We start from the raw sequence: 57,671 nt of genomic DNA, 5'->3' as shown, positions 1-57,671 counted from the left end.
GCGATGAGGTTCCCAATGCCTATTACTTCATTGTCATCTAGCCCAAGCCTTTTCGGCGTTTTTTGTTTTTTGATTGCGGTTTTTCTTGTTGCAAGTACTGTATGGACTCACTAAGCGGTTTTAACACCACAACGACAGCAATAGCAATAACCCGCTCTATTGGTGAGTTTCAGTTTGACTGTGTGACTATTACCCCCGCGTTAGAGTTTATTCTAATTTAGTTCGATTTAGGTGGATTTAGTATGATTGCTTGCTGTTATTGGGTTTTTGGTGGATCTGTTTAAGCATATTTAGGTAGGTTTAGTTAAGAGTGGCGTCCCCTGCTGGAATCGAACCAGCAATTAGCCCTTAGGAGGGGCTTGTTATATCCATTTAACTAAGGGGACATAGCTTTATTATAACGGCTTTTCATTCATAATATAAGGCGTTATAAACTGTTTGCCTATTTAGTGATCGCTTGAATTGAATACCATTCAAGTTAGATTGTCAGTAATATTCACATTATTGATGATCATCGGCGAGTCGTGTAACAAACTGATCTGCCGGATCTAGAAGGTTATTATTTGGAGAGATGTATGAAGTATCGTTTGGGCGGAATCGCTCTTACCGCCGCATTACTAGTGGGATGCGCTAATTCATCTGATACTGTTGAACAGGGGCGTTCAGACCCATTGGAAGGTTTTAACCGTACAATGTTCAACTTTAATTATGATGTTCTTGACCCTTATGTTTTACGTCCAGTCGCGGTAGCGTGGCACGATTATGTGCCGATGCCTGCTCGAAATGGTTTGGGTAATTTTCTGAGTAATCTCGAAGAGCCGGCTAGTATGGTAAACAGTTTCTTGCGTGGTAACCCATATCAGGGGATGAAACATTTTAATCGTTTTTTCCTGAATACCATTTTGGGTATGGGGGGGCTGATTGATGTTGCAACGATGGCAAACCCTAAATTGGCAAAAGAAGAGTCAAAACGCTTTGGGAGTACCCTAGGCTATTATAAGGCGGGATATGGTCCTTATGTTGTATTACCGGGCTATGGCAGTTTCACCCTACGTGATGAAGGGGGAAATTGGGCGGATATGACTTATCCAATGCTGAGTTATCTGACTATTTGGATGTCAGCCGGCAAGTGGGCATTTGAGGGTATTGAAACCCGTGCTCGTTTACTGGATTCTGATGGCTTGTTGAAGAACTCATCAGATCCTTATTTGATGATGCGTGAGGCTTATTTCCAGAGCCATGATTTTATGGCAAGCGGTGGTAAGCTGGAAGCCACGAAAAATCCGAATGCGGAAGCATTACAGGATGATTTGGATAGTATTGATTGATAGTTGTTATTTGATTGTTAACTTTGTAGATAAAAAAGGATAGCAGTGGAACTATCCTTTTTTAGGGCTGCATATTATTAGAATGCGTAGTTGAAGTTCACACCGTAAAGCCAAGCAGTACCTTTAGCTTCGAATTCGTATGGTACATTAGTTGGATCAGATTTGTTATCAGATAATCTCTCTTTGACAGTGACTTTCTGACCGTGCATATAAGAAACACCTACATCAACAGAAGCATCTTTGTTAAATGCGTAAGTTGCACCAGCGCTCAGCCAGAAACGATCTTGATCTGGAATAGAGATAGAACGGTTTTCAGCAGGGATCGGGCTGTCATCAAAGGCGATACCGGTACGGAATGTCCAGTTGTCATCGTGATAATAAGTTGTGCCTAAAGCAATACGATAGGCATCTTTGAAGCCTTCATGTTTACTAAACAGGACTGCGCCGTCTTTTTTCCTAGTCCCTTTCAATTCATCAAACTCACTCCAGCCTGCATACGCCAGGCTATAGTGGATAGCCCATTTAGGTGCTACACGGTTATAACCAGAAACTTCCCAGATATCTGGCAACTTGAGATCCAATTTACCGCCAATGGTTTGACCGCCGGTAGCAGGTAAGCCTACTTTTCGTCCTACCATAGCCGGTATATCGTTTTTATAGTCACCGTCTTTAAATTTAACTTTAACTTTAGAACGGTAAGTCAAGCTGTAACGGTTATTTTCATCCACTTCATACATGATGCCCGCGTTCCAGCCATAACCCCAATCTTTGCCTTCTAGGTTAGCAACTTCATCTGTTGGGTTTATGGCGCCTCGCAGTTTCTGCGACAGAATACCTGCATGACGGACAATTTTTGCATCCGCATAAACAGCGTTCAGCCCTAAACCAAAGCTAAAGTGATCGTTCAGACGATAAGCACCGCTCAGATTGAAGTTCAACGTTGTCAGGTCAGTTTTACCGCCGATGGGTCCTGCTTCATAGTTATTGCTAAAATTGGTTGCCAGGCCGAAGTTGGTGGTGACCGAGGTCCCAACAAACCATTGATCATCGATTGGCATAATGAAATGTATGTTAGGTATCCAAGCGGTAGGAGCAATATTTTTAGCGTTAGTACTTTTGCCCGTTATTGGGGATTTACCGGTAATGTCAACATCAGGGTTGATATAGACAGCACCAATGGAAAATGATGGACGATCAAACAGCGTCATTGCTGCTGGGTTACGACTTCCTACCGTTGCGTTATCAGCAACAACGCCTTCCCCGGAAAAAGCACGGCCCAAAGCCGAAGTAGAAAATTCATTTAACTGGAAACCAGCAGCGCCAGCATTTGATGAAATTATTGCCACTGCAACCGCTAATGCTGAACGGGTGAACAGGTTTTTCTGGTTCATAACCAAAACCCTCTTGTTTATTATTTAACTATGCCACTTATCTTAGCAAGGAGCGCAGGATTGTAGGGTCGGTTTGCCTCGCTGACAAATCAGACCAGTCGTGAAGTATAGGTCTGATAACAGTTGGTGTTGCAAGGATGTTTTCAAAATATTACCAAGTTGATATCAAAAACGCGACTCAGTTAACAAAAAAATGATTTTTGATATTAATAAAAACGTTTAAAAATGATTTTTTAAGATCAAATTTCGACAGATAAATATACTTTAAGGGGTAGAACGAGTTTTCCGGTAGTTTAAGAGAGATAAGATATTAAAATTCATTATGAATATTTGAGTAATGAAATTATGACTGATGTAATAAGCCAATGTCGCACAAAAGCTTGCGAACATGTTCGAATAAGCATTGAAACCATTTAGCCATTAAATAAATTAAAGTTGCGCTTCCTCTCATTTTTGGTTTATTCAGGTTTGCTATTTATAAACATTACGCTAACAATGATCTGTCAGGTCAGACCTGTCCAGGTTGGTTGAAGAGTTTTTTCAGTAATTTGATTCAGTTAACGATAATCTTTCAGGAGCCGTTATGAGTCGTCCTTTAACAAAAGTGACACATCAAGGTGATCGTATCGCCATTGTCAGTGGGCTACGCATTCCATTTGCTAAACAGGCAACATCGTATCACGACATACCGGCTGTGGATTTGGGTAAATCAGTCGTCAGCGAACTTGTGACAAGGAGTGGTTTACTCCCTGAAAAGATTGACCAACTGGTGTTTGGGCAAGTAGTGCAAATGCCTGAAGCGCCGAATATTGCCCGTGAAATCGTTCTTGGTACTGGGTTAAGTGTGAGTACTGATGCTTACAGTGTATCCCGTGCATGTGCCACTAGTTTCCAGGCGATTGCTAATGTGGCTGAAAGCATTATGGCTGGCACGGTGAATATCGGGATTGCTGGTGGAGCAGATTCTTCGTCTGTATTGCCGATTGGTGTGACTAAATCCTTGGCTCGTACTCTGGTGGAGATGAATAAGGCTAAAACGCTATCGCAACGCCTTAAGTTACTTAGCCGCCTTAAATTTCGTGATTTATTGCCTGTATCTCCGGCGGTAGCGGAATATTCGACAGGTCTGCGTATGGGAGATACCGCGGAACAGATGGCGAAGACTTACCGTATCAGTCGAGAAGATCAGGATGCATTAGCACATCGCTCCCATATTCTGGCAGCAAAAGCTTGGGAACAGGGATTGTTGGTTGATGAAGTCATGACAGCTCACTTCCCTCCATACCGTGAAGCATTGCTTGAAGATAATAATATTCGTAAAAATTCTGTACTGACCTCTTATGCGAAGCTGCGTCCGGCATTTGACCGTAAGTACGGCACGGTCACTGCTGCAAACAGTACACCGCTGACGGATGGTGCAGCGGCGGTCATATTGATGCGTGAATCAGTGGCTAAGGCGTTGGGAATAAAACCGCTTGGTTATCTGCGTAGCTATGCATTCTCGGCCATTGATGTCTGGCAAGATATGTTATTAGGGCCGTCATACGCCACGCCAATAGCGCTCGATCGTGCAGGTATTACACTGAAAGATCTAACTTTAATCGATATGCATGAAGCTTTTGCGGCTCAGACACTGGCAAACCTGAAAATGTTTGCCAGTGATGAATTTGCTCGTAATAAATTAGGGCGTGCTCAGGCAATTGGTGAAGTCGATATGGACAAATTTAATGTCTTAGGGGGTTCAATCGCTTATGGGCACCCATTTGCAGCAACAGGAGCTCGTATGGTGACGCAGGTATTGAATGAGTTGCGTCGTCGTGGCGGTGGCCTTGGGCTGACAACAGCTTGTGCTGCTGGCGGGTTGGGCACAGCTATGGTATTGGAGGTGGAATAATGACTCAGGCTCAGCATGATGCTGCACCCATCACTATGGGTACAAACCAAACTGCTTCTGTTTTCAGTTTTGATGTCAGGCCAGATAAGATCGGCATTATCACCATTAATGTACCGGGAGAAAAGGTAAATACGCTGAAAGCAGAATTTGTTGATCAATTTCTGAATGTTTTCAAGCAAGCTCAGCAATCTTCTGGTCTTAAAGGATTAATATTGATTTCCGGTAAGCTGGATACGTTTATTGCTGGTGCTGATATTTCTATGATTGCCGGATGTAAGACCAAAGAAGATGCGCGAGATTTGGCTGAAAAGGGTCAGAAACTATTTTCTCAGATAGCCAATTACCCCTTGCCTGTCGTAGCAGCAATTCATGGCGCTTGTTTGGGGGGCGGTTTGGAATTGGCGCTTGCATGTCATTGGCGTGTATGTTCACAGGATGATAAAACTCGTCTTGGATTACCGGAAGTTCAACTTGGGTTATTACCCGGCTCTGGTGGTACTCAGCGGTTGCCAAGGCTTATTGGTGTTAGTTCAGCGTTGGATATCATTCTGACAGGTAAACAGCTACGGGCGAAACAGGCATTACGGCTCGGATTGGTGGATGATGCTGTGCCGTTGGATATTCTGCTAGACATTGCTATCGAAAAAGTCAAAAAGGGTATTCCTGTGCGTAAGCCTTTGCCGTGGCAACAGCGGCTATTAGTTGGCCCCGTGGGAAGATACTTTTTGTTTAATATTGTTCGTAAAAAGACATTGGCGAAAACTCGTGGTCATTATCCTGCACCTGAACGAATTATTGAAGTTATCAAAGAAGGTCTTGAAAAAGGCATGAGCCAGGGTTTACGGGCTGAGGCGGTGGCATTTGGTGAACTGGCAATGACACGGGAATCTGCTGCTTTACGTAATCTGTTTTTTGCTGCAACTTCGTTGAAGAATGAAACGGGGTCATCAGAGAAGCCGGCGGAGATCAAGCGCGTTGGTATATTAGGTGGTGGTTTGATGGGCGGAGGCATTGCGAATGTAACAGCCACTCGTGGCAAACTACCGGTGCGGATTAAAGATATTAATGAAAAGGGCATTAGCCAGGTATTGAAATATACTTGGGATTTGTTGTCCAAGCGGGTGAAGCAAAAACGACTACGTCCGGCAGAGTGTGCTCAACAAATGATGCTAATTTCAGGAACAGTAGATTATCGTGGTTTCGCACAAACCGATATTGTTGTTGAAGCAGTGTTTGAGGATTTGCCACTAAAACAGCAAATGGTGGCAGAAATTGAAACGAATGCTAAACCAGAAACCATATTTGCATCTAATACATCTTCACTACCTATCCATCAGATTGCTGAAAAAGCCCAACGACCAGAGCAGGTTATTGGTCTGCATTATTTTAGTCCAGTGGATAAGATGCCGCTGGTGGAAGTTATTCCACATCAAGGGACCAGTGAGAAAACGATTGCTACAGTCGTTGCTTTGGCGAAGAAACAGGGTAAAACCGCTATCGTGGTAGGTGATAAAGCCGGGTTTTATGTAAACCGGATTCTTGTCCCTTATATTAGTGAGGCCGCGCATTGCCTGGTAGCAGGAGAACCTATTGACCATATCGACGGAGCACTGGTTAATTTTGGTTTTCCAGTAGGGCCGATTAATTTATTGGATGAAGTAGGTATTGATGTTGGCACCAAAATCATGCCGATTCTGGTAGAACAACTAGGTCCGCGTTTTGCTGCACCTGAGTCTCTCGATGCTGTACTGAAAGATGGTCGTAAGGGTAGGAAAAATGGCCGTGGTTTCTATTTATATGCCTCAGGGTCCAGAAAATTCTGGCAGTTTGGTAAGAAAGGCAAAAAAGTTGATAGCTCAGTTTATACCTTGCTAAATATAACACCTGAGTCGCACATGCTCTCGTCAGAAATTGCTCAACGTTGTGTGATGCTAATGCTTAATGAAGCTGTTCGTTGCTTGGATGAAGGCATTATCAGAAGTCCACGTGATGGTGATATTGGGGCGGTATTTGGCATTGGTTTTCCGCCATTCTTTGGTGGTCCATTCCGTTATATTGATAGCCTTGGTTGTGCCAGAGTGGTGGAGATTCTGCGTAGGCTGGAAAGCCAGTATGGAGACAGATTTGTACCTTGTGAATGTTTAATGAAAATGGCTGAACAGAATAAAAGTTTTTATCCATAGTGGTGGCTTGTACTGTATTGATGAAAAGATGGATTCCGGTGCCGTGGGGCTCCGGAATTATATTAAGTGTTTTTGAATAAAAAAGATCTCTTTATAGGTTCAAACAACATCTATTGGGTTGTCGTTCAATCATTTTATTTGTTTTTGTTTTGAGTAGAATGCTTGTTCACCCTGTCTGAAATGTTTTTTGTAGAAACAATTTTTATTGTATAACTCAGAAGTGGGATAACTGCACTTACTCATTCATACGGTGGACTATGCAAATTTTTATTATGCGTCATGGTGACGCGGCTTTAGATGCAATTAGCGATGCTGCCCGGCAACTCACTCCTCGCGGTTGTGATGAATCGCAAAAAATGGCTTGTTGGTTAGCACAGCAAAAGCATCAGATTGATCTCGTATTGGTGAGTCCTTATATTCGCGCTGAACAAACGTTACAGATTGTTCGTAAATCCTTATCTTTGCCGGATGGTGAAGAGGTGTTGTTGGGATTAACGCCGTCAGGTGATGCTGCTACAGTGAGTAGTTATCTCCAGTTTCTTGCTGAGCAAGGTCATAACGCTGTTTTAGTTGTCTCTCACTTACCATTAGTCAGCTACTTAGTTGCTGAGCTATGTCCGGCAGAAACACCACCGATGTTTGCAACTTCTGCAATGATATGCGTGGATTTAAACAGCCAGACTGGCAAAGGGACTCTTGCCTGGCAGGTCAGTCCGTCTCAATTGGTAGCAAAAGCCTAATAATTCAGCGGCGTATTGGCTCAAGGCTCATCAAGTTCGATAAGCATCAATAGTGCGGCGTTACCTCCCCATTCCTTTGGCGCTTGATGAAAGGCTATGATATCGGGGTGTTGGGCTAACCACAGAGGTGTTTGCTGTTTGAGAATGTGTTTTCCGTGGCCGTGCATGATACAGGCACAATAGACATGTTCACGACGGCAAGCAGCGATCAATGCTCCAATTTCCTGTTTGGCCTGCATTTGAGTTAATCCGTGTAAATCAAGAAACAGTTCTGGCGAATAGTCACCTCGACGTAATTTCTTCAATTCATAATGGTTTGTATCTTCCCTTACGTAACGGGTAGGGCCCTCGGTATCAAGGTTGGGCTGAAATTCATCAGAAAAATAGTAGCTGGCATCAATTTGCTCTTGCTGAATTCGTTCAGGGGCAATATAGCTGGTTTTTTTTCTTCTGGGAGAATGTAAAACGGTATCCTGGTTGATGCGTTTAGTGCCTGTTACCGATTGTTGAAATAAGTGAATCTCTTCCTCATTCAGGGAGTATTTATTTTTCATCATTGCTCAGTTGATTAAACCATTTTGTGACAAGTGTACTGCATCTTTTTAACTATTAAACCTGATTATGTTTAATAAAACCTGATTTTACCGAGTTTGTGGTTTAAAAATGCTGATAAGAAGGTATATCCAGATAGTTAATAAAATAATTTGACAATGACAGTGGGTTGGAAAATAAATGTATATACAATTAAAAAACTGATTTATCAGATACAGACCAATACAGGATGCTGATCATGGTAATAGAACTGTGTGATACTGATACCATCTGGCGTAATGCAAGACTGGCAACAATGGATGCTGCTGTCAATGCAGCTTACGGATTATTAAAAGAATATGATCTTGTGGTGCGTGATGACAAAATTTTAGCTATTTTGCCCACTGCAACATTACAGACGAGTCGTTGCCAGGTAATTGATGTCCAGCAACGCTTAATTACCCCTGGTTTAATCGATTGTCACACCCATTTAGTGTTTGGTGGTAACCGGGCTTATGAGTGGGAACAGCGTTTAAATGGTATGTCCTATGCTGAACTCAGCGCTCAGGGAGGGGGGATTAATGCGACAGTTTCTGCGACTCGGGCCAGTTCTCATGAGCAACTTGAGCGTTCTGCGCAACAACGCCTTGCTGCATTTATGGCCGAAGGTGTGACCACTATTGAGATTAAATCGGGTTATGGATTAAATCTGGAAAATGAAGAAAAGTTGCTACAGGTTGCGCAGCACTTGGCGCGACATAACCCGATCGAGATCAGCCCCACATTGCTTGCTGCTCATACTTGTCCACCTGAATATAAGCATAATCCCGATGCTTATATGGATCTGATTTGCGAAGATATCCTTCCACAACTTTGGCAAAAAGGGCTGTTTGAGGCAGTAGATGTTTTTTGTGAGAGTGTAGGATTTAATCTGGCACAAACTGAGCGACTCTTTCAGGAAGCACAGCGTTGGAACATTCCAGTAAAAGGTCATGTGGAACAGTTATCTCATTTAGGCGGGAGTGAACTGGTCGCTCGCTATCATGGTCTTTCTGTGGATCATATTGAATATTTAGATCAGGCGGGAGTTGAGTCGCTCAGTCACAGTGGTACGGTAGCTGTTTTGCTTCCTGGTGCGTTCTACTTTTTGCAGGAAACACAGCGTCCTCCTATTGATTTATTGCGGCAATTTAATGTGCCGATAGCTGTATCTACCGATTTTAATCCTGGAACCAGCCCATTTGCTTCTTTGCGAATGACCATGAATATGGCATGTGTCCAATTTGGATTGACTCCTGAAGAGGTATGGTTAGGTGTAACCCGACATGCGGCTCGTGCATTGGGCAGAGAACAGCGTCACGGACAGTTGCGTGTAGGAGCTTACGCCGATTTTGTTGTCTGGGATGCAGAAAATCCCGTTGATATTTTCTATGAGTTGGGTCATAACCCTTTGAATACCAGAGTATTTCGTGGTGTTATGACTCATTCCAGCATATATAACAGATAAGGAGCGGTAAATGAATTTATGGCATGCTACTTCGCCGACTATTTGGCAAGGACGAAATGATTTGGTAGAAGCGGATAATGCACTACGGCTTTTTCAAACAGTTAAAGTATCTCCGTATTTTACGCCGGAAGAATTTTCTCACTATATTGCTCTCTTAGGGTTTGAATGTGATGAAGGTGTAAAGCGCAATCAGGGGAGGCTTGGTGCCAATCAAGGCCCTGATTATTTGCGGCAGTCGTTGGCAAATATGGCTAGTCATAAAGGGCATGATAGATTGGTAGATTTGGGAAGCGTTCGTGCTAATCCCAATCAATTGAGTGAAGCACAACAAGCCTTGTCTGATGCCATTACCCAATGTCAACGTCAGAACGTACGTACCTTGGTATTGGGTGGTGGACATGAAACGGCTTTTGCTCATGGTGTTGGCATTTATGATGCTTTTCCACATCAACGTGTTGGTATTATTAACTTTGATGCTCATCTCGATTTACGGCGTTCGCCGCAGCCCACTTCTGGTACACCATTTCGTCAACTTGCTGAATATTGTCAGCAACATCAACGTCTATTTCACTATACTTGCATTGGCGCAAGTTTGGCGTCTAATACGCAGGCATTGGTGGATGAAGCAAATCGCTTGAACGCTACGATTATCTGGGATAATCAATGTTGTGAAACTATGCTGGACAAGGTACAACAGCAGATACAAGATATACTCCAGCAAGTTGATGTGATTTACATGACGATCGATTTGGATGTATTACCTGCTTATCAGATGCCAGCAGTCTCTGCGCCAGCCGCATTGGGGCTGCCATTGGAGCGCCTTCTGCAATTAATTCAGCCAATTTGTCAGAGCGGTAAACTACAGGCGGCTGATTTGGTTGAGCTCAATCCAATATTTGATATACAAGGTATAGGTGGAAGAGCAGCAGCACGTCTTGCCTGGCAATTAGCACATTGGTGGTATTGATTATCTAAAATAACAGTACTATTGTGTTTTCTATTTTGGCAAAGATAGCTTGATAAAGTGAGTGTAATTAATCACTTAACATTTTTATAGCATAAGGAATTTATTGTGACGACGCACTTATCAGGATCATTTGCCAAACCTGCGCCTCTGTATGCCAAAGTGAAACAATCTATCATTGAAAAAATCTACACCGGTGAGTGGAAATCAAATGATCGTGTTCCTTCTGAAGCTGAATTGGTTAAACAGTTTAACTGTAGCCGTATGACTGCTAACCGTGCACTGCGTGAGTTGACCGCTGAAGGGCTATTAGTACGGCTGCAAGGCGTGGGATCGTTTGTCGCAGAACCGAAGGGGCAATCCGCTCTGTTCGAAATTCACAGCATTGCTGATGAGATTTCAGCTCGTTCTCATCAGCATCGCTGTAAAATATTAAAATTATCCGAGCTGGATGCGGATGTGAAACAGGCCGCTGAATTGGACATTATTGTTGGTACGCCGATTTATCATTCGATTATTGTCCATTATGAAAACGATGTTCCTGTTCAAATAGAAGATCGTTATGTTAATGCCCAAGCGGTGCCTGATTATTTGCAACAGGATTTTACGAAACTTACGCCACACGATTATTTGTCAATGATTGCACCTCTAACGGAAGGTGAACACATTGTGGAAGCTATTGCTGGCGATCCTCGATCCTGCAAGTTGTTGCAAATTGAGTCAGGGGCTCCCTGTTTGTTAATTAGTCGCCGAACTTGGTCGACTCATTATACTGTTTCCAGTGCCAGGCTGTTATTTCCGGGTAATCGGTATAAATTGAAAGGACGTTTCAACTCATAGCTATATCCTCATAACTGATTTTTTTCCGTATGAGCTGATAGGGTTGCCATAGATCATTACCTTCATAATGGATTAATGCGATTTCACGTATTTTATCCGTTCCATTTATGGCAACCGTATTGGTAAGCGCATTAAATAAGGGGATGTCAGAGCTAGAATCACCATAGGCAACACATTTTTCCAAATTTAGCCCATGTTCCTGTACATATTTTTTCACTATCTGTAATTTACTTTCGGGCGTTAATATCTGTTCTGGATCAATCGATTCACGAAAAGGTAAAGCAGGAAAATTTGATGCAACAACGATATCAACCCCAAATTTTTTTAAATGTTGGGCAAAGAAGTCTGGTGATAGGGTAATGACCATAGATATTTCACCTTTGGTTCTGATATCGTCAAAAACCTCTTTTATTCCTCCAATCCACGGTGAGGCATGAAAAACTTTAGCAACGTCAGCGTACTGCAAGTTTGACCATAGACGTTGTAATTCAGCGGCAAATTTCTTGGTATCTATATCGCCTTGAGAAAATTGTTTTTCCAGCAGATGAAGCTCTGTCAGGCAATTCATTGTACGGGCAATTTCCAGACTTGCTGTGGTTCCTCTGAGAAGAGTGCCGTCCATATCAAAAACATGTAATACTTTCATAATAAACCTAAGTCATTTTTTCGTTATAGGGAGAGGGTAGGTTTGTTCGTGATGGTAAACATATAGGGATTACCTATCTTAGTAATCCCCCGCTTATTCAGCTAGCTCACGAATTAGGCGGCTTTTACTGCCAAGGTTTTAAGAACCGCTGAGGCGGCATAGTGGCCACTAATCATTGCAGCAACAATACCTCTGAAAATTCCACAAGCGTCACCTGCAACCCATACAGGATAAGGGGAAGTTTCCAGGCTTAAATCACCGTCAAGACTGGGATACCAACCGACACCTTCTAGTGTAGGACCGACGATATGTGTATTCTCGTGATCAATTTCGGGAAATTTTTTGATAATATTACGTAATCCTTGCAACATTTTATCGAATAGCTCTTCTCCATAAATAGATATAAGTTGTGTAATTATGTTAGCATTTCCTGCTAATACATCTTGTACTTTGATTCTAAAGTAAGAATCTTCTTGCTTCATGGCGGAAACAATATTATTGAGTGCTCGGTCCGCGATATCTTCATCGAGGATACGTGTATTAAACCCAACATTAGATCGTCCTGTCGAAGGGCCGTCAGAATGACCGGAAACGGTCCATAAATCTTGGGTTTTTGTTAATACTGTTTCGCCATCCCGGCAAGCACAGAAAGTACGCCATTCAATAACGCCATCATCCGACCGAAACTTTAACTTCGGGTCGAGTTGTTTCATATTTTTAAAAAATGCCAAATCTTCTTGCTGTTCAATGCGGAACCCAACTTCTAACCGATTGAAAGATTGTTTTTTAACCAGGCTGGCAATCTCTAATGGACCAAATCTTCCACTAGCTAAAATGATTCGTCGGCATTCAATTTGATAAGTATTGGCATTTTTGTCTCTTAAATTCATAATCAGAGCATCTTTTCTTTTGACGTATTTATAAGACAGGAATTTAGTTTGTGTGATGATATCTGCATCTGCCGTTTGCACCATATCTTCAACAAGATTAATTCTATCTTCAAGAGACATATAATTAGAGGGATAATCTTTTAATACCCATTCCCCGGAGCCTACTGTAAAGTCTTTGGGATTTGTTGGGAATGGTGGTGTGTCCAGACCATATGTGTTTAGCGTGGTGCATGTCCATTCATAAGCTTGCCGTAATTCTAGTTCATTTGGTAACTCCCAAAGTGCACTGGCAGAAGGAAAAAATGAGAATTTTCCGTCAGAAAACAGCCCTGCACCACCGTGTCCTTCGGTTATCTCAACGAGATTATCTTTATCGCGTTCATGAATAGCTTTGCCATTATCGATTAGTACAACTCGTAAACCTTTTCCTTTCAATTTCTGTACCGCAGCTAAACCTGCTGGGCCAGCGCCAATAACAGCGACATCATATACAGACATTTCTCTCCTCCATTCTTTAGTCAGAATTAATGTTCCTGGGAACATTTTCTATGAGTTGAGCATTGAATTATTTGTTCGGTTTTACGGAGTACATCCCGTTTTTTGCTAGAAATAGCATTCTATTCCGATTACCCTTATCAAATACGAAACTACTGGTATCGAAAATAGAACGTCTAAACTTGCTTTTCTGGTACTATTTGTCAATACCAATTTTGGGGTATTTTAATTTGTCAATGAATGGAGCGATTTATGAGTGAGAATGAGCGGCTATCCCCATTAAGACGTGGGCGTCCACGCGATAATGACACAACAAAAGCTGTGTTGAATGCTGCACTTGTTCTCGTTGAAAGTGGACGGATTGCAGATATTACTATTAACCATATTGCCTTGTATTCAGGCGTTGCGAAATCGACTATTTATCGTAGATGGCCGAATGTATCAGCAGTTTTAATGGATGCTTTCTTTGATGATATTGAACCTCTAATTATTTATGACAAACAGATGCCGGTGATAGAATCCATGCGGATTACCATTAAAAAGCTTATTGAAGTGTTGCAAAGTAAGCACGGGTTACTGTTTAGGTATCTGTTGGGATCAGCGCAGTACGATACTGAGGTGAGAGAGGTTTTTATTCAGCGTTGGCTTGAACCACGACGACAGTTAGGAAAGCAGATTATTTTACATGCTATCGAGCGGGGAGAAATTTCTTCTCATACTGATCGTGACTTATTGTTAGACTGTATTTTCGGTGCTATTTACTACAAATATATGGTTTCTTTTTCTCTCGTTACACCTGAATTTGTCGATAAGGTTATTGATTGTGCGTTTGGTGGTTTGGCTAGGGATTGAATGTTCATTTCGATAAAAAAGGATCTGTTGGCGGTTATAGGTGTCCCATCCAAAGAGTGATTTTTGCTAAGTCAAAATAGCTTTTTCATATATCTCATCCAATACGCCACCACATGTTGTGGCGTTGTCAGTTTATTACATCGTTGGCAAAAGAAAGTTGGCAAAAGAACTTTCTCTAGCTAGGAAAAACCCTTTCTTAGTTAAATTATATTTTTGTAAAATTTATGTAAATAATTTGTGATTGTAAACACAAAAATAAGAAAAATATGATTCCTTGATAATTGGAGAGAAATAATATTAACAAATTGATTCATAAGAAAATAAAAATAATAAACTCATCAATTTGTCATTTTAGCTAATGGTTTGGTCTATTGAATATACATGTATGTACAACTATACATTAGCAAATATCTAAAGACCAAAAGGAGCCAGACCGTGACCGCCCAAAATAGTAAATTCCGTAATGTTGGTATCCGGGCACCCAGAGGAACACAATTAACAGCCAAAAGTTGGCTAACCGAAGCTCCTCTGCGCATGTTAATGAATAATCTTGATCCAGAAGTTGCTGAAAACTCTTATGAACTGGTGGTGTATGGTGGTATTGGTCGGGCTGCTAGAAATTGGGAGTGCTATGACAAGATTATTGAAACACTGAAAGAGTTGGAAGACGATGAAACGTTGTTAATCCAATCGGGCAAGCCGGTTGGGGTATTTAAAACCCATAGCAATGCCCCACGGGTACTTATTGCAAATTCGAATTTGGTGCCGCACTGGGCGACTTGGGAACACTTCAACGAGCTGGATGCTAAAGGGCTGGCTATGTACGGCCAAATGACGGCGGGTAGCTGGATTTACATTGGTAGCCAGGGAATTGTTCAAGGCACCTATGAAACGTTTGTGGAAGCTGGTCGCCAGCATTATAACGGTAATTTACAGGGCCGTTGGGTGTTAACTGCTGGTTTGGGAGGGATGGGGGGAGCACAACCGCTGGCTGCAACACTGGCTGGAGCGTGTTCGCTAAATATTGAGTGTCAGCAAAGCAGGATTGATTTCCGCCTGCGTACTGGTTATGTCGATGAACAAGCGAAAGATCTGGATGACGCCCTGGCCCGGATCGAAAAATACACTCAGGAAGGTAAAGCCATCTCTATCGCACTGTGCGGTAATGCCGCTGAAATTTTGCCTGAATTAGTCCGTCGGGGCGTACGCCCGGATTTGGTCACTGACCAGACAAGTGCACACGATCCTCTCAATGGCTATCTACCGAAAAACTGGAGTTGGGAAGAATACCGCCAACGTGCTATTTCAGCACCGGAAGAGGTCATCAAAGCAGCAAGATCTTCAATGGTGGAACATGTTAAGGCGATGTTGATTTTCCAGCAACAGGGCATTCCTGTTTTTGATTACGGCAACAACATTCGCCAAATGGCATATGAAGTCGGCGTAGAAAATGCTTTCGATTTTCCTGGTTTTGTTCCTACTTATATTCGCCCGTTATTTTGCCGTGGTATCGGACCCTTCCGCTGGGTAGCGCTTTCTGGTGATCCACAGGATATCTATAAAACTGACGCTAAAGTTAAAGAATTACTCCCCGATGATCAACATTTGCATCATTGGCTAGATATGGCGAGGGAACGCATCAGCTTTCAGGGTCTACCTGCCCGTATCTGTTGGGTTGGTTTAGGGCAGCGAGCCAAGCTAGGGTTAGCTTTTAACGAAATGGTACGCAGTGGCGAACTTTCTGCACCGATTGTTATTGGTCGTGACCATCTGGATTCCGGCTCTGTAGCCAGCCCGAATCGCGAGACTGAATCCATGTGTGATGGCTCTGATGCCGTTTCGGATTGGCCGTTGCTAAATGCCTTACTGAATACTGCCAGCGGTGCTACCTGGGTTTCTCTGCATCATGGCGGTGGTGTCGGCATGGGTTTCTCACAACATGCCGGTATGGTGATTGTTTGTGATGGAACTGATGAAGCCGCAGAACGTATAGCACGGGTGCTACATAACGATCCGGCCACTGGGGTTATGCGTCATGCCGATGCAGGTTATGAAATCGCTATCCATTGTGCCAAAGAGCAAGGACTAGACTTGCCGATGCTTAATACAAAATAAGGAACATTATGAAGCAGCTAACTATTTATCCAGGCAAATTGACCCTTGATGAACTACGTCAGGTTTATCTACAACCGATAAAAATCACGCTGGATAGCCAAATTTTTCCTGCTATTGAACACAGCGTGGAGTGTGTTAATGCGATTCTTGCTGAAAATCGCATTGCCTATGGGATTAATACCGGGTTCGGGCTATTAGCCAGTACACGAATTGAAGAAGATAATTTAGAAAAACTACAGCGTTCGCTTGTCGTTTCTCATGCTGCCGGGGTCGGTGAAGCGTTGGACGATAATATGACCCGGTTGATCATGGTATTGAAAATTAACAGCCTCTCCCGTGGTTACTCAGGTATTCGTCTCGCCGTTATTCAAGCATTAATCGCGTTAGTCAATGCGGAAATTTATCCTCATATTCCCTGTAAAGGATCGGTAGGGGCTTCGGGTGATTTAGCGCCGTTGGCACATATGAGCTTGTTATTACTTGGGGAAGGGCAAGCGCATTATCAGGGCGAATGGCTGCCAGCCAAAGAAGCGCTGGCAAAGGCCAATTTACAACCCATTACATTAGCGGCTAAAGAAGGTTTGGCGTTACTCAATGGAACCCAAGTATCCACGGCCTTTGCGTTACGTGGGTTATTTGAGGCAGAAGATCTGTTGGCGGCAGCGATAGTTTGTGGTTCTTTATCCGTAGAGGCGGCATTGGGTTCCCGCAAACCATTTGATGCCCGTGTACATGCGGTACGGGGGCAACAGGGGCAGATCGATGTTGCCGCATTGTATCGTCATGTATTAGAGGAGAGCAGCGAACTATCAGATTCTCACATCAATTGCCCCAAGGTACAGGACCCTTATTCATTACGTTGTCAGCCACAAGTCATGGGCGCTTGCCTGACTCAGTTGCGCTATGCTGCTGATGTTATTCTGACTGAAGCTAATGCCGTATCTGATAACCCACTGGTGTTTGCTGAGCAGGGAGAAGTGATTTCCGGTGGTAACTTCCATGCTGAACCTGTTGCAATGGCGTCTGATAATTTGGCTCTGGTATTGGCAGAGATAGGTGCATTGTCAGAACGACGTATTGCGTTGTTGATGGATTCACATATGTCACAGCTTCCGCCTTTTCTGGTTGAGAATGGTGGTGTGAATTCAGGTTTTATGATTGCACAAGTGACGGCAGCGGCGCTTGCCAGTGAAAATAAAGCATTAGCACACCCGGCGAGTGTTGACAGTTTACCAACTTCGGCTAATCAAGAAGATCATGTATCAATGGCGCCGGCTGCGGGACGTCGTTTATGGGAGATGGCAGAAAATACCCGAGGTATTCTGGCAATTGAATGGTTATCTGCCTGCCAGGGGATCGATTTCCGTAATGGCCTGAAAAGCAGCCCGATTTTGGAAGAAGCGCGTGTTATCTTGAGAGCGAAAGTAGATTATTATGATCAGGATCGTTTTTTTGCACCTGATATTAATGCTGCTGTGAAATTATTAGCTGAGCAACATCTCTCCTCATTACTGCCTTCTGGACAGATATTACAGAGTAAAAATAACCGTTAAATAAGCCAATGGCCGGTGCCCGACCGGCCTGATTGTCACATTTATCTTTCTCATAAAACCCAATAATAAAAGATAAGAGGGTAAATCATGCAAGCTTCATTACAACTAGAGCGAGGACTCAACGCACGCCATATCCGGTTTATGGCGTTGGGTTCTGCGATTGGTACAGGTCTTTTTTATGGTTCTGCTGAAGCAATAAACATGGCCGGTCCGGCGGTATTGTTAGCTTATTTAGTGGGCGGTGCTGCTGTCTTTATGGTTATGCGTGCTTTAGGAGAAATGGCGGTCTACAGACCGGATGCCGGCTCTTTCGCCAGTTACGCTCATCAATATTTAGGCCCGTTACCCGGATTTATTACCGGCTGGACTTATACTTTCGAAATGATCATCGTTTGTCTGGCGGATGTGACTGCTTTTGGCATTTATATGGGGCTATGGTACCCGGAAGTGCCGCGTTGGATATGGGTACTTAGCATTATTTTCATTATTGGCGCGCTCAATCTTTGTAAAGTCAAAGTATTTGGCGAAATGGAATTCTGGTTATCGATTCTGAAAGTTGCTGCAATCAGCGCCATGATTATTGCCGGAACCGGTATTATTCTGTTTGGTTTTAGCGGCCATTTTCAGGCAACGGGGGTTCAAAATCTGTGGCAACACGGAGGGTTTATGCCTAATGGGTTGGGGGGCATTATTGAGTCTCTGGCTGTTGTGATGTTTGCTTTTGGTGGTATTGAAATCATTGGTATTACATCCAGTGAAGCTAAAAATCCGGCGAAAGTGATCCCGCAAGCGATTAACTCTATCCCGTTTCGCATTCTTCTGTTTTATGTACTCACTATTTTTGTATTAATGGCGATTTACCCTTGGAACAGCATCGGCCAAGAAGGTAGTCCATTTGTCGCAATATTTCAGGGATTAGGCATTGGTTCGGCGGCGAATATTCTGAATATTATCGTCATTACGGCGGCAATTTCGGCCATTAACAGCGATATTTTTGGTGCCGGTCGTATGATGTATGGTATGGCGGAGAAAGGATTAGCCCATAAAAAATTTATGCATTTAAGCCGTAACGGCGTGCCTTGGGTGACGATCATGGTTATGACACTGGCGTTATTGTGTGCTGTGGTTCTCAATTATTTGCTGCCTAAACAGGTATTTGTCATTGTTGCTTCGATTGCGACTTTTGCCACTGTGTGGGTCTGGTTAATGATTTTGCTATCTCAATTTGCTATGCGCAGAAAAATGTCACCGGGAGAAGCACAAAAATTACAATTCCCAGTACCGATGTGGCCTGTTGCGCCGATTTTGACCATCGTGTTTATGATATTTATTATTGCTGTTCTCAGTTACTTCCCTGCGACACGAATTGCGTTCTATGTGGGAGGTGTATGGATCGCGCTGTTAATATCCGCCTATTATTTATGGATACGAAAAAATGTCATTATTGTGAGCGCTCAATCAGCCAAAGAAACGCGGTGTTAAATAGGTATACCTATGGATTTCAAGATGCGTCGCGACGGCAAGGGAGCGAATCCCCGGAAGCATAGATAACTATGTGACCGGGGTGAGTGAGTGTAGCCAACAAAGAGGCAACTTGAAAGATGACGGGTATAGAAACCAAACCGTCTTGTTGTTGAATAAGACGGTTTGCATCGAAAATTAATTAAAAATCTACGATAAAATATCTGGGTTGCCTTTTTAGTTGTCATTCCTTAATTCATTGTTCGCTTAACATTAGTACTTAAAATTCTATATCATTAACCTGATATAAAGCTGATTTGTCTCAATGATCGTGGCAAACTAGCAGGCTAATGAATTTGCAGGGTTGGAGGCGCTTTTGGACAAGATTTTTATCGATGAGGCAGTAGCTGAGTTATATACCATTCAGGATATGTTGCGCTGGTCTGTTAGCCGGTTTAATGCGGCGAATATTTATTACGGGCACGGCACAGACAATCCCTGGGATGAGGCACTGCAACTGGTTCTTCCATCACTGTTTTTGCCGTTGGATATCCCACAAGAGATGCTAACCACGCGACTGACATCAACTGAACGTCATCGTATTGTTGAACGGGTACTGCGCCGTATTAATGAGCGTATTCCAGTTGCTTATTTGACTAACAGAGCTTGGTTTTGTGGTCATGAATTTTATGTTGATGAACGGGTTTTGGTTCCGCGTTCACCGATTGGTGAATTAATTAATAATGAATTTGCAGGATTGATCCCTGAGCAGCCCGCCAATATCCTCGATCTCTGCACGGGTAGTGGTTGTATTGCCATTGCTTGTGCATATGCTTTCCCGGAAGCAGAAGTAGATGCGGTGGATATTTCCGCAGATGTGCTGGCCGTGACTGAACAGAATATTCAGAATCACAGCCTTGACCACCGGGTCATTCCGATTCGTTCTGATCTGTTCCGCGATATGCCACCGGTTAAATACGATCTTATTGTCACGAACCCGCCTTATGTTGATGCCGAGGATATGAGCGACTTGCCGGAAGAGTTTCGCCGTGAGCCTGAGCTGGGTTTGGCGGCGGGTTCGGATGGTTTGAAACTGGCACGCCGTATTCTGGCAACTGCGCCAAATTTTCTCACTGAACGAGGTGTATTGATTTGTGAGGTTGGTAACAGTATGGTGCATTTGATTGGACAATATCCTGATGTGCCATTTACTTGGTTGGAATTTGAATATGGTGGTGATGGCGTATTTATGTTGACACGTCAACAGTTGGTTGAACATCACGAACATTTTCGCTTATTCAAAGATTGAATAATTGAATAGGCTGTAGCTGCGGTAATAATAATGCAAAACGGGCAGAGTTAAATAAAAAGAACGGTTAACAGGAAGGAATTGGGATGGCGGGAAATAGTATCGGGCAATTTTTCCGGGTCACCACTTTTGGCGAATCTCACGGTTTGGCGTTGGGATGTATTGTCGATGGTGTGCCACCGGGCATTGCAATCACAGAAGCTGATCTGCAAGTTGATTTAGATAGGCGTCGTCCGGGAACTTCCCGTTATACAACGCAGCGCCGTGAGTCGGATCAGGTTCGCATTCTTTCTGGTGTATTTGAAGGGGTAACTACTGGCACCAGTATCGGTTTACTCATTGAAAATACTGACCAGCGTTCTCAGGATTACAGCGCTATTAAAGATGTATTTCGTCCAGGCCATGCCGATTACACTTATGAACAGAAATACGGTATCCGCGACTATCGTGGTGGTGGCCGCTCTTCTGCTCGCGAAACGGCAATGCGTGTTGCGGCAGGTGCAATAGCGAAAAAATATTTGCTGGATAAATATGGCATTCGTGTCCGTGCTTGCTTGACCCAAATGGGTAATATCCATTGCCAATTGAAAGATTGGGAACAGGTGGAACAAAACCCATTTTTCAGTCCTGATGAAACCAAGCTTGAACAACTTGATGCCCTGATGCGTGAACTGAAAAAGGCGGGCGATTCTATTGGCGCGAAAGTGACAGTGGTCGCGGAAAATGTTCCTGCTGGTTTGGGAGAACCGGTTTTCGATCGCCTTGATGCTGATATTGCTCATGCGCTGATGAGTATTAATTCAGTAAAAGGTGTTGAAATTGGTGATGGTTTTGGTGTTATCAATTTACGTGGCAGCGAAAACAGAGATGAAATAACTGCTCGGGGATTCACCAGTAATCATGCGGGAGGAATTCTGGGGGGTATTAGCAGTAGCCAGCCAATTGTTGCTCATATTGCGTTGAAGCCAACTTCTAGCATCATGGTGCCTGGCAAAACGATTAACCGTCAGGGTGAAGAAGTGGAAATGGTCACTCGTGGTCGCCATGATCCTTGTGTTGGTATCCGTGCTGTACCAATTGCAGAAGCTATGATGGCGATTGTGCTGATGGATCACCTGTTACGCCAGCGAGCGCAGTGTGCTGATGTAGAATCCAGCCTTCCTCGCTGGTGAATTTGAGAATGAAGCTAGCCTTGAAAATCCCAGAGACTGAAATGGGTAGCTTAATGTTGATAAGCGGTTTCTTTTGATGGGATGAAATATGGACTGGTTATTGTCATTAAGTGCGGAAGTTTACGTTCTGCTCTTTCTGGTTGCAGTGATGGCTGGATTTATTGACTCGATTTCTGGTGGTGGCGGTCTATTGACCATCCCGGCGCTGTTATCCGTTGGTGTCTCTCCGGTGCAGGCGTTGGCGACCAACAAGTTGCAGGCAGTGGGAGGCTCCTTCTCTGCCAGCCTCTATTTTGTTCGTTACGGTGAGGTTGATCTCAAATCTCAACGCTTTGCCATACTGATGACATTACTTGGCTCAATGGCTGGTGCGATTATTGTCCAGTTTATAAAGCCAGATTTTCTCTGTCAGCTATTACCGGTTCTGGTCATTATCATTGGTCTTTATTTCCTTTTGACGCCAGCCATTGGTATGGAAGATAGCCATCGTCGCTTGACGCCTGTGGCCTTTGCCTTGTTTATCGGGAGTGGGCTTGGTTTATATGACGGCATATTTGGTCCCGGTGTTGGCTCATTTTATGCATTAGCTTATGTTGTGTTGTGCGGCTATAACCTGGCAAAATCCACCGCGCATGCTAAGGTACTGAACTTTGCTTCTAATATAGGTTCACTGGCGCTTTTTATCCTTGGCGGTCAAGTTTTGTGGATATTGGGCCTTGTGATGTTGGCAGGGCAGGTGATTGGCGCACGGTTAGGCGCAAGTTTGGTTTTGACTCATGGGCAAAAATTGATTCGCCCTATGATTGTCATTATCTCTTTTTTGATAAGTATTAAGTTACTGAATGATAATCACGGCGATACGATCCGTAGCTGGCTAGCATTTTATTTTTGATTCAGGATCTTGTTTTTAATTCATGATAACGCATAACTATCAACAACTTATTGATATTTTTAATCGCTGTTTTGGTGATGAATACAACACTCGTTTGGTTAAAGGCGATAATGAACCTATTTATCTGCCGGCAGATGAAGAGGTTCCCTATAACCGGATTGTGTTTGCTCATGGTTTCTATGCCAGTGCATTACATGAAATTGCTCATTGGTGCATTGCGGGTAAAGAGCGTCGTAAGCTAGTGGATTTTGGTTATTGGTATTGCCCGGATGGGCGTGATGCACAGACGCAAAGTGAATTTGAAAAAGTAGAAATTAAACCACAGGCACTTGATTGGTTGTTTTGTACTGCGGCAGGTTTTCCGTTTAATGTCAGTTGTGACAACCTTGAAGGGGATTTTGAACCTGACAGATTAGTTTTTCAGCGTAAAGTTCATGCTCAGATCATAGACTATTTGGCGCAGGGTATACCTGCAAGAGCAGAGTGCTTTATTCAGGGATTGCACTCGTTCTACAATACGCCCCCATTGAAAGCAGAACATTTCCCTTATCCGGAAGATATGTTCGTAGAATGAAATTGAATTTAAGGAAAAATAATGCTTGCTGAGTTTGAAACGCGCATTTTGGCGCAAATCGATGACATGGTAGATCATGCCAGTGATGATGAATTGTTTGCTGGTGGTTATCTCCGCGGGCATCTCACTTTAGCGGTAGCAGAATTGGAGCAGGAAGGTGCGCATACGGCTGAACAGCTTCATGATCGTGTTGAAGGAAGTATCCAAAATGCGATTAAAGCGGGAGAATTGGCACCACCAGATCAGGTTCTTGTTCTTAATACCTGGCAGCGCCTGCTGGATAATGCCAAAGCTGAATAATTTTATTAAAGGGCAGAAAACGAACTGTGCTACCAAAATTCATATGAATATCTAACGCTTGGCGGTGCAGTTCGCCAGAATCAGAGGCTCAATAGCGATTTTTATTCTTTCTATGTTTTACTTTATCTCGTTTGATGGTGGCCATTGTCGTGAGGTATGTAGTACCCGTAGGATAACCACCGTGTGGGTTGTTTCGGCATACACCACTACATAGTTGGCTCGGACAACCATCTCCCGCGTGCCGGGAATGCGGCCTGGTCGGTAAAGTTGCGGGCGTTCTGGTAGTGTTGCCACCTTATTCTCTATTTCGTTTTTTAACTGTTGAGCTGCATGGGGATTATCGTCAGATATGTAATCAATAATTATCAACAAATCAGCTCTGGCTGTTTCCCTCCATTCAAGAGTTAGCACGAAGTTTCCTTTCAATTAATTCTTGCGCTTCATCCATTACTTGCTGATGTGGGACTGATTGGCGCGTATCGTCGAGCGCTTCTTGCACTTTAGCGAAAAACCAAGCGTCGTAAGTTTCCGTATCAGCGGTGAAACCAGCGGGTAATGCACCATCTCTGGCGACACGGGTTAGCAGGATGCGTACAGCATCAGATATGGTTAGGCCTAAATTAGCGAGCGTTTTTGTCGCATCGGTCTTGAGTTTGTCGTCTACACGAACGTGCAGCATTGATGTTTGAGTAGCCATTTTTTTATCCTCCGTCTATCAGATTCCATTATGTATCTCATTTGAGAGCTATGTGCAAGCGTTAGGATACATTAAATGATATTACCAAAATTCATATGAATATCTAACGTTTGGCGGTACAGTTCCTTAATGGCTTTTCAATTTTCACTTTACGGCCTTTCAGTAGTTTTCTGATCCAAAAACGATTTGGATGAAGAGCTGCCAGTGTTTCATTATCCAGTGGTAATGGCTCATCAAAGATCTGCCCTGCAAGGATTTCTGCACTGAGTGGCGCAGAGCATAATCCACGAGAACCTAATGCCCCGATAACAAACAGATTGGAATAACAAGGTGCATCTGTGATGGGGGCCTTTGTACGGATTTGTTCTGGCAGATCTTGATAATCTGCCATTATTTCATTGAGATTCGGCACATTTCCCACCATTGGCATATGATCACGAATAGCGCAGCGAATACCTTGACGGGATTGTTTAGCAGAAACATCAACCTGATTTACCCATTCGGCATCAGGTAAACATTTCAGCAATCGATCTCGGTTCTCCTGTTGTTCTATTTCAGAATATTCACTATCAAGCCGATGACGCTGATAACTGGCGCCGATACAATGGTGTTGATTGGCTGGATTAGACGGTGTTATATAACCATCGTAGCAAAGTACATTTTGCAATTGGCTCAGATCAGTTGTCGTTGGAATATGGCTGACTTGACCACGAACAGCAGTTACCGGCAGTTTCTCAGTTTGTTCAAATTGGGGTAGATGATGACCGTTGGCGATAATTACCGTTTTATGCTGTACATTTAACGGTTGTCCTTGATGCATCAAATGCAGTTGCCAACCATGTTGGTTGTGATTAAGCGCGGTAACTTGATGATTTAAGCGACAGAGCATGCCTTGCTGTTGGGCTAATTCGGTTGCCGTTTTGGTGAGTTCAGCCGGGCATATCCATCCGCCTTGTGGATAGTGAATGCCGTGGTGATGAATATCCAGCCCACATTTTTCACTCAACTGATGACAATTCATGCCGATGGCGAGTTCATTCGGCCATTCTGTTGCCAGCATTTTCTCAATTTTCTTGCTACTTTTTTCATCATAAGCAAGTTGGCTGACACCACACCATTGGTGGTCGAAATCAATTCCTTGCGCTGATAGCTGCTCATACTGGCGGCGGGCAAAGGTAAATGCCGCGGTAAAGAATTTTTCGAGTTCGTTATTATTACCGTTAAGTAATGGGTAAAGTGCTCCTTGGCGATTACCGGATGCACCTTGTGCCGAGGTTGTATCCTGACAGTAAAGAGTCACCTGCGCTCCACGACGCAGTAGCGCGAGTGCGGTGAAAATACTGGCAATCCCGCCGCCGATAATGGCGATATCATTGGTGTGGCTTGCTGATGGCCGGGCAAACCAAGGTGCAGGTAATGGCTGATATTTATGAGTTGCTAAAACCCCAGTCAGCATTTCTCTTTTGCGGCCAAATCCTTTGACTTTACTGACATTAAAACCGGCTTGTTGTAAACCACGACGGACGATACCCGCAGAAGTAAAGGTTGCAAAAGTGCCTTCTGGATGAGCAAATTGTGCCATTGCAGCAAACAACTGTTCACCCCACATTTGCGGGTTTTTGGCAGGAGCAAAGCCATCTAAAAACCAAGCATCTATTTTGCTGTGAAGACTGGAATCCATTGTTGGCAACAGATCATTGACGTCACCAAACCATAAATCCAGTGTGACGGTTCCGTTTGCCATAATCAATCGGTGACAGCCTGCTAGTGGTTGAGGCCATTGCTGACAGAGTTGCTGAGAAAAAATTTCAAGCTCAGGCCAGCGTTGATGAGTGGCTTTTAACTCGTTGGTTTTCAGTGGATACTTCTCGAAACTGATGAAATGTAGACGCTTCAATGGGGCATCAGGATTTTGCTGTCGAAATGCATCAAATGATTGCCAGAGCGTCAGAAAATTTAATCCCGTTCCGAAGCCGGTTTCCGCGATTACACAGTTAGAACGGGAATGAGTGCTGAATCGTTGGGGGAAGCGGTTACCGTTGAGAAATACATAACGGGTTTCTTCCAGCCCATCTTGATTTGAGAAGTAAACGTCATCAAACTGTGTTGAAACCGGAGTACCTTGATCATTCCAACTTAGGGTTGCGGTACAGATAACAGAATTTTTCACGGTAATGCCTGTAATATTACTGATAATAATGCGATTTTAGCGAGGTTGGGGTTGATGTACCACCTGGCAGAAGAAAAGAGTGGAAAAGTGTTGAGCCTTGCTTGCGGCGTGTACAGTTTTGCCATCCCAAATTTTCAGGGGCGATTATTTAATCGGTTTATGAAAAATTTATCTCTCGGTTAGAGACTTTATTAAAGTCTGTTATTTTTGGAAAGTATTGACTGATGAGTCCATTGATATTCTCATTTATTTCTCTTTTATCTTTATATACCCAATGGATTTCAAGATGCATCGAGACGGCAAGGGAGTGAATCCCCGGGAGCATAGCAAACTATGTGACCGGGGTGAGCGAGTGCAGCCAACAAAGAGGCAACTTGAAAGATAACGGGTATAAATCAATATATAAATAGTCTCATGATACAAGAATATTTTTTTATACTGCTTTAGATAATCAACCACTTGTCTGGCTTTTATTATGAATAAGCGCTCTTCATAAAATTGCACCTTAATCAGTTGGTGTCCAACTTTTGGGGTGCAGTTCAGCAAAAAAGGGTTTGCATTTATAAATGAATGTGAAATCCACATAATTTTTTAAATTCTTCTGATTGCCTCTTTTTTAAATGTGAGGAAATCGTATCAATCATTGATATCACTTTACGCTTGGCTGCTTCTTTATCACCGCCATTATGATTTACTTCTTCAATATAGGATGAGCATAACTTACAAAATTCAACTACTCTCTTTTCAAGGGTATTTGAATATTTGTCGATAAAATCATAATGGCGGTAATTATTAGCCCGTTTTAAGTAATCTGAATTTTGCATAGGTGTAGGTATGAATACTTCTTCTGAATTGAACCCGGCAATCTCCTTAGTATAACTTCTGTATATTGATTCTAATAATCGCTGATTTTTACTGGATATAATCATAATTAGTCCATAAAGCGTGATGAATGCGCCAATTAGGATATGATTTTGTTGTGAAGCAATTGGTTCAATTTTGTTAAATTTGTTGCTGTATTGTGATAAAATATTTATGTCCATATTAAAAGCTACTAAGATCCATATGATACCAACGCTCAGTAGAAGATAACCAAGTCCTCTCATTATTAACCCCCATTAGGATTATTGGGTAAAGTTACTTAGGTCTTACAATGAACCGACCATTTGCATATGACATAGCATAATTACCATTATTTTTTGTGTGAATAATGGCTTTATCGGTTGATAAAATCAGAAAATTTTCTGTTCTAAAACATTTGTTGCTGTAAGTTTAGGTATTTTATGTAATTCAGCCAGTAATATAACATAGGGATTGATTCATTTCATGAAAATTTTATTCATCCTTATTAGTCTCAGTTATTAAATTTGTTTCTAATTAACAAGAAATTTAATAAAATAGCAAGTATAGCAACTGCTATATAAATATAAGGCTACTAATCATTATCCGGATGATTGATAAGTTCATATGTATTGCATTGATATTATTAGCCTTAGACTAAGTTTTTGATGGAAATTACGAGTATTTTTCGATCTTATTGTTTAACAGAATAATTCCTATCTGAAATTTATTTTCATCTATTGAAATCTGAATCTCTTTATTGTGTTCTATGAAAGTTAATAGTTGCTTTGATTTGAAAGCATATTGGGATTTTTAGAAAGATGAATTTTTCTTCGTAATTTTATCCTGATCGGACTTGTTCAGCGTACAAGTGTACGCTAAAGTGCTACATAGCTATAGATGGAAATCCAGCAGATAAACATATTTAATGAGGTATTTAATGAAGCGTGTAGTGATCACTGGCTTGGGTATTGTTTCCAGCATTGGTAATAATCAGAAAGAAGTACTGGCATCTCTGAAAGAAGGCCGCTCCGGAATAACTTTTTCTGGAAAATTCAAAGAGATAGGAATGAGAAGCCATGTCTGGGGTAATGTAAAACTGGATACTTCCGGATTAATAGACCGAAAAATTCAGCGTTTCATGAGCGATGCCTCTGTTTATGCTTATCTGGCGATGGAAGAGGCAATTAAAGATTCTGGCCTAGCTGATGATCAGGTTTCCAATATTCGTAGCGGATTGGTAGTGGGTTCTGGTGGTGGTTCCCCGTATAACCAGGTTGCGGGTGCTGATGGGATGCGTACTCGTGGTTTGCGTGGTGTGGGACCTTATATGGTAACCCGCTCAATGGCTTCCGGTGTGTCAGCTTGCCTTGCAACTCCGTTTAAAATCAAAGGGGTAAACTACTCTATCAGTTCTGCATGCTCTACTTCTGCCCATTGCATAGGCCATGCAGCTGAACTTATTCAGTTAGGAAAACAGGATATTGTTTTTGCCGGTGGTGGTGAAGAACTCTGCTGGGAAATGAGTTGTGAATTTGATGCAATGGGTGCACTTTCAACGAAATACAACGAAATGCCAGAAAAAGCGTCCCGTACTTACGATAAGAGCCGTGATGGTTTTGTTATTGCTGGCGGTGGCGGTATTGTTGTTGTGGAAGAATTAGAGCATGCATTGGCACGTGGCGCACACATATACGCTGAAATTGTTGGTTATGGAGCAACATCTGATGGCGCAGATATGGTTGTTCCATCTGGCGAAGGTGCGGTTCGTTGTATGAATATGGCACTGCAAGGTGTGAAAGGTTCCATTGATTACGTGAACACGCATGGTACATCTACTCCTGCGGGTGATGTGAAAGAGTTGGAGGCGATCAGGGAAGTTTTTGGTGATACAACACCGGCAATTTCTGCAACAAAAGCGATGACTGGCCATTCACTGGGGGCTGCTGGTGTACACGAAGCGATTTATAGCCTACTGATGTTAGAGCATGGTTTTATTGCACCAAGCATTAACATTGAAGATCTTGATGATAAAGCGGTAGGCATGAATATCATCACTAAACCTACTGAGCAAAAGTTGAATACGGTGATGTCCAATAGTTTTGGTTTCGGTGGTACTAATGCTTCTTTGGTGATGAGCAAGTATTCAGCTTAATTTTCCTCATCAGAGTCTATTTCGATCGTGTCCAAACAACAATGGTCGTTATTTGATGCATCTTAGGTGACCGTGTGTAGCGAGTCACCTTTGTGTGTATGTTCCTGTTTTTGTGTGCTGTTCGTATCTTGTCTGTTTCAACAGAAAAGGCCATTGTTAACAATGTTGAATACTCAATACTATTTAATAACTATTTAATAGTTATTGGGAGTTTTGAATCACCTATTTGGTAAAGATAGTATTTTGGTAAAGTGATTTTTGCTATGAATGTTGCAACAAACTTGGCGTGTTGTGTTATCCGTTTATAAGTATAAATTCAAACCTGTTTTGCTGAATTTTGATTGTGTATGAAATGTAATGTGAATATGGAAGTATATTCCTGTTACGGTAGGAAAGCCTATAATAATTATGATCTTGTAATATTATAGGCTTTTATTTATTACGTTTTGTTTTCAGTAGCCATTTGCTGAATACGGCGCTTACGGATAATTCTTAATATTGGTGGAGTAATCAGAACCAGAGCGGCAAGTATCAATAAGCTCTGAGTAATTGTGCTGCTCCACAGAATGCCAAATTCTCCATTACTAATAGAAAGTGCGCGACGTAAATTTTGTTCCAGCATTTCTCCTAATACGAAACCGAGGATTAATGGCGACATCGGGAAATTCATCTTCCTCAGAATGTAGCCAAAAATACCCAACCCTACCATCAACAGAAGATCAAATGTCGTACTGTGTATGGCATATACACCAACCGCTGAAACAGCAGCAATAGCTGGAACAAGGAACCAGAGTGGGATAGTGAGCATCCGTGTAAATAGACCTATCATTGGGATATTCATAATCAGTAGGATAATATTGGCAATCAATAAAGCCGCAATTAACCCCCAGACGATATCTGGCTGTTCAGTGAACATTCCCGGCCCAGGCGTAATATTATAGAGCGTTAATGCCCCCATCATAACGGCAGTGGTGCCTGAACCTGGTACTCCTAATGTTAGCATTGGAATAAAGGAGCCACAGGCCGAAGCATTATTAGCCGCTTCTGGTGCTGCTACGCCGCGAATATCACCTTTACCAAATGAATCGCTATTCCCACTGAGCTTCTTCTCAGTCATGTAGGTAATTGCGCTAGCAATAGTCGCTCCTGCACCAGGCAAAATACCGACAAAGAAACCGATAAAGGATGATCTAAGCGTTGGTATGGCGCATTCAGCCGCTTCCTTGCGATTGAACAGCAGACGGCCTGTTTTGCGGATAATGGTTTTGCCGGCGGAGGTACTCTCTAACATCAGCAAAATTTCGCTGACAGAAAACAGACCTATTACCACAACAATAAATTGAATGCCATCTGACAGATGAACATTGTCGAATGTAAAACGATAAACCCCGGTGTTGGCGTCTACTCCGACAGTTGCCAGACCCAATCCTATTAATGCTGCTAATAGTGATTTCAGCGGATTCTGACTCATCATGCTACCCAGACAAGCAATAGCAAAAACCATAAGTGCAAAATATTCAGCAGGGCCGAAAGCCAGTGACCACTGCGCCAGTAATGGTGCAAACAAAATAATGCCGAAAATTGCCAGCAAAGAACCACAGAAAGAACTCACCGCGGAAATAGACAGTGCCACACCTGCACGGCCCTGTTTGGCCATCGGATAACCGTCTAATGCGGTCATAATGGCAGCGGCATCACCGGGAACATTCAGCAGAATCGATGATATACGCCCACCATACTCACAACCGATATAAACGGTTGCCAATAAGATCAGGGCAGATTCAGCAGGCAGTTTTAAAGCGAAAGCCAGTGGCAGCAGAATCGCGACACCATTAATCGGCCCAAGCCCCGGTAGCAGCCCAACAATCGTACCGACAAAACAGCCAATTAAAGCAATAATCAGGTTTTGCGGCACCATTGCAACTTCAAAACCTTGACTGAGATACATCCAGGTTTCCATAAGTTCTCCGTCAGTTGAGCCAGCTACCGAGAGGCAGGGTTACGTCAAGTAAGCGGTCAAAGGCGAAATATAACGTGACGCCAAGGAACACCCCGGAAATGATTGCGGCAGGCAGTGTTGCGTTAAACAACAGCGCGACACTGAATGTCAGCAGCGCTGTAGCCAGAGGAAAACCAAGCCACTCGAATGACCAACCATAAACAACCAAAGAGAGAATCAACAGCATTAGGCGACGGATAACGGGGGCACTAGGCCAATTGCTTTGCTCCGGTTTTTTGAAAAGTAGTAGTAAAGCACAGAGTGCCATCAGAGACAGAATGATCATTGGGAAAGGTCTGGGCCCCAGGGGTTCATAAGTGTATTCGCTCTGAATTCCCCAACCAATAACTATCCCAATAGTACAGAGTACTAACCAGATAGTAGCAAAGATACGATCGCTCATGATAATGACTCTGTTATTTGGCTAAGCCAAAAGCTCTGGCTTGTTCACGATATTGTTCAACCTGTTTTTTCACATAGCGGTCCAATTCTTTGCCGGTCATGTTGAATTCGAACAACCCACGGATATCGCGTTGTTTTTTAAAAGCATCTGTTTGTTGTAGTTTATTAAAAGTATCAACCCACCATTGATACTCTTCGTCAGAAACTTTTGGTCCCATGTAAAATCCGCGGATAATCGGCCATACCAGGTCATAACCTTGCTCTTTGGCAGTAGGAATATTGGCTAAATCACCATCCAGTCGTTTATCTGCATAAACAGCCAGGACCCGGATTTTGTCTCCATTCAGGTAAGGTACCATCTCGCTTAGATCACCGGAAACTGCCTGGATATGATTACCCAGCAGGGCGGTGATAGGTTCACCACCTCCCTCAAATGCGACATAACGCATCTTGTGAGGATCAATTCCAACCTCTTTTGCCAGCAGTGCGGTTTTCATCCAGTCCTGACTACCGATAGAAGCGCCAGCACCAAATACAATGCTGTTGGGATTATCCTTAAAAGCATTCATCAAATCGTTCAGGGTACGGTAAGGTGAATCGGCACGGACAGCGATCATCCCATAATCAGTACCAACACTTGCCAGCCAGCGAACATCGTTAACGTTATAGCGACCAAATTTTCCCTGAGACAAATTGAGTAGAGAGCCGCCAGAGAAGGCGACAATGGTCCCCGCTTCAGTAGGTCGTTGTACGACGATAGCATTGTAAGCGACAGCGCCAACACCACCGGGCATAAAAGTGACACGCATAGGCTTGCTGATCTCTTTCGTATCCAGTAGTGAAACTTGGACCAGCTTGCAGGTCAGGTCGAACCCGCCCCCCGGTTTTGCAGGCGCAATACATTCGGTCCGGTTAGGTGCACTGGCAGCAAAAACACTGCTTGCGCTAAATAATAAAGCGGTTGCCGCTAACATCTTGATCGTTATAATTTTCATTTATTGGCTCTCATCAATACCCGTGTAAGATATAATCACTACAAACAGACCTGGTTGACTCAATTAGTAATAACAAAACCTTTCATTTACCTTTCATTAACAAGAAAAGTTGTTGATATGTGATTTCAATCGCTTAAATTTGCGTAGCGTTTCGCATTAATGAGTTTACAAATGGTTACAGACTTCCTTTTTTGTTTTGGTTTGTTGTAAGTTTCTCGTAGTTTTGATGTTGCTCTGTTTTACTCACGGTAAATTTACATTCGACTAAGGAGGTATAATGCAAATGGTAATTATTTATTTATGCAATGTGTCAAATTAAATGGAAAATTTATTGAATATAATCAGACTTTATATTGGGGAAATCTGAATTGAGGAAATGATGAGAAAATTGATTCTTTGTAGTGCTATGGGCAGTGCTATGGCTTTTGCTTTGGTGGGATGTAAAACAGAACTCAGTACTTCGGTATCTGTTAACCAACTGTTATCTGAACAAGTTAAAACGGTGACATCTGATTTGTTAGTTGAAGTCAGTGCTTGTGGTGATTATAAAGATTCCAGACAACCATCAAAATCTTTGTTAGACACTCAGGAAAAAGTACCGGCTATTTTTTCCAATGCGGAATACGTGGAATGTTTCAGAAAAAGTATGGATTCGTTTGCTCACTTTAAAGTTCCTGTAAGCGTAGGGAATTCAAGTATCACTGGTTCTACTAAGGGTATTCATCTTTACGGTAATGGTGCAGATATCTTGGTGATAAGCGTACCAAAAGAGATGAAGAAGAAAATTAGCCAGATAGATAGTTCAATGGCATCAAAGACCAAAATCTCAATTAATATTAAGAATGATACCGATGAAGTTTTAAAAATGACGGGTTTATCTGCATTTCTTAATGATAAAGATCCGATGGTGATATCGAATTTTAGTTTAAAAGTAGGCAGTGAAATAAAACTCACTTTGTCTAATGTCTCTGTGGCGTCTGTATTGGATGAACGTTTTGATTTTACTCCTGTACTCATGGCAATATCTGAGTAAATGGAAGCGGTAATAGAGATCTATTACTTAATTCAGTATGACAGAATACCCTGTTATTCATAGCGAGGTATTTTGGCATGAAAATGGAATTGAGTTAGTGTCTGACTATTTTTCAGAAAAATAGGTGTGGCGATATAAACTGGAAATATAGTTATGTCTGTAATTATATTTATACCCAATGGATTTCAAGATGCATCGAGACGGCAAGGGAGTGAATCCCCGGGAGCATAGCAAACTATGTGACCGGGGTGAGCGAGTGCAGCCAACAAAGAGGCAACTTGAAAGATAACGGGTATATATTAATCGATTAGATATTGAAGATATGCGCTTACTTTTAGTGGAAGACCACCCTGAATTATTGCATTGGTTGCAAAAAGCACTGAGCAGTTCAGGATTTGCCGTAGATGTTGCTAGTGATGGCATAGTTGCTGATCAATTATTACAGACAGAAAACTATGCATTATTGATTCTGGATGTTTCTTTGCCTAGGTTGGATGGACTTTCTCTGTTAGTTCGTTTGCGTAAGCGTGGGCAAAATTTGCCGGTATTATTATTAACGGCGAAAGCCGATGTTTCTGAACGAGTGAAAGGGCTTAATTCTGGTGCCGATGATTATCTGACGAAACCTTTTGATTTACAGGAATTGGAAGCACGTATCCGGGCATTACTTCGTCGTAGTGCAAGTTTTCTACAGGAGACGCTGACATTCGGTTCCCTTGTTTATCAGGATGATGGTTACTTTGTTCTGAACGATGAGCCATTGGCTTTGACACCAAGGGAATTTTCGGTTTTGACAACATTGTTCCATCGTCGGGGGAGGCCTGTTTCTAAACAACAGCTCTTTGAGCAGGTATTTGCACTATCAGATGAAGCAAACCTACAAAGTATTGAACTTTATGTACACCGGATTCGGAAAAAATTGTCAGGCAGTAATGTGGGGATCAGTACATTACGGGGATTAGGTTATCGTCTGGAGCACCAGAAAGATGACATGGTTTAAAGTACCGAACTCATTGTTTCATCAGTTACTCTTATTTTTTGGTGTTCCACTGTTTGTGTTGGGTTGTTTATCGGTTTGCACCCATTATTTTAGTGCAGAGAATGCGGCGACATTGGCTTATGACCGTACTTTATTGGCGTCTGCTCGAACTGTGGCAGAACGGCTGACTGTTAAAAATAACCAATTAATTGTCGATGTACCTTATGTGGTTCTGGATAGTTTTGAGCGAAATATGAATGATAGGCTGTTTTATCAGGTGTTATCACCCGAAGGGGAAATAATTTCCGGTTATGATGATTTGCCTTTGATCCCTAAAGATACGCTTCGCTCCAATTTATACACGGCTCTAGTTTATTTCTATGATGCTGAATATTACGGCCAGCCTATTCGGGTTGCTGCCCTTTATCAGCCGATCAATGAAGGGGGAATGATGGGAATGGCGTTGATACTAGTTGCTGAAACAGTGGCTTCCCGTCATTATCTTGCTCAACAATTATTAATATCTTCTTTGATGAGCCAAGGAACCGTGGTTGGGTTGACTCTGATTCTGGCTTATTTTCTGTTGAAGCAGTTACTTAAACCACTACATAAACTTTCTGGCGTCATGGTCCGTCGTCCCGCAAATGATCTTACTCCGTTACCGGATATGTTGCCTTGGTCGGAACTTTCCCCATTGTTATATGCATTTAATCGTTATATAGAGCGACTGAAATTGATGGTGAGTCGGCAGGAGAGGTTCAGTGCGGATGCTTCTCACCAACTTAGAACGCCATTAACAGTATTAAAAACTCAAGTAGCGGTAGCGCTTGCCAGCAAAGATCCAGCGCAATGGAAAGAAAGCTTACAGGCCATTGATAGTACATTGGATAACACTATCTCTCTGACGGATCGTTTATTACAACTTTCTCGTTTGAAAGCGCATGAAAAGGAGGCCGTTCGGGATTATAGGCCGGTTAATCTAGTCGAATTGTTGCAACAGGCATGTTTTTCTCGTTTGCAACAGGCTGAAAGTAAGAATATTGATTTGGGTTATGAAGGCGAAAATGCTCAATGGATCAAGGGGGAACCTGTATTACTGACGGAAATGTGTGCTAACTTATTGGACAATGCAATTAAATATACACCGGAAGGTGGCATTGTTACGGCTAGAGTGATTCTCAACTCTTGTAAGACATACTGTTATTTGGAAGTGGATGACAGTGGGCCGGGGATTGCTAAAGAAGACGTCAATTTGTCTCTGATGGCTTTTAATCGTCTTGATAATGCTGCGGGGCATGAAGGGGCAGGATTAGGATTAGCTCTGGTAAAAGATATCGGTATTTATCATGGTACTCATCCCCAATTATTGCCCAGTGAAACACTGGGCGGTTTATTAGTAAGAATCCCTTTTAGGCTTTCTGATGATTAATTTCCTGAGGTTTTTCTAATAAGAGGAGTACGTAGTTGCTGTGCCAGCATAACGCCTAATAACGTTATACCGCCACCAATCAGGTGGTAACTGTGCATCTCTTCATGCAGAACCAGAATAGCGATAATAGCTGTAAATATCGGCGTCAAATTCATAAATATGGTGGTGGTATTCGCACCAAGTTTTATGACGCCTTGTATCCATAAATAGGGAGCAATGATCGAGGCTGGAATACCGGCGAATAAGACTAACGAGATATTGCTGGCATTCAATTGAACATCTTTTGTCAACAGGAAATTTGGCAGTAATAGCAGGACACCAAAACTGATTTGTACATATAGGGATTGCCAGTTGGGTAATGGAATAGACCAGTGTTTGGTTAACACGCTATAAAGTGCGTAGGAGATGGAAGCAATCAACATCATCAATTCACCACGTCCTAAACCGTGTTGCAATAATGATATGGGCTCACCGGCGCTGACCAACCAGACTAAACCAGACAGAGATAAAATGGTACCGAGAGCAATACCGACAGTGGGGACAACACGTAAAACAAATATACTGATGACAACAGTCAAAAGAGGAATCAATGAGCTAAGGATTCCCATAAATGTTGCACTGATACTGTGTGCGGCGTAATAGGCCAGGCTTTGATAAAGCATCATACCAAGTGCGCCAAGAATTAATAATTTCCACCAATATTGACAGATTGTTTTCCATTGGCGAATGACAGATAGTACGACAAAGGGTGTTAATGTGAGAAAGGCTAGGAACCAGCGATAAAAAGAAATTGCAGCCGGATCAATAGCCGTAGCGGAGGCTTTACTCACCACGGCATTAATTGACCAAATCAAGACCGCCAGAAATGGGAAAATCATATTCATATAGATAAGTCGCATTGAGATAAAAATGAGTGTTTAGTCTAATGGTGTCTGATTCATTATATATAACGATAATCAGCCAATGGATAAGGCAATTGAGACAATATGACAGAAAAACTTCATATTCCTGTAGAAGTCATGGGTATTCCGGCCAGTATCTCTTTCCGTAACGAGTTATTCAGTGCGAATACTGAGTGTTTACGTCATACCCATCCATTTGGGCAACTTATTTATGTCGTTTGTGGTGTAATGGCAATGAATGCTGGAGGACAGCATTTTTTAGCTCCACCGCAATTTTGTGTCTGGATACCGGAAGGAATAGAGCATTCGGGATATAGTAGAAAAGCAATGAGATTTAGGGCAATAGATATTTCTCCTAAATGGGGGAAATTATTGCCGAATATTCCTTGTATTATCCGGCTTAACTCCATATTCAATGCGATTATGACTGACTGTTTTGAACGTAAATTGAAAATACCAGAAACAGAACAGGATTTACGGTTAGCTCAAGTGCTGATTGATCAGTTAATTCAATCCCCTGTTCAGCATACCTATCTGCCTTCATCTAAAGATAAACTTTTGGCGCCGATATTACAGGAACTTGAGAGTAATCCTGCTGACAATACGCCATTAGCGCAATGGGCAAAACAGCGTTATACCTCGGAACGTACTTTATCACGGCGTTGCCAGCAAGAATTGGGAATGTCATTTAGCGAGTGGCGGCAGAGGTTACGGTTTTTACATGCAATCTCTTTGTTGGAACAGGGGAAAACTGTTAATGAAGTTGCTTTTGATGTGGGTTACAGCTCATCTTCTGCTTTTATCGCTATGTTCCAGCAATTGGCAGGTACGACACCGGAGCGTTTCAGGAAAAGTTAACAACAAAAGAAGCCGTTATTATGGGTTTTGTTATGATTAAATGGCAAAATAGTTCGCTGCCTCTGTTTTAATGCCACAGGATGGATTAAGTGAAGATTCTGGTTGATGAAAATATGCCTTATGCTGATCAACTATTTCAGCAATTGGGGGATGTGCAAGCTATTCCGGGGCGTCCGGTGCCGGAAGGGGTATTGGATCATGCTGATGCCTTTATGGTTCGTTCAGTAACTAAAGTTAATGAAGAATTGCTGAAAGGCAGCGCGGTAAAATTTATCGGTACGGCAACGGCGGGGACTGACCATGTGGATCAATTGTGGTTATCTCAGGCTGGAATCGGGTTTTCAGCGGCGCCGGGATGTAATGCCATTGCTGTGGTTGAATATGTTTTCTCAGCGTTAATGTTGTTGGCTGAACGTGATAATTTTGAGCTTAAGGATAAAGTTGTCGGAATCGTCGGTGTCGGTAATGTCGGCAGTAGACTGGCGCAGCGGTTAGCTACTCTTGGTGTGCGGACACTCTTATGTGATCCGCCAAGAGCTGCCAGAGGGGATGTCGGTGAATTTTGTCCACTGGAAAAACTGGTCAAAGAGGCGGATATTCTGACATTCCATACGCCATTGAATCTATCGGGCCCATATAAAACACACCATTTGGTAGATGCTGAATTATTGTCAGCTTTGCCGGATAACCGCATATTGATTAATGCCAGTCGTGGTGAAGTTATTGATAATCAAGCGCTGCTTGCTGTGTTGAAACGTGGTAAGAAACTTAGTGTTGTTTTGGATGTTTGGGAGCCGGAACCTGACTTATCCCTACCCTTACTGGAATTAGTTGATATTGGTACACCGCATATCGCGGGTTATACCCTCGAAGGTAAAGCGCGTGGTACCACACAGGTATTTGAAGCTTACTGTGAATTCCTTGGTCAACCCCGTAAAGTGGCTTTATCTGATCTATTGCCAGAGCCAGATTTCAGTCGGGTTACCCTGCATGGAAATGTAACTCAAAGCACACTGAAACGGTTGATGCATTTAGTGTATGATGTACGCCGCGATGATACCCCGTTACGGCAAGTTGCCGGTCAAAAAGGGCAATTTGATTATCTGCGCAAAAACTATTTAGAACGCCGGGAATGGTCATCCCTAACTGTATGTTGTGATAATAGAGAGAGTGCTGAGTTGCTAGCTGCTCTTGGTTTCAGTACAGAACTGATTTAATCCGTGCAGAAATATATCTGCATGTCAGAAAGATAGATGGAGAAAACCAACATGTCAGAAGGTTGGAATATTGCCCTATTGGGTGCCACAGGGGCAGTAGGTGAAGCGATATTGGCGTTATTACAAGAGCGTCAGTTTCCCGTTGGTGAATTGTATCCTCTCGCCAGTGAGCGCTGTGCCGGTGAAAGCCTGCGTTTTAATGGTAAAAATTTTGTTGTTGGTGATGCTGCTGATTTTGACTGGTCACAGGTACAACTCGCTTTTTTCGTGGCTGGATTGGAAGCCACAGAACAATATGTTGAAAAAGCGACAGAAGAAGGTTGCCTGGTGATTGATAGCAGTGGGTTATTTGCTATGGAACCGGATGTACCTTTAGTTGTTCCGGGGGTGAATCCTCATGTTTTAGCGGATTATCGTAACCGAAATATTATTGCCTTGGCAGATAGTATGACCAGTCAGGTACTGACAGCCATTAAACCGCTGGTGGATGCGGCTGGAATTGCACGTTTGCATTTGACTAATCTGTTCTCTGTTTCTGTTCACGGCAAAGCGGCAGTTGATGAATTAGCCGGACAGAGCGCTCGTTTGCTTAATGGCATCCCACCGGAGCCAGGTCGTTTTAGTAAACAACTGGCATTTAATCTTTTGCCGTTGCCAACAGATGTTGAAGGTTCTGTGCGTGAAGAGCGCCGTCTTGTGGATCAAATACGCAAAATTTTACAGGATGAAGGACTACCCATTTCAGTGAGTTGCGTTCAGTCTTCCGTTTTTTATGGCAATGCTCAAGTAGTCCATTTGGAAACATTGCGTCCGGTTGGGGTGGAAGAAGCACGAGAAGAATTAGAGCGGATGATTGATATTAACGTTTCAGATGACGATGATTATCCAACGCCAGTGACAGAAGCATCGGGTAATGATGCATTGAGCATTGGTTGTCTGCGCCACGATTATGGTATGCCGGAAGTATTACAATTTTGGTCTGTGGCCGATAACATCCGGTTTGGTGGTGCATTAATGGCTGTTGAGACAGCGGAAAAACTGATTCAGGAGCAATTTTACTGATGTTCGGTACAGAACAAACAGAATCTGTGCCGGGTTCAAAGATGAAAATTGCATTGGGAATTGAGTACGATGGCAGCCGATATTATGGCTGGCAGCGTCAGCAGGAAGTAAAAAGTGTTCAGGGATGCCTTGAGGAAGCACTATCAAAAGTCGCCGATGAACCCATATCAGTATTTTGTGCTGGTCGGACCGATGCTGGAGTACATGCAACAGGGCAGGTTGTGCATTTTGAAACGTCTGTTCAGCGCAAGGATGCGGCGTGGACAATGGGCGTGAACGTACATTTACCACCAGATATTGCTGTTCGTTGGGTGAAAACCGTGGATGAGGGTTTCCATGCCCGTTTTAGTGCAACTGCCCGGCGATATCGTTACATTATTTTTAATCATCGTTATCGTCCGGCAGTGCTGGCCAATGGCGTGACCCATTTTCACTATCCACTGGATGAAAAGCTGATGCACCAGGCTGCGCAATGTTTATTAGGGGAAAATGATTTTACCTCTTTCCGTGCAGTTCAATGCCAATCTAAAACGCCTTGGCGTAATGTGATGCATATTAATGTCAATCGTTACGGACATTACGTCGTCATAGATATTAAAGCCAATGCTTTTGTGCATCATATGGTGCGTAATATTGCGGGTAGTCTGATGGAAATTGGTTGTGGGAATCAGGATATTAACTGGATGGCCCAGTTGCTTGCTTTACAAGATCGGACGAAAGCCGCTGCGACGGCAAAAGCAGCAGGGTTGTATCTGGTTGCTGTTGATTATCCGGCGCAATTTGATTTGCCGAGAGCGGTTATGGGGCCTCTGTTTTTGGCAGATGATCTGATTTAACATTTCTAGTTTCCGACACGGATGTTTTGGCATAGCGGGGAATATTATGGAATTTCTGACTCATTTTTTTGATTTTGCTAAATTTATTATTGATTTCATTCTCCATATTGACATTCATTTAGCCGAACTGGTCGCACAATATGGTGATTGGGTATATGGCATTCTGTTTCTGATTTTATTTTGTGAAACAGGGTTAGTGATTACTCCGTTTTTGCCGGGGGATTCGCTGTTATTTGTTGCCGGCGCTTTAGCGGCTCTGGGCTCAAATGATCTGAATGTGCATATCATGGTGGTATTGATGATTATTGCGGCTATTATTGGTGATGCGGTGAACTATGCTATTGGTCGCATCTTTGGCGAAAGGTTATTTACTAATCCAAATTCAAAAATTTTCCGCCGCAGTTATTTAGATAAAACACATGAGTTTTATGAAAAACATGGTGGTAAGGCAATTATTTTGGCGCGATTTGTACCAATTATCAGAACATTTGCACCATTCGTTGCAGGTATGGGGAAAATGTCTTATCGTCGTTTTGCTGCTTATAACGTGATTGGCGCACTAGTTTGGGTACTGTTATTCACCTATTCTGGTTATATATTCGGTGATATGCCAATGGTACAACAGAATTTGAAACTGTTGATTGTCGCTATCATCTTTATTTCAATCCTGCCCGGAGTGATTGAAATCTGGCGTCATCGTCGTACGGTGATGAAGCAGAAGAGTGATAACCGGTAACAGGTTTGAGCAGTTTTTTATCCACACTGTAATAGCATTGTGGTTTAATGGCACACAATAACAAAACTGGCATAAGCCAGATTCAGACGGAAAGATCATTCAATGAGCTGGATTGAAAAAATTCTTAATAAAAGCAACATTACCCAAACGCGTAAAGCGAATATCCCTGAAGGGGTTTGGACTAAATGTGATAGTTGCAGTCAGGTGCTCTACCGTGCTGAGCTAGAGCGCAATCTTGAGGTTTGCCCTAAATGTGATCATCACATGCGTATTTCGGCGCGTACCCGATTGGCTACATTCCTTGATAAAGGAGCAACGACGGAATTAGGGGGGGAATTAGAGCCAAAAGATATTCTTAAATTCCGCGATTCCAAAAAGTATAAAGATCGTATATCAGCGGCGCAGAAGCAAACCCAAGAAAAAGATGCGTTAGTCGTAATGAAAGGTACCCTGAGTGGTATGCCAGTTGTTGCTGCTGCTTTTGAATTTGCATTTATGGGCGGTTCTATGGCTTCGGTTGTTGGTGCCCGTTTTGTCTGTGCCGTAGAACAGGCATTGGCAGACAATTGTCCTCTGATTTGTTTTTCTGCCAGTGGTGGCGCTCGTATGCAAGAAGCGTTGATGTCACTGATGCAGATGGCGAAAACCAGTGCTGCTTTAGCAAAAATGCAAGAACGTGGTTTGCCTTATATCTCTATCATGACCGATCCGACAATGGGCGGTGTTTCAGCAAGTCTGGCGATGTTGGGTGATATCAATATTGCTGAACCAAAAGCATTGATTGGTTTTGCCGGACCACGAGTTATTGAGCAGACCGTTCGTGAAAAATTACCGTCCGGTTTCCAGCGTAGTGAGTTTTTGCTGGAAAAGGGAGCGATTGACATGATTGTTCGTCGCCCTGAAATGCGTGACACACTTGCCAGTTTACTTTCTAAACTAACCCATCAGTCGCAGCCAGGTATTAAGCCAATTGTTGCTGAATTAGTGGCAGAACCCGCTGATGTTGAGGTGGATATTCAAATAAGTACCAATAAAGAAGATGTCTGACACTTTACACATTCCTCAAACCACGTCGCCATTGATGACGTGGCTTTCCTACCTTGGGAACCTGCATACTACGGCCATTGATATGGGGCTTGAGCGTGTGGGGAAACTTGCCCGAACTTTGGCGTTGGTTAATCCTGCACCTAAGGTGATAACCGTATCCGGTACTAATGGTAAAGGTACTACCTGTTGCACGATAGAATCTATTCTGTTGGCGGCTGGGCTGAGAGTGGGTGTTTACAGCTCTCCGCATCTTGTACGTTATACCGAAAGAGTTCGTATTCAGGGTAAAGAATTACCTGAACAGGAATTCTGTCGTGTATTTGCGGATATTGAATCTCGTCGCGGTGATATTTCGCTGACTTATTTTGAATATGGCACATTAACGGCTTTGCAACTGTTTAAACAAGCTTGTCTGGATGTGGTCATCTTAGAAGTAGGCTTAGGTGGGCGACTGGATGCGACAAATGTTGTGGACGCCGATATTGCCGCTATTACCAGTATTGCAATTGATCATATTGATTGGTTGGGTGCTGATCGCGAACATATTGGTCGTGAGAAAGCAGGGGTTTTCCGTAAAGATCGCTTTGCCGTGGTTGGTGAGCAGGATATGCCATCTTCTATTGCGGAAGTTGCGGGTGAATTAGGTGCCGAGTTGTTCCGTTGTGGCATTGATTGGCGTTTCTCTCAACAGGATAAAAACTGGCACTGGCAATCTGATGATAGGCTGTTTAGCAACCTACCTTTGCCAAATGTTCCTCTGATGAATGCCGCAACGGCGATGGGTGTTATTTGTTGCCTGTTACGACAAGATGATAAAGTCAGTCGAGCTATTAATGAGAGTGCAATCCATCAAGGGTTGCAGAATGCGCAGTTACCTGGGCGTTTCCAGATAGTTCGTGAAAATCCATTGTTGATCTTGGATGTGGCTCATAATCCCCATGCAGCGGCTTATCTGGTACAGAAATTGGCTCAGTTGCCCCGTCAGCCGGGCAGTAGAATCCTTGGTGTAGTGGGTATGCTAGGTGATAAAGATATTGCCGGTACACTGACTTGCCTGTCACAGCAAATAAATGAGTGGTATTGCGCTCCATTGACTGAACAGCGTGGTGCAGATGCACAGACACTGGCTCAGCATCTTGGACAGCCACAGGTATTTACTGATGTGGAAAGTGCTTGGCATCAGGCGATGGCTGATGCTGATGAGCAAGATATTGTTGTCGTTTGTGGCTCATTCCACACGGTAGCGCATGTTATGGAGGCTCTGGACAGGGAGAAAGGAAGTGGCAAGTAAATTTCAGAATCGTTTGGTTGGTACAATTGTATTGGTAGCATTGGGTGTCATTGTGCTGCCTGCGTTGTTAGACGGCAACAAGAAATATAACGAAGATAAATTTGCATCAATTCCCTTGGTTCCAAAGCCAGGGGATGAGCAAGAAATTGACTCTATACCTCCTCTTAATCCACCAATATTATCAGTGCCTCTGGAAGATGAGACAGAGGCATTGCAGCCAGAAACACTGGAGCAGCCGGAAATACCATTGGTTACCAATCCTCAACCTGCGCCGATAGTCCCTCCTGCTGTTCAGCCAGAAGTGAAGCCTCAACCACAGATTAAGCTTGAACCAAAACCAGATACTAAGCCGCTGGCACCGGCGCTTAAACCTAAACCAGACATTAAGTCAGATCCGAAACCTGAAGTTAAACCGGTTGAAACAGCCCCGCAAGGGCAGGCTTATATCGTACAACTGGGTGCTTTGAAAAATGCCGGAAAGGTAGATGAAATCGTTGCCAGACTACGTTTGTCTGGTTATCAGGTTTATACGGTTCCTTCATCTCCGGTTCAGGGGCAATTAACGAGAATATATGTCGGTCCGAACGCTTCTAAGCAACAACTTGACTCGGCATTATCAGAATTGAAAAGTTTGACTGGATTACAAGGGCAGGTAAGGAGTTACAGGCCGTAATAAAAGTGGGTGATGCCTATGTGACGAATAGGACAACTATCATGAAGAAGTAAATATTAAGTGACTGCGGCGATGATGATTATTCAAATTCGTCGCCTTAATTATTTTCAGTAGGATAGGAAATCTGCTACGCAAACGTTTTCGTTTTCTGTTAGAATGCACCTGAAACGGATGCCGAGGTGTCTATTTTGGAATTAAAACATGGTTTGGATTGATTACGTTATTATCGCCATTATTGGCTTCTCGGCATTAGTTAGCCTGATTCGTGGGTTTATTCGTGAGGCATTATCACTGGTCACCTGGGGATGTGCTTTCTTTGTGGCAAGCCATTTTTATACTTACTTAGCGGTCTATTTCACCCGTTTTGAAGATGAATTGGTACGTAACGGGATTGCTATTGCGTTGCTGTTTATTGCTACTTTGATTGTCGGTTCCGTGGTGAACTATGTGATAGGTTCTCTTGTGCAACGGACTGGATTGTCAGGTACTGATCGAGTACTAGGGGTCTGCTTTGGGGCATTGCGTGGTGTGCTGATTGTCGCTGCTATTCTGTTTTTTCTGGATACATTTACACCATTGGCTCGAAGTGAGGATTGGAAACAGTCACAATTGATCCCACAGTTCAGTCATATCATAAGGTGGTTCTTTGACTACCTGCAAAATGCGTCAAGTTTCTTGCCGGAGAAATATACCTCTCCGTTTGGCTGATGAGGAAGAACTACATGTGCGGTATTGTTGGTATCGTCGGTTTTACACCGGTTAACCAGTCGATTTATGATGCGTTGACGGTGCTTCAGCACCGTGGGCAAGATGCTGCGGGCATTGCCACTATTGATGGTAACAATGGGTTTCGTTTACGCAAAGCCAATGGCTTAGTGAGAGACGTATTTGAAGCCCGGCATATGCTGCGTTTACAGGGAACGATTGGGATTGGTCATGTTCGCTACCCGACAGCGGGCAGTTCCAGTGCATCGGAAGCTCAACCGTTTTATGTGAACTCTCCATTTGGTATTACATTGACACACAATGGTAATTTGACGAATGCTCATGAGTTGAAGAAAAAGTTATTTGAGAATGCCCGTCGCCATGTGAATACCACGTCAGATTCTGAGATTTTGCTTAATGTTTTTGCGAGTGAACTGGATTGTTTCCAGCATTATCCATTGGAGCCTGACAATATTTTTGCGGCAGTAGCGGCAATGCATAAACAGGTGAGTGGTGCTTATGCCTGCATTGCGATGATTATTGGTCATGGGTTAGTTGCTTTCCGTGATCCGCATGGTATTCGTCCGTTGGTTTTAGGTAAGCGTACTTTGGATGATGGCCGTAATGAGTATATGGTCGCTTCTGAAAGCGTTGCATTGGATACGCTAGGCTTTGAATTCCTGCGGGATGTTGCATCAGGTGAAGCGATTTATATTACTGAACAAGGTCAGTTATTTACTCGTCAATGTGCTGAAAATCCTTCTCTGACCCCCTGTTTATTTGAATTTGTCTATTTGGCTCGCCCAGATTCCTTTATTGATAAAATTTCGGTTTATAACGCCCGCATACGGATGGGGCATAAGCTAGGGGCGAAAATTGCCCGCGAATGGGAAGACTTACATATTGATGTGGTTATTCCAATCCCCGAAACATCTTGCGATGTTGCGCTAGAAATTGCGCGCATACTCGGTAAACCCTATCGTCAGGGATTTGTGAAAAACCGTTATGTTGGTCGGACATTTATCATGCCTGGGCAACAGGAACGCCGGAAATCAGTCCGCCGTAAACTGAATGCTAATCGAGCAGAATTCCGTGATAAAAATGTGCTATTGGTAGATGACTCTATTGTGCGTGGTACAACGTCAGAACAGATTGTTGATATGGCTCGTGAAGCCGGCGCGAAGAAAGTTTATCTTGCTTCGGCAGCACCGGAAGTACGTTTCCCGAATGTTTATGGCATTGATATGCCCAATGCAAATGAACTGATTGCTCATGGGCGTGAAGTGGATGAAATTCGCCAACTTATTGGTGTAGATGCATTGATATTTCAGGATTTAACCGATCTGATCGACGCTGTTCGTGAAGAAAACCCGGATGTTGATGGGTTTGAGAGTTCAGTATTCAATGGCGTTTATGTTACCAAAGACGTTGACCAGACTTATCTCTATTATCTGGAGAATCTGCGTAAAGACGATGAAGTAAAACTGAATAATCAGAATGAAATTGAAAATCTGGATATCTATAATGAAGGTTGATGAATTTCGGGTTTAAATAGTTGTTCAGTGTTTGTATGAGGAAAGAATGAAAAGATTAATAGTAGGGCTTACAGGAGCAAGTGGGGCCATTTATGGTATAAGGCTACTGCAAGTTTTACAACCAGTTGAAGGGGTAGAAACACATCTGGTTATCAGTCATTCTGCTCGCCAGACACTGGCACTTGAAACAGATTATAGTTTACGGGATGTGCAGGCGCTGGCTGATGTTGTATATGACAACAGAGATATCGCTGCTGTCATCTCTTCAGGTTCATTCAAAACTTCGGGCATGGTAATTCTACCATGCTCAATGAAAACCCTTTCAGGTATTGTCCACAGTTATACTGATGGATTAGTAACCAGAGCGGCAGATGTTGTATTGAAAGAAAGTCGTAAGTTAGTGCTTGGGGTGAGGGAAACGCCATTGCATTTGGGGCATCTCAGGCTGATGACTCAAGCGGCAGAAATTGGCGCGGTGATTATGCCGCCTGTGCCTGCATTTTATCATCAGCCTCAACAGATTCAGGATATTATTGACCAGACGGTTAACCGAGTGCTTGATCAGTTTGATATCGAGCTACCTTATGATCTATTTACCCGCTGGCAAGGGGCTAAAAGCGTTGAGATTTAGCAAAAACCGCCGTAAACCCTTGCCCAGTGCGTGTATATAAGGCGAAAAGCCCAAAGGGTTTTAGGGCTGGCTACTGCGACGTATCCTGACTGAATTGATATCTGCCTGTAAAACTGTAAAACAGGCTAAAATGAATGCTCTTTATCAATGAGCGCTGAATATGTTAAGAGCGACCAAAGTCCGCATCTACCCCACCCCCAAAGAGCCGGAAATGCCGCTGCATAAGCGGATCTGGCAATGCCCGGTTTTTCATGTCGAACATGACCGCGATATCAATGCGGCGATCAACATCCAGCGCAAGGGCATACTGGAATTACAGGCGGCGGGACTCGTCGTTTCTGCCCACGGAGGCCAGCGTAAATCCGTCATAAAGACGGTTGCGGCCTGAGAAGTGGGAAGCCTCGCCGTTTTTTACGGCGGGGAGCAGTCACTGTCTAGTAAGTCTTGAAATGCCTCTTTTAGCTGAAAATAGCGGAAGCCAAAACCCGCTTGTTCCAAGTTATGCGGTATTGCCTGTTGTCCGCCCAGTACCAGTGCCGCAGCTTCTCCCATCAGTAATTTCAGCACAAAAGTAGGTGTTCGGATAATAGTAGGACGATGCAATACTTCTCCCAGTGTTGCGGCAAATTGATCATTATGTACTGGATAAGGGGCGGTCATATTAAAAGGACCACTCAAACCAGGTGTCATTAACAGGTAATAGATACCATTCACCATATCGTCAATATGAATCCAGGGCAGATACTGTTTTCCGCTCCCCATCGGGCCACCAAGCCCAAGACGGAACAAGGGAAGCATTTTTTTCAGTGCTCCGCCGTTTTTTGCCAGTACAACACCAGTACGTAAAAGACAAACGCGGGTTTTATTACTGGCTGCCTGTAATGCAAGTTGTTCCCACTGCTTACAGAGCTGATGAGTAAATTCATCATGAGGTGGCTCATGCTCTGTGACAATTGTTTGATTCTGATCCCCGTAATAGCCTACCGCAGAGCCGGAAATAAAGACTTCTGGTGGTGTCTGGCTGGCATTAATGAGCTTGCTGAGTTGCTCTGTTAATGTCCAGCGACTCTGGCACAGCTTCTCTTTTTGCGTTGAAGTCCATAGTTTGTTTGCTATGGGCTCGCCAGCAAGATTGATTACGGCATCAAAATCGTTGAGATCGGTTTTATCTTTCAGGCTGGTCCAGCATTCAGCTTGATTGCTGAATAGAGAATAAACTTTTTGAGGTGAGCGGCTTAGAATAGTAATGGAATGGGATAGGGAAAGAAGTTGGCAAACCAGACGGCTACCAATCAAACCTGTTCCTCCAGTGATTAAAATACGCATAACCACTCCTATAACCTAAGTTGTTGATATAAGAACTATACCCGTTATCTTTCAAGTTGCCTCTTTGTTGGCTGCGCTTGCTCACCCCGGTCACATAGTTTGCTATGCTCCCGGGGATTCGCTCCCTTGCCGTCGCGATGCATCTTGAAATCCATAGGGTATATAGCATATTGCAGAGATATAAGGGCTGGTGGTTAAAGATATAGCTATCTGTCAGCCTGATCAAGTTTTGCGGGGAAATAGTTACCCCGCAGACAGATATTAAGCTTTGCTATAGGCAATTTGAGTGGCGGGGCGCTGACTGATAGTGTCAAACCATTTTTTCACTGCCGGATAATCATTCAGATCAATATTCTGACGTTCATAAGCACGAACCCACGGATAAGTTGAGATATCAGCAATACTGTATTCCTGACCGCCCAGATAGGGTGTTTTTTCCAATTGGGTATTCAGGACTTGATACAAGCGCTTTGTCTCTTCCTGATAACGATTAATCGCGTAAGGGACTTTTTCCGGCGCGAAATGACTAAAATGGTGATTTTGTCCTAGCATCGGGCCAAAGCCACCGATCTGCCAAAACAGCCATTGCAGGCTTTGAACACGCTCACGCATATCTTTGCTGAGTAACTTGCCCGTTTTTTCTGCCAGATAAGTAAGAATGGCGCCAGATTCAAAAATAGCGATAGGTTTACCACCATCGATTGGTTGCTGATCAACAATAGCGGGAATCTTATTATTGGGCGAAATGGCAAGAAATTCAGGTTTGAATTGATCTCCTGCGCTAATATCAATTCGATGAATATTATAGGGAAGGCCAGCTTCTTCCAGGAAGAGTGTGATTTTATGGCCGTTTGGCGTTGGAGCATAATACAGATCGATCATGGAACCTCCAGTGGAACGTGTAATTGTATGACACATTATCATTGATTTGTGTAGTGTGTAAGATACGCTGATACTCTTCCTGGCCTAAGAGCGACGATCATTTACAGTGAGTAAGTTGTCGCCCTAGTTTCTTTGATATGTCTTTTCATTCCCTGCTATATTAACTGGCCTGCATGTTGTAGCGGTGTTGATTTGTTAACGCAATAGAGCCTGAGTAATGATCTTCCTGAGCAGTACGACAGGAAGATCTATTGATAAAAGAAATTGATCAGCTTTTCTTCTGGAGAAAAGCGTATTTATCTAGCGCTTGTTTTTATACTGCCATCCGCGTTAACTGTTGCTCGACTTCCGCCGTACAGATCTTTTTTGAAAGTAGAGTAATCTGTGTGGACATCATCGCGGCCTTCTAATTGTGCCAATATTTCCTGGCTGGATATGCTAAATCCTTTGGCATGTATAGGAGAGGAGAAAGGTTCGGTATAGAGATTCAATCCCCACTGAGGCGCTAAACCGTGGTTAGCCGCACCTAAATTAACTTCAATCATAGAATGATGATTATCATCAACCAGATAACCTGTTGCCAGCCATCGAGTGAGTTCTTTCATTTCCCGCTCTCCACGTTGAATTGATTGCTCTGGTGATTCCCCGTTAGTAGGCGCACCTAAAGCAAGATCATTTTTCAGGCCCGCACTCAACAACCTGGCCGCAGTAATAAAACGGTCCGTAGTACCGGAAGGTGCAGCGACAGTTGGCAAATTGTGTAAAGCTGCATCCTTGGAAAATCCTGTATTTTCTTTCACATTCCAGACAGAAAAGCCATTGCCACGTTGTATGATAATGTTTTCCTTAGCTAATTCTTGATGTGCTTTGATAGGTTCTGACTGACCAAATTGATAGTCAGTTCTATCCAGCCGGTTGCGAGGATTTAAACTGGCAAATGCCAACTCTCGGTTGGTCAAACGATTATCGGCCTCAAGTGAAGCGGCGGTTGACCAGACACTATCCTTATCAGGCGCTGCTGTTCTGAAATCTCTCTGGACTTCTGTAAGGCTATTGCCAGCTAGAGCCGGGTTACTGATAACTTCTTGCCCGTCTTTCTGTTTAGTTACCTGATATAATTCGGGATTTTCAGAGGCATTAAATTTATTTTCATTTTTAAAAGTGTAGAGATTCAATTGATCAGGTAAGGGCTTTTCCTTAGTGGAACCACGGGCAGGTGCAAAGTTTTTACTTTCCAAGTAACCAATATCAATTATATCCTTGAATTCTGATTTCAATTCAGGTGATGAATAAACTTTCTCCAGAGTATCGCGGAAATAAGCTGAGTTGGTGAGATCATAATAAGCAGTGGCTTTTTCCCTCAATGTTAGCGGTTCTGTATCAGCCCTATCAGATCTGACGCCATTCTGCCGTGCTTCGCTAATGATTCGGGTAAATCCACCTGCGCCAAGCTGACCGACAATACTAAAACCGGGTTTATCACCGGTATAAGCATTAAGCATTTTAGTGATTGCGGTTAATTCATTACCCTCCGCTCGAACGAAAAGTTTCACCAGGTTGGATAAGAGAGAATCAACCGTTTTGTGGGCAGCGGTGCTTTCGCTGGCTAAACGAGAAATATTAGCTTCAATTTGTTTATTGGTCACGACGGATTTTTCATTCCATCCTGTAATAACCGAGGTTGGTGCTGTAAGTGGATTATCAATGGTATTATTTAATAATGGCTCGCAGCAATGGCAAGTTTTATCTGTTGCAGTTGGTTGATGTAATTCAGTTTGATGAATATCAATTCTGGTATTAGCTCTCTGTATTGAAAAATCTGGCATACTTTTTCTCCATTATTTTATTGTGTTTTCTTCTATGAAACTTTTTAATTCACGATCTTAAAAATATCTCAAACTAAAATATCGTGGGCTGAAGCGGAGGTGGTAAGCTTAGTTTCAGGAAAAGGGAGTTCAGCTCTTATTCTTTGAAGATTTCCTAGAATATTAGCCAAATCAGTCGCATCGATTCGCTCTATATCTTGAAGTAAACAGAGACGAATAGTTTGAGTTGGCTGATGCAATGCGAGCCATGCTCCTCCAAGTATATTTATATTACTATTTAATGAGAGCCAAAATTCTGCATCATGATTAACAAACGAAGCTACTGTATGATGAAAAGTCAGCATTGATCCCGTTGAATCTACTTCTAACCACCAAGGGCCATAATCGCCAATGTTCAATTGCACTGCGCCGGTAGAGAGATTCAACATAATATTGGTTTGGGCGGCAAAATCTGCGCATAATTTTTCTAACCTGGACATAAATAAATCTCATCAAAAAAATTAATAGTAAAATATTGTCCAAATTATGTGGCCGAAGCACAGGATCGTCTATCAAAAACAGGCAATGATATTGTAAAAATTAATCAGACAATGGATTCTGTTGTGTTAATGAAGTGCAAGTGCTCCCTTGCCGTCGTGATGCATCTTGAAATCCATAGGGTATAGTTTTTATGAAGAACTAAACTAAATCTAACGAGATAAGGTGGCATGATAAATCTCAATACCCGATTTGGCTATGATTTCCTCTGGTTCTCGTAGACTGAGAAGATAGTCAGGTGCTAGCGAGCACTGGGTATAAACGTAAAGTTTTTATTATTTGATTCATTAAGAATAAAATTTAATGATTAATCATGATAGTTTGTATGGATAATATTTTTTTCATATAAATCAGACTGTTTTTTTAATTTTGTGGCAATGATAATTCCGTGTCAGTCGGGATAAATTTATGGTTTTTATTTTTTGTGGATCTAGTGTTTGTGAAATTAAATAAATCAATGATCTGCATTGTTATTTTTTTTGCTATTTTTTACCTTGTGTTTTTCATAATTATATTCGTTTTGCATTTGTTGAATTTTATTACAATTACAGACTTGAGTGAATGAATTTTCTCTCCCACTATTATTAGTGTATCGACCTGATAATAAGTGTCTAATTAATATTCCAGAATAAAAAAAGGGAGATAATAATTATGAGCGAATTATGTCCACGTGACATTATTGATAGCCAAAAAATGACAGAAAATTGGTTGGAGTTTCAATTAGTTGATGAACAAGGTAATCCATTAGTGAATATGCCTTATCGTCTGATAAGTAGCGGGAGGTTGCGAGATGAACGCAAAGGTGTGACTAATAATCAAGGATTGCTTAGGGAAGAAAGCTTATCATCTGATGCGGTAACGTTATATATCAGTGCTCAACCATTAGCTGATGAAATGGAACAGCGTCCATTACGGGAAAAACGCAGTATTAGGGCATCAGTTGTCCAACCAAAAGCAGAAACGGAAGGTCATCAATACCGTTATGTGACGATTGGACAGATAAGTGATGATTTGCCTGTAATTGATAAATGGATAGAAGAGAAACCGCCACGTTATCATTTCCCAGATTCGGTACCGAAAGGTTTGCGGGTTCTCTCAACAAACTGCCGGTATGTTTTGGAAGTATGTCCGTTTCGTGCATGGGTACTATTGTTACATCATCAGAAAGATTATTCCCTGGTGAATGCTTATAATTTGGCATTAATGGGATTGCTGTCATATTTTGATGATAATGTTGATATAGCAGGTTCTATTACTCATTTTTTTAACCGACAAATGCTGGATATATCTCAATTACCGAGTAAGGTGGAAAAAATATCGCGTACTCCCATTGTTTATGATGTGCCATTTAGTGAACGTTATACTGATGTTGTATTTATTGATTCAAAAGCGAGTGAAAGTGGGATAGGAGATACGGAGTTATTTTATGTCGCTAATCAACAGGAAATTATTGTTAGCTGGCGGGGAACGGCGAGTGTTGATGACGCCATTACTGATATTATGTATCAACCATTGAAATTGGGTTGTGAACCAGATGGTGTATGCAGTGGTTTTATTAATAATGGTAAAGTTCATAGGGGATTTTGGGAGGCATTTAATCTTATTGGTCAGTTAAAAGTTCCCGGTTCTGATGAAAATATGTTTGATAAAATTATTGATTTAGCTAAAAACCGAAACGTATTTGTTTGTGGACATAGTTTGGGGGGCGCTTTAGGGTTATTGCATAGTGCCCAACTGAAAAAATATCATCCTTGTTTATATAGTTATGGGATGCCGCGGACATTAACCCGTAGTGCGGTACAAGAATTGGAAGATATTACACATTACCGTCATGTGAATGAAAATGATTTGATTCCCTCTATGCCTCCGGAAAAAGATTTGGATAACTGGCTTTATAATTATTGGGGACCATTAGGTTATCTATTTAGTACCATTGAATTATTGGGTCTGACAAAAGGTCAGGAAGTTTTCTTACATCATGGGGAAATAGTTCATTTTTATAAAGCTGATCTTATTATTGAAACTTTAAAAAAGAGTGATTCAAACGATCTTATACGGCTCACAGAAATATTACCTGTCATGGCAAAATTGTATTTGATTCCGTCATTGAATCATGAAACGAAAGATAATATTAAGGTGGCATTGGAGATTCAGAAAGAATTTTTTAAACAGATAAGCGACGCTGATAAGAATAAGTGGTTTCCACGTAATGCAAACCCGACTTTGAAATATGCCTTGGGGGTGCCTGATCATCGTATGCTTAAATATATTCATTACATTGGAGATCGAATTGCAGAGTTGTTTGTGCCAGACAAATATTATTTTTATCAAGATCAGAAGAAATTATTTGAAAATACAATGAATGAAAGGAGTGATATTGTTCCTGATATTCGGCAACGTAATACACTATTTTTGAATATGGATAACCAGTTAGAGCAAGCACTTATTGATACTCTACAAGATAAACGGGGTATTTTGGCCTTAACGCGTTATACCAATATTGCCACACGGATTGAGAAAGAGTTATGATGAAATAAAGGTGAATAAATTGAATATTAAGATTAGTGAATTGGCATTTATAACCAAACAATAGAACGCTAGAAAATAATGCCGCCATAATGAGGAATATTGGGTGGATGATGGTTGAGATTCTCTTTTCTAATTTGCAGGGTTGATAAGATGAAGCTATTAACCCTGTTATCATTACCAGTAAAAATCTTATCGGACTACAGTTTCGTTGCAGTTCTATTTCAAGTTTAGCGAAAAAGTTGCATGAGTTGTCCGAAACGAATAACTTCGTAGAGTCCCTATCGATTTGGTTGTTTTGAGTAAAATAAACATCTTGTAGATTTGCAATTTTCTGCTAATAAAAAAAGGTTTTTGAAGATGGAACAAGAGAATCAAGAGAATGTAGTGAGTGTTGAGTGGATTGATATCATTAATGAAAATAATGAAGTCATTGCTCAGGCTACGCGTCGGCAAATGCGCGCCCAACGTTTACGACACCGTGCGACTTATATTGTCGTTCACAATGGTATGGGAAAGATTTTGGTTCAACATCGTACAGTAACTAAAGATTTTTATCCGGGAAAGCTGGACGCGACCGCAGGTGGTGTTGTGATGGCGGGTGAAAATATGCTGGATTCTGCCCGTCGCGAAGCAGAAGAAGAGTTAGGTATTGCCGGTGTGCCTTTTGCAGAACATGGTAGTTTTTATTATGAAGCAGAGGATTGCCGTATTTGTGGTGCATTATTCAGTTGCATCAGTCATGGTCCGTTTGCTTTACAGGAAGCGGAAATTGATGATGTATGCTGGTTGACACCGGAGGAGATAACCGCTCGCTGTGATGAATTTACCCCTGATTCGCTGAAAGCACTTTCTCTGTGGCTGACACGTAATAACGATTTTGATGAAATTATTGTTTATAAAAAAAATGAGAATAGTCCAAAAAGAATTATTTAATTAATCTGAGTAAAAATTAATGAGGTTTTACGTTCTTATTGATGAAAAACTAGAGGATGGCTGGCGGCCATCCTCTAATGCTTGGTGTTAGGCCCGGCTGAATGATTCTGGGTTTTGAAAACCTGCATCCAACGCAATATCGATGATTTTTTCTAGTGGATTGAATGCCAGACGGTAAGAAGCACGCTTTAATCGCATTAATTGGATATAGCGTCCTACAGGTATACCGCAGTAATTGGCAAACTGTCGGTGAAAGTGATAACGCGAAAAATTTGCTACTTCACTCAGTTGTTCCAATGTGAGTGGCTCATCCAAATGGCGCTCAATATAATTAAATACCTGATTGAATCGTTTGACGTAGGCGTCAGTTTTATCATTGTGAATTGTATCCTCCAATTAGAGAGCACTATGCCTGAACATAAGAGACATTGCCTGACTGATATTGCTGACTTTTGCATTAAGCCGATGTGGAAAATGTTATTTCAAACGAAACTCTAATCGTGTAAGGAAGAAAATAATAGCATATAGCAGGGCAATGAATTTAAAACGCATTAAATAGTAAAAAGAGCATGAAGATTTTAAACCTCTTGATTTTGTTAATGAAAATAACCGGATTATTTAGGGGTAAAAACTCTACGGGGATATGATTATTAGGTTTGAATAATAGATAGTATTTAAAGAAATATATTGGGTTTTAATGATAGCTAGTGTTTAAGAAATTAAGTATTGGGGGAAAAAAAGACTATTTGTTGCTCTATTGTTATGGTTTAATGGGTTTGATAGAAGTAGTGAAAAATATTGTATGGCCCAGATAATCTGGGTATCCGCTATGGTAAGAGCATTTCTCGATATTGGAGTGCTTTAATAGCTGTTGTTATTTGGTTATGAGGGAGCTAATCAAGGGGGCTATTTTGTCTTAAATCAACGATAAATTGGGTTGGAGTTAAACTGGATGTTGTTAGGAATTAGGATCATGTGGGACTGAATCACAGCTATCTGATTCAGCAGTGGATGGCGGCCTTTTTATATAGCGGCCATCCATTGGAATTTATAATCAGCATTCTAAGGTTCAGGGCTTACAACGTTCTTTTGGACAGGATCATGGAATGGTTATCGCATTGTTTGAGGATTGTATGAGTCAAAAATAACGAGTTTAGAGGTTTAATATGGTGTGTTCATCAAGACAAAGTTGGCATGATTTAGAGCTCAAAATTAAAGAACTACATGAGATATCATCCAGGCTTAATTTTAGATATCTTTATGATGTTAGAAGCAGCAGTCGTTTCATTTTCGAAATCAATGAATTAATCAGAACGGTTAATTATGAGATAGGTACAAATTGCTTATCTGTTGATGGTGGTATTGCAATCCTGCAAGATGAAATAGATAATCTGAAGAGACAGGAGCTTGACCTGTTAATAAATGATAGCAAGCTATATATGATTGTTCAAAAAGAAAAAAAAGAAAAAGAGGATGAAACAACCAATTTAATTTTGAAACTATTTATTACGCAATGTCTATTTTCGTGCTTATTGTAATTTTTAAGCTGAGGGGATATGTAATGGGTTATATTCGAGCGGTGCTTTTTACTGTTATTTTTGTGGTTGTTAATACTGTACAGCATAATATTGCTGTAAATGGTGGTGTGCTGGTATATATATTTCCACATTATTTTAGTATTTAACCTGAGATTTGCTTAAGAAGGGAACTAAGTGCCTGAGGCACGATCAAAGTTTTTGTCAAAGAAAACAAAATCGTGGAGCTCCTCAGGCATGTCTAATTTAGAAGAACTTTACTGCTGCGTCGATG

General features: G+C 42.4%; 50 protein-coding genes, 1 tRNA gene and 3 pseudogenes. 35 read left to right on the top strand and 19 right to left on the bottom strand.

Annotated features, from left to right (window positions below; all coding sequences use genetic code 11):
• Window positions 1–311: 311 nt before the first annotated feature.
• Window positions 312–386, bottom strand: a tRNA-Arg gene (locus AACQ83_RS03480).
• A gap of 189 nt (window positions 387–575) precedes the next feature.
• On the opposite strand from AACQ83_RS03480, the gene mlaA reads away from it, so the two are divergent.
• On the top strand, window positions 576–1,328 hold the full coding sequence (gene mlaA / locus AACQ83_RS03475; RefSeq protein ID WP_112876307.1) for a phospholipid-binding lipoprotein MlaA: 753 nt from the start codon (window positions 576–578) through the stop codon (window positions 1,326–1,328).
• Window positions 1,329–1,405: 77 nt separating this feature from the next.
• On the opposite strand, the gene fadL is transcribed toward mlaA, so the two are convergent.
• Window positions 1,406–2,719: a long-chain fatty acid transporter FadL gene (gene fadL / locus AACQ83_RS03470; RefSeq protein WP_112876306.1), complete on the bottom strand. Its 1,314-nt coding sequence runs from the start codon at window positions 2,717–2,719 to the stop codon at window positions 1,406–1,408.
• A 583-nt stretch (window positions 2,720–3,302) separates the two neighbouring features.
• On the opposite strand from fadL, the gene fadI reads away from it, so the two are divergent.
• The 3 genes from fadI (at window position 3,303) to sixA (ending at window position 7,536) form a co-directional block, all read left to right on the top strand.
• On the top strand, window positions 3,303–4,613 hold the full coding sequence (gene fadI / locus AACQ83_RS03465) for an acetyl-CoA C-acyltransferase FadI (RefSeq protein WP_112876305.1): 1,311 nt from the start codon (window positions 3,303–3,305) through the stop codon (window positions 4,611–4,613).
• The gene (gene fadJ, locus AACQ83_RS03460) at window positions 4,613–6,796 is read left to right on the top strand and encodes a fatty acid oxidation complex subunit alpha FadJ (protein ID WP_112876304.1); all 2,184 of its coding nucleotides are present in this window, start codon (window positions 4,613–4,615) and stop codon (window positions 6,794–6,796) included. The genes fadI and fadJ overlap by 1 nt, the downstream gene beginning before the upstream one ends.
• 257 nt (window positions 6,797–7,053) lie before the next feature.
• Window positions 7,054–7,536: a phosphohistidine phosphatase SixA gene (gene sixA, locus AACQ83_RS03455; RefSeq protein WP_112876303.1), complete on the top strand. Its 483-nt coding sequence runs from the start codon at window positions 7,054–7,056 to the stop codon at window positions 7,534–7,536.
• A gap of 20 nt (window positions 7,537–7,556) precedes the next feature.
• Here sixA and smrB read toward each other — a convergent pair whose 3' ends face one another.
• On the bottom strand, window positions 7,557–8,090 hold the full coding sequence (smrB, locus tag AACQ83_RS03450; protein WP_112876302.1) for an endonuclease SmrB: 534 nt from the start codon (window positions 8,088–8,090) through the stop codon (window positions 7,557–7,559).
• A gap of 236 nt (window positions 8,091–8,326) precedes the next feature.
• Between smrB and hutI the strand changes: the two genes are divergently transcribed.
• From hutI to hutC, 3 genes are all read left to right on the top strand, one after another.
• Window positions 8,327–9,574 (top strand): imidazolonepropionase, encoded by a 1,248-nt coding sequence (gene hutI / locus AACQ83_RS03445; RefSeq protein WP_112876301.1) that lies wholly within the window; start codon window positions 8,327–8,329, stop codon window positions 9,572–9,574.
• 10 nt (window positions 9,575–9,584) lie between these two features.
• Window positions 9,585–10,541: a formimidoylglutamase gene (gene hutG / locus AACQ83_RS03440; RefSeq protein ID WP_112876300.1), complete on the top strand. Its 957-nt coding sequence runs from the start codon at window positions 9,585–9,587 to the stop codon at window positions 10,539–10,541.
• A 105-nt stretch (window positions 10,542–10,646) separates the two neighbouring features.
• Window positions 10,647–11,378 carry a histidine utilization repressor gene (gene hutC, locus AACQ83_RS03435; RefSeq protein ID WP_192880971.1) on the top strand — a complete coding sequence of 244 codons (732 nt, stop codon included), beginning with the start codon at window positions 10,647–10,649 and terminating at the stop codon, window positions 11,376–11,378.
• On the opposite strand, the gene AACQ83_RS03430 is transcribed toward hutC, so the two are convergent.
• Together AACQ83_RS03430 and AACQ83_RS03425 are read right to left on the bottom strand one after the other, a co-directional pair.
• Window positions 11,368–12,024: an HAD family hydrolase gene (locus AACQ83_RS03430; protein WP_112876298.1), complete on the bottom strand. Its 657-nt coding sequence runs from the start codon at window positions 12,022–12,024 to the stop codon at window positions 11,368–11,370. The genes hutC and AACQ83_RS03430 overlap by 11 nt on opposite strands.
• Before the next feature lie 113 nt (window positions 12,025–12,137).
• A complete protein-coding gene (locus tag AACQ83_RS03425; RefSeq protein WP_158537747.1) occupies window positions 12,138–13,412 on the bottom strand; it encodes an FAD-dependent oxidoreductase in 1,275 nt (424 codons plus the stop codon).
• A gap of 249 nt (window positions 13,413–13,661) precedes the next feature.
• Here AACQ83_RS03425 and AACQ83_RS03420 point away from each other — a divergent pair, with 249 nt between their 5' ends.
• The 9 genes from AACQ83_RS03420 to AACQ83_RS03380 all read left to right on the top strand — a co-directional run bounded on the left by AACQ83_RS03420 (window position 13,662) and on the right by AACQ83_RS03380 (window position 23,637).
• Window positions 13,662–14,261 carry a TetR/AcrR family transcriptional regulator gene (locus AACQ83_RS03420; RefSeq protein WP_158536518.1) on the top strand — a complete coding sequence of 200 codons (600 nt, stop codon included), beginning with the start codon at window positions 13,662–13,664 and terminating at the stop codon, window positions 14,259–14,261.
• 435 nt (window positions 14,262–14,696) lie between these two features.
• Window positions 14,697–16,376 (top strand): urocanate hydratase, encoded by a 1,680-nt coding sequence (gene hutU, locus AACQ83_RS03415; RefSeq protein WP_112876295.1) that lies wholly within the window; start codon window positions 14,697–14,699, stop codon window positions 16,374–16,376.
• A gap of 8 nt (window positions 16,377–16,384) precedes the next feature.
• On the top strand, window positions 16,385–17,929 hold the full coding sequence (gene hutH / locus AACQ83_RS03410; protein ID WP_112876294.1) for a histidine ammonia-lyase: 1,545 nt from the start codon (window positions 16,385–16,387) through the stop codon (window positions 17,927–17,929).
• A gap of 87 nt (window positions 17,930–18,016) precedes the next feature.
• Window positions 18,017–19,411, top strand: a complete 1,395-nt coding sequence (locus AACQ83_RS03405) for an amino acid permease (protein ID WP_112876293.1) — start codon at window positions 18,017–18,019, stop codon at window positions 19,409–19,411.
• 355 nt (window positions 19,412–19,766) lie between these two features.
• Window positions 19,767–20,699: a 50S ribosomal protein L3 N(5)-glutamine methyltransferase gene (prmB, locus tag AACQ83_RS03400; RefSeq protein ID WP_112876292.1), complete on the top strand. Its 933-nt coding sequence runs from the start codon at window positions 19,767–19,769 to the stop codon at window positions 20,697–20,699.
• A gap of 86 nt (window positions 20,700–20,785) precedes the next feature.
• The gene (gene aroC, locus AACQ83_RS03395) at window positions 20,786–21,871 is read left to right on the top strand and encodes a chorismate synthase (protein WP_112876291.1); all 1,086 of its coding nucleotides are present in this window, start codon (window positions 20,786–20,788) and stop codon (window positions 21,869–21,871) included.
• 88 nt (window positions 21,872–21,959) lie between these two features.
• Entirely contained in the window at window positions 21,960–22,763 is an 804-nt protein-coding gene (locus tag AACQ83_RS03390) for a sulfite exporter TauE/SafE family protein (RefSeq protein ID WP_112876290.1), read from the top strand.
• 22 nt (window positions 22,764–22,785) lie between these two features.
• Window positions 22,786–23,337 carry an elongation factor P hydroxylase gene (locus AACQ83_RS03385; RefSeq protein WP_112876289.1) on the top strand — a complete coding sequence of 184 codons (552 nt, stop codon included), beginning with the start codon at window positions 22,786–22,788 and terminating at the stop codon, window positions 23,335–23,337.
• 21 nt (window positions 23,338–23,358) lie between these two features.
• Entirely contained in the window at window positions 23,359–23,637 is a 279-nt protein-coding gene (locus tag AACQ83_RS03380) for a YfcL family protein (RefSeq protein WP_112876288.1), read from the top strand.
• Between the two features lie 117 nt (window positions 23,638–23,754).
• Here the strand turns inward: AACQ83_RS03380 and AACQ83_RS03375 are convergent, their stop codons facing one another.
• From AACQ83_RS03375 to AACQ83_RS03355, 5 genes and pseudogenes are all read right to left on the bottom strand, one after another.
• Complete coding sequence (locus AACQ83_RS03375; RefSeq protein WP_112876287.1) at window positions 23,755–24,048, bottom strand: type II toxin-antitoxin system RelE/ParE family toxin; 294 nt, start codon at window positions 24,046–24,048, stop codon at window positions 23,755–23,757.
• Window positions 24,035–24,334, bottom strand: a complete 300-nt coding sequence (locus tag AACQ83_RS03370; RefSeq protein ID WP_112876286.1) for a type II toxin-antitoxin system RelB/DinJ family antitoxin — start codon at window positions 24,332–24,334, stop codon at window positions 24,035–24,037. Before AACQ83_RS03370 ends, AACQ83_RS03375 begins: the two co-directional genes overlap by 14 nt.
• A 103-nt stretch (window positions 24,335–24,437) precedes the next feature.
• Window positions 24,438–26,504, bottom strand: coding sequence for a bifunctional tRNA (5-methylaminomethyl-2-thiouridine)(34)-methyltransferase MnmD/FAD-dependent 5-carboxymethylaminomethyl-2-thiouridine(34) oxidoreductase MnmC (mnmC, locus tag AACQ83_RS03365; protein WP_112876285.1), 2,067 nt, complete (start codon window positions 26,502–26,504; stop codon window positions 24,438–24,440).
• Window positions 26,505–26,641: 137 nt separating this feature from the next.
• Window positions 26,642–26,763 (bottom strand): annotated as a pseudogene (locus AACQ83_RS03360) (IS30 family transposase); the annotation flags it as partial.
• Between the two features lie 301 nt (window positions 26,764–27,064).
• Window positions 27,065–27,610, bottom strand: coding sequence for a hypothetical protein (locus tag AACQ83_RS03355; protein ID WP_112876284.1), 546 nt, complete (start codon window positions 27,608–27,610; stop codon window positions 27,065–27,067).
• Between the two features lie 674 nt (window positions 27,611–28,284).
• Between AACQ83_RS03355 and fabB the strand changes: the two genes are divergently transcribed.
• A complete protein-coding gene (gene fabB / locus AACQ83_RS03350; protein WP_112876283.1) occupies window positions 28,285–29,499 on the top strand; it encodes a beta-ketoacyl-ACP synthase I in 1,215 nt (404 codons plus the stop codon).
• Window positions 29,500–29,938: 439 nt separating this feature from the next.
• Here the strand turns inward: fabB and AACQ83_RS03345 are convergent, their stop codons facing one another.
• The 3 genes from AACQ83_RS03345 to AACQ83_RS03335 are packed head-to-tail and all read right to left on the bottom strand — an operon-like array spanning window position 29,939 to window position 32,895.
• Window positions 29,939–31,459, bottom strand: a complete 1,521-nt coding sequence (locus tag AACQ83_RS03345) for a tripartite tricarboxylate transporter permease (protein ID WP_112876282.1) — start codon at window positions 31,457–31,459, stop codon at window positions 29,939–29,941.
• Window positions 31,460–31,469: 10 nt separating this feature from the next.
• Window positions 31,470–31,901, bottom strand: a complete 432-nt coding sequence (locus tag AACQ83_RS03340) for a tripartite tricarboxylate transporter TctB family protein (RefSeq protein WP_112876281.1) — start codon at window positions 31,899–31,901, stop codon at window positions 31,470–31,472.
• Between the two features lie 13 nt (window positions 31,902–31,914).
• Entirely contained in the window at window positions 31,915–32,895 is a 981-nt protein-coding gene (locus tag AACQ83_RS03335) for a Bug family tripartite tricarboxylate transporter substrate binding protein (RefSeq protein ID WP_112876280.1), read from the bottom strand.
• A gap of 376 nt (window positions 32,896–33,271) precedes the next feature.
• Between AACQ83_RS03335 and AACQ83_RS03330 the strand changes: the two genes are divergently transcribed.
• From AACQ83_RS03330 to AACQ83_RS03320, 3 genes are all read left to right on the top strand, one after another.
• Window positions 33,272–33,928, top strand: coding sequence for a DUF7424 family protein (locus AACQ83_RS03330; protein WP_112876279.1), 657 nt, complete (start codon window positions 33,272–33,274; stop codon window positions 33,926–33,928).
• 322 nt (window positions 33,929–34,250) lie between these two features.
• Window positions 34,251–34,928, top strand: coding sequence for a transcriptional regulator TctD (tctD, locus tag AACQ83_RS03325; protein ID WP_112876278.1), 678 nt, complete (start codon window positions 34,251–34,253; stop codon window positions 34,926–34,928).
• A complete protein-coding gene (locus tag AACQ83_RS03320) occupies window positions 34,915–36,336 on the top strand; it encodes a sensor histidine kinase (RefSeq protein ID WP_112876277.1) in 1,422 nt (473 codons plus the stop codon). The genes tctD and AACQ83_RS03320 overlap by 14 nt, the downstream gene beginning before the upstream one ends.
• On the opposite strand, the gene AACQ83_RS03315 is transcribed toward AACQ83_RS03320, so the two are convergent.
• Window positions 36,333–37,220, bottom strand: coding sequence for a DMT family transporter (locus tag AACQ83_RS03315; protein WP_112876276.1), 888 nt, complete (start codon window positions 37,218–37,220; stop codon window positions 36,333–36,335). The two genes, AACQ83_RS03320 and AACQ83_RS03315, sit on opposite strands and share 4 nt — an antisense overlap.
• A gap of 102 nt (window positions 37,221–37,322) precedes the next feature.
• Between AACQ83_RS03315 and AACQ83_RS03310 the strand changes: the two genes are divergently transcribed.
• The 12 genes and pseudogenes from AACQ83_RS03310 to AACQ83_RS03255 form a co-directional block, all read left to right on the top strand.
• Window positions 37,323–38,096 carry an AraC family transcriptional regulator gene (locus tag AACQ83_RS03310; protein ID WP_112876275.1) on the top strand — a complete coding sequence of 258 codons (774 nt, stop codon included), beginning with the start codon at window positions 37,323–37,325 and terminating at the stop codon, window positions 38,094–38,096.
• A gap of 89 nt (window positions 38,097–38,185) precedes the next feature.
• Window positions 38,186–39,313 (top strand): 4-phosphoerythronate dehydrogenase PdxB, encoded by a 1,128-nt coding sequence (pdxB, locus tag AACQ83_RS03305; RefSeq protein WP_112876274.1) that lies wholly within the window; start codon window positions 38,186–38,188, stop codon window positions 39,311–39,313.
• Window positions 39,314–39,364: 51 nt separating this feature from the next.
• The gene (locus AACQ83_RS03300) at window positions 39,365–40,375 is read left to right on the top strand and encodes an aspartate-semialdehyde dehydrogenase (protein ID WP_112876273.1); all 1,011 of its coding nucleotides are present in this window, start codon (window positions 39,365–39,367) and stop codon (window positions 40,373–40,375) included.
• A 41-nt stretch (window positions 40,376–40,416) separates the two neighbouring features.
• Complete coding sequence (gene truA / locus AACQ83_RS03295) at window positions 40,417–41,211, top strand: tRNA pseudouridine(38-40) synthase TruA (protein WP_192880973.1); 795 nt, start codon at window positions 40,417–40,419, stop codon at window positions 41,209–41,211.
• Between the two features lie 46 nt (window positions 41,212–41,257).
• Window positions 41,258–41,947: a DedA family protein gene (locus tag AACQ83_RS03290; protein WP_112876271.1), complete on the top strand. Its 690-nt coding sequence runs from the start codon at window positions 41,258–41,260 to the stop codon at window positions 41,945–41,947.
• Window positions 41,948–42,049: 102 nt separating this feature from the next.
• The gene (accD, locus tag AACQ83_RS03285; protein ID WP_112876270.1) at window positions 42,050–42,994 is read left to right on the top strand and encodes an acetyl-CoA carboxylase, carboxyltransferase subunit beta; all 945 of its coding nucleotides are present in this window, start codon (window positions 42,050–42,052) and stop codon (window positions 42,992–42,994) included.
• Window positions 42,987–44,285, top strand: a complete 1,299-nt coding sequence (gene folC, locus AACQ83_RS03280; protein WP_112876269.1) for a bifunctional tetrahydrofolate synthase/dihydrofolate synthase — start codon at window positions 42,987–42,989, stop codon at window positions 44,283–44,285. Before accD ends, folC begins: the two co-directional genes overlap by 8 nt.
• The gene (gene dedD / locus AACQ83_RS03275) at window positions 44,275–44,958 is read left to right on the top strand and encodes a cell division protein DedD (protein ID WP_112876268.1); all 684 of its coding nucleotides are present in this window, start codon (window positions 44,275–44,277) and stop codon (window positions 44,956–44,958) included. The genes folC and dedD overlap by 11 nt, the downstream gene beginning before the upstream one ends.
• A 201-nt stretch (window positions 44,959–45,159) precedes the next feature.
• Complete coding sequence (cvpA, locus tag AACQ83_RS03270) at window positions 45,160–45,666, top strand: colicin V production protein (RefSeq protein ID WP_036778783.1); 507 nt, start codon at window positions 45,160–45,162, stop codon at window positions 45,664–45,666.
• Between the two features lie 14 nt (window positions 45,667–45,680).
• A complete protein-coding gene (gene purF, locus AACQ83_RS03265; RefSeq protein WP_112876267.1) occupies window positions 45,681–47,198 on the top strand; it encodes an amidophosphoribosyltransferase in 1,518 nt (505 codons plus the stop codon).
• 46 nt (window positions 47,199–47,244) lie between these two features.
• On the top strand, window positions 47,245–47,829 hold the full coding sequence (locus AACQ83_RS03260) for a UbiX family flavin prenyltransferase (protein WP_112876266.1): 585 nt from the start codon (window positions 47,245–47,247) through the stop codon (window positions 47,827–47,829).
• A gap of 199 nt (window positions 47,830–48,028) precedes the next feature.
• Window positions 48,029–48,217: pseudogene (locus AACQ83_RS03255) on the top strand (zinc ribbon domain-containing protein); the annotation flags it as partial.
• A 23-nt stretch (window positions 48,218–48,240) separates the two neighbouring features.
• Here the strand turns inward: AACQ83_RS03255 and AACQ83_RS03250 are convergent.
• The 4 genes from AACQ83_RS03250 to AACQ83_RS03235 all read right to left on the bottom strand — a co-directional run bounded on the left by AACQ83_RS03250 (window position 48,241) and on the right by AACQ83_RS03235 (window position 52,342).
• The gene (locus AACQ83_RS03250; RefSeq protein WP_112876265.1) at window positions 48,241–49,155 is read right to left on the bottom strand and encodes a TIGR01777 family oxidoreductase; all 915 of its coding nucleotides are present in this window, start codon (window positions 49,153–49,155) and stop codon (window positions 48,241–48,243) included.
• Window positions 49,156–49,416: 261 nt separating this feature from the next.
• On the bottom strand, window positions 49,417–50,037 hold the full coding sequence (gene yfcG / locus AACQ83_RS03245; protein WP_112876264.1) for a GSH-dependent disulfide bond oxidoreductase: 621 nt from the start codon (window positions 50,035–50,037) through the stop codon (window positions 49,417–49,419).
• Between the two features lie 296 nt (window positions 50,038–50,333).
• Window positions 50,334–51,863, bottom strand: a complete 1,530-nt coding sequence (locus AACQ83_RS03240; protein WP_112876263.1) for a type III effector — start codon at window positions 51,861–51,863, stop codon at window positions 50,334–50,336.
• Window positions 51,864–51,931: 68 nt separating this feature from the next.
• On the bottom strand, window positions 51,932–52,342 hold the full coding sequence (locus tag AACQ83_RS03235) for a type III secretion system chaperone (protein WP_112876262.1): 411 nt from the start codon (window positions 52,340–52,342) through the stop codon (window positions 51,932–51,934).
• A gap of 709 nt (window positions 52,343–53,051) precedes the next feature.
• Here AACQ83_RS03235 and AACQ83_RS03230 point away from each other — a divergent pair.
• Entirely contained in the window at window positions 53,052–54,929 is a 1,878-nt protein-coding gene (locus AACQ83_RS03230) for a lipase family protein (RefSeq protein ID WP_112876261.1), read from the top strand.
• A 357-nt stretch (window positions 54,930–55,286) separates the two neighbouring features.
• Window positions 55,287–55,862: an NUDIX hydrolase YfcD gene (gene yfcD / locus AACQ83_RS03225; protein ID WP_112876260.1), complete on the top strand. Its 576-nt coding sequence runs from the start codon at window positions 55,287–55,289 to the stop codon at window positions 55,860–55,862.
• A gap of 90 nt (window positions 55,863–55,952) precedes the next feature.
• Here yfcD and AACQ83_RS03220 read toward each other — a convergent pair.
• Window positions 55,953–56,246 (bottom strand): annotated as a pseudogene (locus AACQ83_RS03220) (helix-turn-helix domain-containing protein); the annotation flags it as partial.
• Window positions 56,247–57,028: 782 nt separating this feature from the next.
• Here AACQ83_RS03220 and AACQ83_RS03215 point away from each other — a divergent pair.
• A complete protein-coding gene (locus AACQ83_RS03215; protein ID WP_112876259.1) occupies window positions 57,029–57,400 on the top strand; it encodes a hypothetical protein in 372 nt (123 codons plus the stop codon).
• Window positions 57,401–57,671 lie beyond the last annotated feature (271 nt).

Source organism: Photorhabdus sp. S10-54 (genome assembly GCF_963878145.1).
GTDB lineage: Bacteria > Pseudomonadota > Gammaproteobacteria > Enterobacterales > Enterobacteriaceae > Photorhabdus > Photorhabdus kayaii.
The sequence above is the reverse complement of the archived record's forward strand: the minus strand, read 5'-3'. Positions and strand labels throughout refer to the sequence as shown.

What these genes read in the sequence shown, in the direction of transcription:
- mlaA (WP_112876307.1), top strand. Translation starts at nt 576, where the DNA reads ATGAAGTATCGTTTGGGCGGAATCGCTCTTACCGCCGCATTACTAGTG.
- fadL (WP_112876306.1), bottom strand. Translation starts at nt 2,719, where the DNA reads ATGAACCAGAAAAACCTGTTCACCCGTTCAGCATTAGCGGTTGCAGTG.
- fadI (WP_112876305.1), top strand. Translation starts at nt 3,303, where the DNA reads ATGAGTCGTCCTTTAACAAAAGTGACACATCAAGGTGATCGTATCGCC.
- fadJ (WP_112876304.1), top strand. Translation starts at nt 4,613, where the DNA reads ATGACTCAGGCTCAGCATGATGCTGCACCCATCACTATGGGTACAAAC.
- sixA (WP_112876303.1), top strand. Translation starts at nt 7,054, where the DNA reads ATGCAAATTTTTATTATGCGTCATGGTGACGCGGCTTTAGATGCAATT.
- smrB (WP_112876302.1), bottom strand. Translation starts at nt 8,090, where the DNA reads ATGAAAAATAAATACTCCCTGAATGAGGAAGAGATTCACTTATTTCAA.
- hutI (WP_112876301.1), top strand. Translation starts at nt 8,327, where the DNA reads ATGGTAATAGAACTGTGTGATACTGATACCATCTGGCGTAATGCAAGA.
- hutG (WP_112876300.1), top strand. Translation starts at nt 9,585, where the DNA reads ATGAATTTATGGCATGCTACTTCGCCGACTATTTGGCAAGGACGAAAT.
- AACQ83_RS03430 (WP_112876298.1), bottom strand. Translation starts at nt 12,024, where the DNA reads ATGAAAGTATTACATGTTTTTGATATGGACGGCACTCTTCTCAGAGGA.
- AACQ83_RS03425 (WP_158537747.1), bottom strand. Translation starts at nt 13,412, where the DNA reads ATGTCTGTATATGATGTCGCTGTTATTGGCGCTGGCCCAGCAGGTTTA.
- AACQ83_RS03420 (WP_158536518.1), top strand. Translation starts at nt 13,662, where the DNA reads ATGAGTGAGAATGAGCGGCTATCCCCATTAAGACGTGGGCGTCCACGC.
- hutH (WP_112876294.1), top strand. Translation starts at nt 16,385, where the DNA reads ATGAAGCAGCTAACTATTTATCCAGGCAAATTGACCCTTGATGAACTA.
- AACQ83_RS03405 (WP_112876293.1), top strand. Translation starts at nt 18,017, where the DNA reads ATGCAAGCTTCATTACAACTAGAGCGAGGACTCAACGCACGCCATATC.
- aroC (WP_112876291.1), top strand. Translation starts at nt 20,786, where the DNA reads ATGGCGGGAAATAGTATCGGGCAATTTTTCCGGGTCACCACTTTTGGC.
- AACQ83_RS03390 (WP_112876290.1), top strand. Translation starts at nt 21,960, where the DNA reads ATGGACTGGTTATTGTCATTAAGTGCGGAAGTTTACGTTCTGCTCTTT.
- AACQ83_RS03385 (WP_112876289.1), top strand. Translation starts at nt 22,786, where the DNA reads ATGATAACGCATAACTATCAACAACTTATTGATATTTTTAATCGCTGT.
- AACQ83_RS03380 (WP_112876288.1), top strand. Translation starts at nt 23,359, where the DNA reads ATGCTTGCTGAGTTTGAAACGCGCATTTTGGCGCAAATCGATGACATG.
- AACQ83_RS03370 (WP_112876286.1), bottom strand. Translation starts at nt 24,334, where the DNA reads ATGGCTACTCAAACATCAATGCTGCACGTTCGTGTAGACGACAAACTC.
- AACQ83_RS03355 (WP_112876284.1), bottom strand. Translation starts at nt 27,610, where the DNA reads ATGAGAGGACTTGGTTATCTTCTACTGAGCGTTGGTATCATATGGATC.
- fabB (WP_112876283.1), top strand. Translation starts at nt 28,285, where the DNA reads ATGAAGCGTGTAGTGATCACTGGCTTGGGTATTGTTTCCAGCATTGGT.
- AACQ83_RS03345 (WP_112876282.1), bottom strand. Translation starts at nt 31,459, where the DNA reads ATGGAAACCTGGATGTATCTCAGTCAAGGTTTTGAAGTTGCAATGGTG.
- AACQ83_RS03340 (WP_112876281.1), bottom strand. Translation starts at nt 31,901, where the DNA reads ATGAGCGATCGTATCTTTGCTACTATCTGGTTAGTACTCTGTACTATT.
- AACQ83_RS03335 (WP_112876280.1), bottom strand. Translation starts at nt 32,895, where the DNA reads ATGAAAATTATAACGATCAAGATGTTAGCGGCAACCGCTTTATTATTT.
- AACQ83_RS03330 (WP_112876279.1), top strand. Translation starts at nt 33,272, where the DNA reads ATGATGAGAAAATTGATTCTTTGTAGTGCTATGGGCAGTGCTATGGCT.
- tctD (WP_112876278.1), top strand. Translation starts at nt 34,251, where the DNA reads ATGCGCTTACTTTTAGTGGAAGACCACCCTGAATTATTGCATTGGTTG.
- AACQ83_RS03320 (WP_112876277.1), top strand. Translation starts at nt 34,915, where the DNA reads ATGACATGGTTTAAAGTACCGAACTCATTGTTTCATCAGTTACTCTTA.
- AACQ83_RS03315 (WP_112876276.1), bottom strand. Translation starts at nt 37,220, where the DNA reads ATGAATATGATTTTCCCATTTCTGGCGGTCTTGATTTGGTCAATTAAT.
- AACQ83_RS03310 (WP_112876275.1), top strand. Translation starts at nt 37,323, where the DNA reads ATGACAGAAAAACTTCATATTCCTGTAGAAGTCATGGGTATTCCGGCC.
- AACQ83_RS03300 (WP_112876273.1), top strand. Translation starts at nt 39,365, where the DNA reads ATGTCAGAAGGTTGGAATATTGCCCTATTGGGTGCCACAGGGGCAGTA.
- truA (WP_192880973.1), top strand. Translation starts at nt 40,417, where the DNA reads ATGAAAATTGCATTGGGAATTGAGTACGATGGCAGCCGATATTATGGC.
- AACQ83_RS03290 (WP_112876271.1), top strand. Translation starts at nt 41,258, where the DNA reads ATGGAATTTCTGACTCATTTTTTTGATTTTGCTAAATTTATTATTGAT.
- accD (WP_112876270.1), top strand. Translation starts at nt 42,050, where the DNA reads ATGAGCTGGATTGAAAAAATTCTTAATAAAAGCAACATTACCCAAACG.
- folC (WP_112876269.1), top strand. Translation starts at nt 42,987, where the DNA reads ATGTCTGACACTTTACACATTCCTCAAACCACGTCGCCATTGATGACG.
- cvpA (WP_036778783.1), top strand. Translation starts at nt 45,160, where the DNA reads ATGGTTTGGATTGATTACGTTATTATCGCCATTATTGGCTTCTCGGCA.
- purF (WP_112876267.1), top strand. Translation starts at nt 45,681, where the DNA reads ATGTGCGGTATTGTTGGTATCGTCGGTTTTACACCGGTTAACCAGTCG.
- AACQ83_RS03260 (WP_112876266.1), top strand. Translation starts at nt 47,245, where the DNA reads ATGAAAAGATTAATAGTAGGGCTTACAGGAGCAAGTGGGGCCATTTAT.
- AACQ83_RS03250 (WP_112876265.1), bottom strand. Translation starts at nt 49,155, where the DNA reads ATGCGTATTTTAATCACTGGAGGAACAGGTTTGATTGGTAGCCGTCTG.
- yfcG (WP_112876264.1), bottom strand. Translation starts at nt 50,037, where the DNA reads ATGATCGATCTGTATTATGCTCCAACGCCAAACGGCCATAAAATCACA.
- AACQ83_RS03240 (WP_112876263.1), bottom strand. Translation starts at nt 51,863, where the DNA reads ATGCCAGATTTTTCAATACAGAGAGCTAATACCAGAATTGATATTCAT.
- AACQ83_RS03235 (WP_112876262.1), bottom strand. Translation starts at nt 52,342, where the DNA reads ATGTCCAGGTTAGAAAAATTATGCGCAGATTTTGCCGCCCAAACCAAT.
- AACQ83_RS03230 (WP_112876261.1), top strand. Translation starts at nt 53,052, where the DNA reads ATGAGCGAATTATGTCCACGTGACATTATTGATAGCCAAAAAATGACA.
- yfcD (WP_112876260.1), top strand. Translation starts at nt 55,287, where the DNA reads ATGGAACAAGAGAATCAAGAGAATGTAGTGAGTGTTGAGTGGATTGAT.
- AACQ83_RS03215 (WP_112876259.1), top strand. Translation starts at nt 57,029, where the DNA reads ATGGTGTGTTCATCAAGACAAAGTTGGCATGATTTAGAGCTCAAAATT.